This is a genomic window from Staphylococcus sp. MSU001 (assembly GCF_052976705.1).
In genome coordinates this window covers 1-57,671 of sequence record NZ_JBRIKK010000005.1, presented here as the reverse complement: position 1 = coordinate 57,671, position 57,671 = coordinate 1, and the positions used below count along the sequence as shown (strand labels likewise).

47 protein-coding genes, 1 pseudogene, 1 riboswitch and 1 other annotated feature (1 of these 50 running past the window's edge) are annotated in these 57,671 nt (G+C 31.8%); of the genes and pseudogenes, 39 read left to right on the top strand and 9 right to left on the bottom strand.

Annotation, left to right across the window (positions count from 1 at the left end; all coding sequences use genetic code 11):
- The 3 genes in view from serA to ACVBFA_RS03560 are tightly spaced (at most 33 nt apart) and all read right to left on the bottom strand, a layout consistent with a single transcriptional unit that may run on beyond the window.
- A protein-coding gene (gene serA / locus ACVBFA_RS03570) for a phosphoglycerate dehydrogenase (protein ID WP_002474988.1) crosses the window boundary here: on the bottom strand, window positions 1-925 show its 5' portion. 671 nt of this gene lie to the left of the window's left edge; only the first 925 of its 1,596 coding nucleotides appear in the window; the start codon lies at window positions 923-925; its stop codon lies off the left edge, out of view.
- On the bottom strand, window positions 915-2,078 hold the full coding sequence (locus ACVBFA_RS03565; RefSeq protein WP_002446683.1) for a pyridoxal-phosphate-dependent aminotransferase family protein: 1,164 nt from the start codon (window positions 2,076-2,078) through the stop codon (window positions 915-917). The genes serA and ACVBFA_RS03565 overlap by 11 nt, the downstream gene beginning before the upstream one ends.
- A 33-nt stretch (window positions 2,079-2,111) precedes the next feature.
- Window positions 2,112-2,579 (bottom strand): SACOL1771 family peroxiredoxin, encoded by a 468-nt coding sequence (locus tag ACVBFA_RS03560; protein ID WP_145375085.1) that lies wholly within the window; start codon window positions 2,577-2,579, stop codon window positions 2,112-2,114.
- Window positions 2,580-2,656: 77 nt separating this feature from the next.
- Between ACVBFA_RS03560 and ACVBFA_RS03555 the strand changes: the two genes are divergently transcribed.
- Window positions 2,657-3,403, top strand: coding sequence for a glycerophosphodiester phosphodiesterase (locus ACVBFA_RS03555; protein WP_002486749.1), 747 nt, complete (start codon window positions 2,657-2,659; stop codon window positions 3,401-3,403).
- Between the two features lie 270 nt (window positions 3,404-3,673).
- Here the strand turns inward: ACVBFA_RS03555 and rpsD are convergent, their stop codons facing one another.
- Together rpsD and ACVBFA_RS03545 are read right to left on the bottom strand one after the other, a co-directional pair.
- On the bottom strand, window positions 3,674-4,276 hold the full coding sequence (gene rpsD / locus ACVBFA_RS03550; RefSeq protein WP_001830798.1) for a 30S ribosomal protein S4: 603 nt from the start codon (window positions 4,274-4,276) through the stop codon (window positions 3,674-3,676).
- Window positions 4,277-4,496: 220 nt separating this feature from the next.
- Window positions 4,497-4,967 (bottom strand): GAF domain-containing protein, encoded by a 471-nt coding sequence (locus ACVBFA_RS03545; protein ID WP_126122366.1) that lies wholly within the window; start codon window positions 4,965-4,967, stop codon window positions 4,497-4,499.
- Between the two features lie 134 nt (window positions 4,968-5,101).
- Between ACVBFA_RS03545 and ezrA the strand changes: the two genes are divergently transcribed.
- From ezrA to ACVBFA_RS03510, 7 genes are all read left to right on the top strand, one after another.
- Complete coding sequence (gene ezrA / locus ACVBFA_RS03540) at window positions 5,102-6,796, top strand: septation ring formation regulator EzrA (RefSeq protein ID WP_002486736.1); 1,695 nt, start codon at window positions 5,102-5,104, stop codon at window positions 6,794-6,796.
- 330 nt (window positions 6,797-7,126) lie between these two features.
- Complete coding sequence (locus ACVBFA_RS03535) at window positions 7,127-8,266, top strand: cysteine desulfurase family protein (protein WP_002486750.1); 1,140 nt, start codon at window positions 7,127-7,129, stop codon at window positions 8,264-8,266.
- Window positions 8,266-9,489 (top strand): tRNA uracil 4-sulfurtransferase ThiI, encoded by a 1,224-nt coding sequence (gene thiI, locus ACVBFA_RS03530; RefSeq protein WP_126122367.1) that lies wholly within the window; start codon window positions 8,266-8,268, stop codon window positions 9,487-9,489. Before ACVBFA_RS03535 ends, thiI begins: the two co-directional genes overlap by 1 nt.
- 39 nt (window positions 9,490-9,528) lie before the next feature.
- Entirely contained in the window at window positions 9,529-10,293 is a 765-nt protein-coding gene (locus ACVBFA_RS03525) for a sulfite exporter TauE/SafE family protein (protein WP_002491768.1), read from the top strand.
- 239 nt (window positions 10,294-10,532) lie between these two features.
- Window positions 10,533-11,027, top strand: coding sequence for a thiol peroxidase (gene tpx / locus ACVBFA_RS03520; protein ID WP_002446674.1), 495 nt, complete (start codon window positions 10,533-10,535; stop codon window positions 11,025-11,027).
- A gap of 128 nt (window positions 11,028-11,155) precedes the next feature.
- Complete coding sequence (locus ACVBFA_RS03515; protein ID WP_002457822.1) at window positions 11,156-12,103, top strand: class I SAM-dependent methyltransferase; 948 nt, start codon at window positions 11,156-11,158, stop codon at window positions 12,101-12,103.
- 88 nt (window positions 12,104-12,191) lie between these two features.
- On the top strand, window positions 12,192-13,445 hold the full coding sequence (locus ACVBFA_RS03510) for an acetate kinase (protein WP_002486737.1): 1,254 nt from the start codon (window positions 12,192-12,194) through the stop codon (window positions 13,443-13,445).
- 137 nt (window positions 13,446-13,582) lie between these two features.
- Here ACVBFA_RS03510 and ACVBFA_RS03505 read toward each other — a convergent pair whose 3' ends face one another.
- Window positions 13,583-14,083, bottom strand: coding sequence for a universal stress protein (locus ACVBFA_RS03505; RefSeq protein ID WP_002457820.1), 501 nt, complete (start codon window positions 14,081-14,083; stop codon window positions 13,583-13,585).
- A 147-nt stretch (window positions 14,084-14,230) separates the two neighbouring features.
- Here ACVBFA_RS03505 and ald point away from each other — a divergent pair, with 147 nt between their 5' ends.
- A complete protein-coding gene (gene ald, locus ACVBFA_RS03500; protein ID WP_002446670.1) occupies window positions 14,231-15,346 on the top strand; it encodes an alanine dehydrogenase in 1,116 nt (371 codons plus the stop codon).
- Between the two features lie 62 nt (window positions 15,347-15,408).
- On the opposite strand, the gene ACVBFA_RS03495 is transcribed toward ald, so the two are convergent.
- A complete protein-coding gene (locus ACVBFA_RS03495) occupies window positions 15,409-16,464 on the bottom strand; it encodes a M24 family metallopeptidase (RefSeq protein ID WP_002474995.1) in 1,056 nt (351 codons plus the stop codon).
- Between the two features lie 171 nt (window positions 16,465-16,635).
- On the opposite strand from ACVBFA_RS03495, the gene ACVBFA_RS03490 reads away from it, so the two are divergent.
- Window positions 16,636-17,325, top strand: coding sequence for a metal-dependent hydrolase (locus ACVBFA_RS03490; RefSeq protein WP_002457817.1), 690 nt, complete (start codon window positions 16,636-16,638; stop codon window positions 17,323-17,325).
- A gap of 261 nt (window positions 17,326-17,586) precedes the next feature.
- On the opposite strand, the gene ACVBFA_RS03485 is transcribed toward ACVBFA_RS03490, so the two are convergent.
- Entirely contained in the window at window positions 17,587-18,000 is a 414-nt protein-coding gene (locus ACVBFA_RS03485; RefSeq protein ID WP_002446667.1) for a universal stress protein, read from the bottom strand.
- Window positions 18,001-18,197: 197 nt separating this feature from the next.
- On the opposite strand from ACVBFA_RS03485, the gene ACVBFA_RS03480 reads away from it, so the two are divergent.
- From ACVBFA_RS03480 to pyk, 8 genes are all read left to right on the top strand, one after another.
- Window positions 18,198-19,496 (top strand): DRTGG domain-containing protein, encoded by a 1,299-nt coding sequence (locus tag ACVBFA_RS03480; protein ID WP_002446666.1) that lies wholly within the window; start codon window positions 18,198-18,200, stop codon window positions 19,494-19,496.
- 34 nt (window positions 19,497-19,530) lie between these two features.
- A complete protein-coding gene (locus ACVBFA_RS03475; RefSeq protein ID WP_002486739.1) occupies window positions 19,531-20,469 on the top strand; it encodes a DHH family phosphoesterase in 939 nt (312 codons plus the stop codon).
- Window positions 20,470-20,492: 23 nt separating this feature from the next.
- Window positions 20,493-23,690 (top strand): DNA polymerase III subunit alpha, encoded by a 3,198-nt coding sequence (locus tag ACVBFA_RS03470; RefSeq protein WP_447158781.1) that lies wholly within the window; start codon window positions 20,493-20,495, stop codon window positions 23,688-23,690.
- A 303-nt stretch (window positions 23,691-23,993) separates the two neighbouring features.
- Complete coding sequence (locus tag ACVBFA_RS03465) at window positions 23,994-25,223, top strand: NAD(P)-dependent malic enzyme (RefSeq protein WP_002446663.1); 1,230 nt, start codon at window positions 23,994-23,996, stop codon at window positions 25,221-25,223.
- A 97-nt stretch (window positions 25,224-25,320) separates the two neighbouring features.
- Entirely contained in the window at window positions 25,321-26,178 is an 858-nt protein-coding gene (gene accD / locus ACVBFA_RS03460; RefSeq protein ID WP_001832673.1) for an acetyl-CoA carboxylase, carboxyltransferase subunit beta, read from the top strand.
- Complete coding sequence (locus ACVBFA_RS03455) at window positions 26,178-27,122, top strand: acetyl-CoA carboxylase carboxyltransferase subunit alpha (protein WP_002446662.1); 945 nt, start codon at window positions 26,178-26,180, stop codon at window positions 27,120-27,122. The genes accD and ACVBFA_RS03455 overlap by 1 nt, the downstream gene beginning before the upstream one ends.
- Before the next feature lie 177 nt (window positions 27,123-27,299).
- A complete protein-coding gene (gene pfkA / locus ACVBFA_RS03450; protein ID WP_002446661.1) occupies window positions 27,300-28,268 on the top strand; it encodes a 6-phosphofructokinase in 969 nt (322 codons plus the stop codon).
- A 23-nt stretch (window positions 28,269-28,291) separates the two neighbouring features.
- Window positions 28,292-30,049 carry a pyruvate kinase gene (pyk, locus tag ACVBFA_RS03445; RefSeq protein ID WP_002446660.1) on the top strand — a complete coding sequence of 586 codons (1,758 nt, stop codon included), beginning with the start codon at window positions 28,292-28,294 and terminating at the stop codon, window positions 30,047-30,049.
- A gap of 449 nt (window positions 30,050-30,498) precedes the next feature.
- On the opposite strand, the gene ACVBFA_RS03440 is transcribed toward pyk, so the two are convergent.
- A complete protein-coding gene (locus ACVBFA_RS03440) occupies window positions 30,499-31,857 on the bottom strand; it encodes an amino acid permease (protein ID WP_002486730.1) in 1,359 nt (452 codons plus the stop codon).
- Between the two features lie 347 nt (window positions 31,858-32,204).
- Between ACVBFA_RS03440 and ACVBFA_RS03435 the strand changes: the two genes are divergently transcribed.
- The 21 genes and pseudogenes from ACVBFA_RS03435 to clpX all read left to right on the top strand — a co-directional run bounded on the left by ACVBFA_RS03435 (window position 32,205) and on the right by clpX (window position 57,666).
- Window positions 32,205-33,326, top strand: a complete 1,122-nt coding sequence (locus ACVBFA_RS03435; RefSeq protein ID WP_002446658.1) for a citrate synthase — start codon at window positions 32,205-32,207, stop codon at window positions 33,324-33,326.
- Between the two features lie 42 nt (window positions 33,327-33,368).
- Window positions 33,369-34,637, top strand: coding sequence for an NADP-dependent isocitrate dehydrogenase (gene icd, locus ACVBFA_RS03430; RefSeq protein ID WP_002476138.1), 1,269 nt, complete (start codon window positions 33,369-33,371; stop codon window positions 34,635-34,637).
- Window positions 34,638-35,060: 423 nt separating this feature from the next.
- Entirely contained in the window at window positions 35,061-35,771 is a 711-nt protein-coding gene (locus tag ACVBFA_RS03425) for a response regulator transcription factor (RefSeq protein ID WP_001830897.1), read from the top strand.
- Complete coding sequence (gene pnpS, locus ACVBFA_RS03420) at window positions 35,771-37,468, top strand: two-component system histidine kinase PnpS (protein WP_038812792.1); 1,698 nt, start codon at window positions 35,771-35,773, stop codon at window positions 37,466-37,468. The genes ACVBFA_RS03425 and pnpS overlap by 1 nt, the downstream gene beginning before the upstream one ends.
- A 308-nt stretch (window positions 37,469-37,776) precedes the next feature.
- Complete coding sequence (gene polA, locus ACVBFA_RS03415) at window positions 37,777-40,407, top strand: DNA polymerase I (protein WP_143561730.1); 2,631 nt, start codon at window positions 37,777-37,779, stop codon at window positions 40,405-40,407.
- A gap of 15 nt (window positions 40,408-40,422) precedes the next feature.
- Window positions 40,423-41,295 carry a bifunctional DNA-formamidopyrimidine glycosylase/DNA-(apurinic or apyrimidinic site) lyase gene (gene mutM / locus ACVBFA_RS03410; RefSeq protein ID WP_002446654.1) on the top strand — a complete coding sequence of 291 codons (873 nt, stop codon included), beginning with the start codon at window positions 40,423-40,425 and terminating at the stop codon, window positions 41,293-41,295.
- 15 nt (window positions 41,296-41,310) lie between these two features.
- Window positions 41,311-41,922: a dephospho-CoA kinase gene (gene coaE / locus ACVBFA_RS03405; protein ID WP_126122370.1), complete on the top strand. Its 612-nt coding sequence runs from the start codon at window positions 41,311-41,313 to the stop codon at window positions 41,920-41,922.
- A gap of 375 nt (window positions 41,923-42,297) precedes the next feature.
- Window positions 42,298-42,682 (top strand): annotated as a pseudogene (locus ACVBFA_RS03400) (transposase); the annotation flags it as partial.
- 105 nt (window positions 42,683-42,787) lie between these two features.
- Window positions 42,788-43,813, top strand: a complete 1,026-nt coding sequence (gap, locus tag ACVBFA_RS03395; RefSeq protein WP_126122630.1) for a type I glyceraldehyde-3-phosphate dehydrogenase — start codon at window positions 42,788-42,790, stop codon at window positions 43,811-43,813.
- 519 nt (window positions 43,814-44,332) lie between these two features.
- Complete coding sequence (gene nrdR / locus ACVBFA_RS03390) at window positions 44,333-44,803, top strand: transcriptional regulator NrdR (RefSeq protein ID WP_001830825.1); 471 nt, start codon at window positions 44,333-44,335, stop codon at window positions 44,801-44,803.
- A complete protein-coding gene (locus ACVBFA_RS03385; RefSeq protein WP_126122631.1) occupies window positions 44,804-46,174 on the top strand; it encodes a replication initiation and membrane attachment family protein in 1,371 nt (456 codons plus the stop codon).
- Window positions 46,174-47,094 carry a primosomal protein DnaI gene (dnaI, locus tag ACVBFA_RS03380; RefSeq protein WP_002487451.1) on the top strand — a complete coding sequence of 307 codons (921 nt, stop codon included), beginning with the start codon at window positions 46,174-46,176 and terminating at the stop codon, window positions 47,092-47,094. The genes ACVBFA_RS03385 and dnaI overlap by 1 nt, the downstream gene beginning before the upstream one ends.
- 353 nt (window positions 47,095-47,447) lie before the next feature.
- A complete protein-coding gene (gene thrS / locus ACVBFA_RS03375; RefSeq protein ID WP_002446647.1) occupies window positions 47,448-49,385 on the top strand; it encodes a threonine--tRNA ligase in 1,938 nt (645 codons plus the stop codon).
- Window positions 49,386-49,432: 47 nt separating this feature from the next.
- Window positions 49,433-49,608, top strand: a riboswitch (Lysine riboswitch).
- A 205-nt stretch (window positions 49,609-49,813) separates the two neighbouring features.
- Entirely contained in the window at window positions 49,814-51,316 is a 1,503-nt protein-coding gene (locus tag ACVBFA_RS03370; protein WP_002457806.1) for an amino acid permease, read from the top strand.
- Between the two features lie 56 nt (window positions 51,317-51,372).
- Window positions 51,373-51,496: a sequence feature (ribosomal protein L20 leader region), on the top strand.
- Between the two features lie 26 nt (window positions 51,497-51,522).
- Window positions 51,523-52,050, top strand: coding sequence for a translation initiation factor IF-3 (gene infC / locus ACVBFA_RS03365; protein ID WP_001830789.1), 528 nt, complete (start codon window positions 51,523-51,525; stop codon window positions 52,048-52,050).
- 27 nt (window positions 52,051-52,077) lie between these two features.
- The gene (gene rpmI / locus ACVBFA_RS03360; RefSeq protein ID WP_001830767.1) at window positions 52,078-52,278 is read left to right on the top strand and encodes a 50S ribosomal protein L35; all 201 of its coding nucleotides are present in this window, start codon (window positions 52,078-52,080) and stop codon (window positions 52,276-52,278) included.
- Between the two features lie 49 nt (window positions 52,279-52,327).
- On the top strand, window positions 52,328-52,684 hold the full coding sequence (gene rplT, locus ACVBFA_RS03355) for a 50S ribosomal protein L20 (protein ID WP_001830839.1): 357 nt from the start codon (window positions 52,328-52,330) through the stop codon (window positions 52,682-52,684).
- Window positions 52,685-53,103: 419 nt separating this feature from the next.
- Window positions 53,104-53,715, top strand: a complete 612-nt coding sequence (locus ACVBFA_RS03350; protein WP_126122632.1) for an NUDIX domain-containing protein — start codon at window positions 53,104-53,106, stop codon at window positions 53,713-53,715.
- Window positions 53,716-53,731: 16 nt separating this feature from the next.
- Window positions 53,732-54,655, top strand: a complete 924-nt coding sequence (locus ACVBFA_RS03345; RefSeq protein ID WP_126122633.1) for a hypothetical protein — start codon at window positions 53,732-53,734, stop codon at window positions 54,653-54,655.
- A 160-nt stretch (window positions 54,656-54,815) separates the two neighbouring features.
- A complete protein-coding gene (gene tig, locus ACVBFA_RS03340; protein WP_002446643.1) occupies window positions 54,816-56,117 on the top strand; it encodes a trigger factor in 1,302 nt (433 codons plus the stop codon).
- A gap of 286 nt (window positions 56,118-56,403) precedes the next feature.
- Window positions 56,404-57,666 (top strand): ATP-dependent Clp protease ATP-binding subunit ClpX, encoded by a 1,263-nt coding sequence (gene clpX, locus ACVBFA_RS03335; protein ID WP_002487458.1) that lies wholly within the window; start codon window positions 56,404-56,406, stop codon window positions 57,664-57,666.
- Window positions 57,667-57,671: the final 5 nt, after the last annotated feature.

Below are 57,671 nucleotides of genomic sequence, written 5' to 3'. Positions count from 1 at the left end.
CATTCCCTTTAGTTAGAATTTCAATTATTTCTTCAGATACAGAGACTGCAACCTTCTCTTGGGCTTCTACAGTTGAGGCGCCAAGATGCGGTGTGACGATAATTTTATCATGTTGAATGAGGGGAGAATCAGTAGGAGGTTCATGTTCAAATACGTCAATAGCTGCACGATCTATTAAGTTATTATCCAATGCTTCAATAAGTGCAGTTTCATCTATAATCCCTCCTCTGGCAACATTTATGATTTGTAAATTTTGTTTAGCTTTATTAAAGAAAGATGATCCAACAATTCCTCGAGTTTTAGGTGTTAATGGCGTGTGAACTGTTACAAAGTCAGATTTTTCGGCAATTTCATCAACAGTTGCAATTTGAATATCTAATGACTTCGCTTTATCTTCTGTCAAATAAGGATCGAAAGCTAAAATTTTCATACCGAAACTCTGAGCACGTTTAGCGACACCCAAACCAATCCTACCAGCACCGATAATACCTAACGTTTTGCCATAAAGTTCAACACCTCTAAATGCTTTACGGTTCCATTCTTTGTTACGTAAAGATTGGTGTGCTTGAGGAATATTTCGTGCCATTGCTAGCAACATGGCTACTGAATGTTCTGTAGCAGAAATTGTATTACCATCGGGAGCATTAATTACTAGAATACCTTTTAAAGTCGCTGCTTCTATATTAATATTATCCACGCCTACACCAGCTCTTGCAATGACTTTCAAATTTGTTGCAGCGTTAATAATTCGCTCTGTTACTTGGGTTTGACTTCGTACGATAAGAGCTTCATATGTTGAAATCATATTTACTAAATCATTCTCAGATAAATCTGTTTGTACATCTACTTCAAATTCTGGATGTTTTAAAATACTTTGTAAACCATCCTCAGAAATTGGGTCTGATACTAATATTTTATGACTCATGTCCAATAACCTCCATAAATTGAGTTATCCCTTTTCCAATATAATTGACATTTCTATTAGAAGTTAAAATAATTTCCAATGCAGACACGACTGCTAAAATATCAAAAGGAGATATTTTTCCCATGTGACCAATTCTCAAAATTTGTCCTTTTAAGTGACCTTGTCCTCCAGCAATAGTTATATTGAATTGAGATTTAAGTTGATTTTTAATGATATTAAGTTCTTCTTGATTTTTTGGAACAAATGAGGTTACAGTAGGTGAGGCATGAGCATCATCTTTTACTAATAATTCTAATTCAAGTGCTTTTAGTGCCGTTCTTAAGGCATCCCGTATTTTAAAATGGCGTGAAATAACGTGATTTAATCCTTCTTTTTTTACAAGTTCTACATAAGCATTTATTCCTCTAAATAGACCAACATTAGGTGTGAAGGGCGTTGAATTTTGCTCTTGTGATTTGATGTATTTATTTAAATCTAAATAGAATCTTGGTGTTTCTACATCAGCAAATCGTTTTTTAGCTCTATCACTATAAGCAACAAATGCTAGACCTGGTGGTAGCATGATAGCTTTTTGACTTCCCGAAACTAATACATCGATTTTATCTTTTGTTAAATCAACATCCACTGCACCGATACAACTTACACCATCAACAATAAAATATAAGGAATTATCAAAAGCTTTAAGTGCATGACCTAATTGGTGAACTGGATGTATGACACCAGTAGACGTTTCACAAAATTGAGTGAATACTGCAGTGACTGGTACATTTAATTGCTTTAAATAATTAATAAAGTCATCAACTACTACAGCTTCCCCCCAGTTAACATCATATACATGTACATGATTATAATAAGTTTGTGCGATTTGTTTAAAGCGATTTCCGAATGCACCAGAAACAATTATCACAATATGATCCTCAGGATTTGCGATGTTAAGCATACTTGCTTCTAATACGCTAGTGCCACTAGATGTAAGAATAAGTACTTCGTTTTTGCTACCAAATACTGGCTTTAAACCTTTAAATGCTTCACTAGCAATTTCCTCAAAGTCAGTAGAACGATGACCTACCATTGGTAATTGTACGGCACTCAAGATTTGTTCCGGTACAGGAGTTGGTCCAGGTGTTAATAATAAAGGTTGGTAATACTGCATTGTACATTCCTCCCACAATAAGATTTATTTATTTTAGCAAAAATTCTGAATATTTAAAACCCTTATTAAATTAGGCTCAATTGAAATAATGACATTATTCCGTATTGCATTAGATATCATGCAATTTTTATCTGCAATCACTAATAATTTATCTAAAATACTTTTAAGCTTTTCTGTTTGAGAAGAGGGCACTTCAATTGAGGGATAATGTGTAATACGTTCCATTTTAAATTTTTTATTTTCAAATGAGGCTGTACCTATTGACTGTTGATTAATTTTTACATTAGTAAAACCACTCTTTTCTAGTGTTGCAGCGAGTGAAATAATGTAACAAGATGATGCTGCACTTACTAGTAATTCATCTGGATTTGTGCCTTTTCCTTTGCCACCGAGTGAAGAGGGGATGGATATATTTTCATTGATAATATCTCCTCGAAGTTTACCTACTTCTTCACGTCCACCTAGCCACTCAGTTTTAACTTTAAAATCATGTCTAACCATATGAATTGACCTCCAATTTAATTATGGTAATTTAAGTTTAGGGCAAATTAAATAAGTTTAAAAGAAAGGTGACTTTGATGAAAATTCGACGTCCAAATCAACATTTCCAAATCGTAGCGCATAGAGGATTACCTGAAGATTATCCTGAAAATACTTTAATCGCTTATCGACATGCGCTCATGTTACATATAGATATGTTGGAAATTGATGTACATTACACAAAAGATAAAGAACTTGTTGTTATACATGATGATACTATCGATCGTACGTCAAATGGTAAAGGTAAGGTTTCTGATTTTACTTTAAAAGAATTAAAAGCATTAGATTTTGGTTTCTATAAAGGAGAGAAATTTAAAGGGGAGAGTATACCGACTTTTGATGAAGTGTTAGATTTAGCAGATAACTTTTCGCAAAAATTATTAATAGAAATAAAAAAGCCTAGTCAGTATCCAAATATTGAAAATATGATCGTTGATAAATTGAAGGAAAGACAAATATCTAAATCTAAAGTGATTTTACAATCATTCGATTTTGATTGTGTAAAAAAATTGTCGGCAATGAATTTAGATTATGAATTAGGTTTATTAATTAGTAAGAAAAAATATTGGCACAAGTTACCGAATTTCAAAAAAATTGCCAAAGTTGCTGATTATGCAAATCCAAATTATCAAATTGTTTCGCAAAAATTTATGCAACTTGCTCATGATGAAGAGTTAAAAGTATTACCTTATACTGTAAATAAATTAAAAGAATCACAAAAATTAGTAGATATTGGTGTTGACGGTATTATTTCCGATGTACCTGAAGATTTATTCGAGCTATAAGTATGAGAGAAAATGTAAGTATAGAACGCGAAGTTCAATACGTACAATCAAAACTTGCTTCAAAAAATAATAAATAAGAGTGTATTTTCAATTAAGTTGAGTATTGATCATTGTTAATAAAAACTGGAATATTGATTAATATCCCAGTTTTTATTAAACAAAATGCATCATACAATTAAATACTTGAAAACTAAAACAAGATAGAAATTTTTACATAAAATAAAACACCCAAATCCAAAATTGGAATTGGGTGTAAAAAGTAGAAATCGATTATCTTGAGTAGTACTCAACGATTAATTGTTCATTGATTTCAGCTGGTAACTCGCTACGTTCAGGGAATCGAACGAAAGTACCTTTTAAGTTGTCAGCATCAAAGTCTAAATATTCTGGTACGAAATTGTTAATTTCAACAGATTCTTTAATAATATCTAAGTTTTGTGATTTTTCACGAACTGTAATCACTTGACCAGGTTTTAATGAGTAAGATGGGATATCTACGCGTCCACCATCTACTTCAATGTGACCGTGGTTTACTAATTGACGTGCTTGACGACGTGTACGAGCTAAACCTAATGAATAAACAACTGCATCTAAACGACTAGCAAGTAATATCATGAAGTTTTCACCGTGTACACCATATTGCTTACCAGCAATATCAAATGTGTTACGGAATTGTCTTTCAGTCATTCCATATAAGTAACGTAATTTTTGTTTTTCACGTAATTGTAAACCATATTCTGATAATTTTTTACGTTGGTTAGGACCATGTTGTCCTGGTGCGTATGGTCGTTTTTCTAATTCTTTACCAGTACCGCTTAATGAGATACCTAAACGACGAGATTTTTTCCAGTTTGAACCTCTGAATCGAGCCATGTGAGACTCCTCCTTTTTCTTTTTTGTTGTTATGAAAAAACAAAAAAGAGTGTTACATGCTTATCGAGATATATTGTTTTATGTGTCTTCACCTTATAGCGACAGTTACGCGACACGTCCACATTGGGAACAACATAGAGCTAGATAATATATAACTGCTATTTTCGTTAATTCACACAAAGCCTATTTTATCATTTTAAAAGAAAGTGTCAAGATTATTTTAAATTTGATTGAGTTGTTTTTCTAAAGTTTTTACAATAGATTCAAGTCCTTCTTGATCATCTTGTGAAAATCTATTTTTTATAGGAGCGTCAATATCTAATACTCCGATAATCTGGCCGTTTTGATGTAATGGAATAACAATTTCTGATTGACTATTTGCGTCACAAGCTATATGACCAGGGAATTGATGGACGTCTTTAACACGTTGTATTTCACCAGATGAAACGGCAGTGCCGCAAACCCCTTTGCCGATAGCAATATGTACACAAGCAGGATGGCCTTGAAATGGTCCAAGAATAAGCTCCTTATTTTCAATAAGGTAAAAACCTATCCAATTAATATGATCAATTGTATCGTTAAGAAGAGCAGAAGTATTGCTTAATATTGCAATTAAATTCTTTTCATCTTCGATTAAACTAGCAAGTTGTTTTGATATCAGTTTATAATTTGTTGGAATATTCATTGTCATCGTCATACCTCGTTACTACAATTTTTAATTTAGTATAAGCTTTTAAAAATAATCTATCAATTAATTGATTTTGTGATTTAACGACGCACAAAATTACGTTATAATGTAAGATGATAAAATAGGAGGAGAAGTATATGGTGTTATTTATCATATTAGCAATATTAGTAGTTATTTTAATTGCTATTGGCGTATTGTTTTATATGCGCTCAAACAAAAGAAATTTAATTGAAAAAACAGAAGAGCGTAAGAACGAAATTGAACAATTACCTTTAGATGATAACCTAAGAAAACTTACTGGTTTAAATTTAAAAGGTGAAACAAAGACTAAGTATGATGCAATGAAAAAAGACAACACAGAAACTACAAATAAATACTTAGCTCCAGTAGAAGAAAAAATTCAAAATGCTGAAGAGTTTTTAGAGAAATTTAAATTCACAGCAGCACAAACTGAAATTGATGATGCTCACGAATTAATGGATCAATACGAAGAGAATTATCAGCATCAAGTAACTCAAGTGGACGACATTATAAACTTACATAAAGAAAATGAAGCATTGTATGAAAAGTGTAAAGTTGACTATCGTGAAATGAAACGTGATGTATTAGCAAATCGTCATCAATTTGGTGAAGCAGCTGAACCACTTGAAAATGAAATCGAAAATTATGAGCCTAAGTTAAATGAATATGAGAGTTTAAAAAGTGAAGGTAACTATGTTCAAGCCCATAATCACATTGCTGCTTTAGAGGATCAAATTAAAAATTTAAAATTTTATATGGATGAAATTCCAGAATTAATTCGAGAAACTCAAAAAGAATTACCAGGACAGTTTCAAGATTTAAAATATGGATGCAGAGACTTAAAGGTTGAAGGCTATGATTTAGATCATGTAAAAGTTGATGGTACAATACAAAGTCTTAAGACAGAATTAAGTTTTGTTGAACCAATGATTAGTCGATTAGAATTAGATGAAGCTAATAATAAACTTGAAAATATTAATGATAAATTAGATGAAATGTATGATCTTATTGAATATGAAGTAAAAGCCAAAAATGAAGTTGAAGAAACGAAAGATATCATTACTGATGACTTATTTAAGGCCAAAGATATGAACTATACATTACAAACCGAAATTGAATATGTTCGTGAAAATTACTATATTAATGAATCAGATGCTCAAAGTGTAAGACAATTTGAAAATGAAATTCAAAGTCTCATCTCAGTTTATGATGATATTTTAAAAGAAACTTCTAAATCTGCGGTACGTTATAGTGAAGTACAAGATAATTTACAGTACCTTGAAGATCATGTATCTGTGATTAACAAAGAACAAGATAAACTTCAAAATCATCTCATTCAATTACGCGAAGATGAAGCTGAAGCAGAAGATAATTTATTAAGAGTACAATCTAAGAAAGAAGAAGTATACCGACGTTTATTAGCTTCTAATTTAACTAGCGTTCCAGAACGTTTCATTATCATGAAAAATGAAATTGATAATGAAGTAAGAGAAGTAAATGATCAATTTAGCGAACGTCCAATTCATGTTAAACAACTAAAGGATAAAGTAGCAAAAATTGTTATTCAAATGAATACATTTGAAGATGAAGCTAACGATGTACTTGTAAATGCTGTATACGCAGAAAAGCTTATCCAATATGGTAATAGATATCGTAAGGACCATCATCATGTTGATAAAAGCTTAAATGAAGCAGAACGATTATTTAAAAATAACCGATATAAACGTGCGATAGAGATAGCCGAAGAAGCATTAGAAAGTGTTGAACCTGGTATTACCAAACATATTGAAGAGCAAGTGATTAAAGAATAGTAATTTGTGTATAAATATTATACAAGTGTGAGTTAAATCTACATGAGATTTACTATCTTATTTTAATCATAATTGATAAAGTCAAAGATTAGTATAAGTGTAAATTTCTGCAGTCATCGACTCTCCATGCATCGGAATTACCTGAGACAATAATGAATGTCTCAGGTTTTTTAGTGTTCTATTAGTAGTGAATTAAAATTCATGGTCACACTCTTTTAATTTTGTGAGAAAATAGTATAATGCTTGAGTATCTTAATTTGTAAATTTATAGTGAAGCAATTCATTTTTTAAAACAAGATTTAATTAAAATTTGAAAGAGAAGTGTTATCAGTGATTTATTTAGACAATGCAGCCACTACCAAAGCTGATCAAGATGTTGTTGATTCATTCGTAAAAGTGAACCAAACATTATACTTCAATCCAAATAGTCCTCATCATGCAGGGGTTCAAGCCGAACAATTATTATTGAAAGCAAAAAGTGAAATCAATCGTATATTAAGCTTAAATAATCAGTTTGATATCATTTTCACAAGTGGCGCAACTGAATCGAATAATATACTGCTAAAAGGTATTGCGTATATGAAAAAAGAAACTGCTAATGAGATTATCACATCAGTCTTAGAACATCCCTCAGTTTTGGAAGTAATGAGGTATTTGGAAAGGGAAAAAGGTTTTAAATTAAAATATGTTGATGTGACAAAAGAAGGTAAGTTGGACACAGAACACTTAAAATTATTAATGACAGATAAAGTAGGACTTGTGACATGTATGTATGTCAATAATATTATGGGACAAATTCAACCTATTGAAGAAATAGCAAATATTGTAAAAAATTACCCACGTGCACACTTTCATGTTGATGCAGTCCAGGCTTTAGGTAAGGTACCTATGCAGATCAATCATGTTGATAGTTTAAGCTTAAGCGGTCACAAGTTTAATGGACTCAAAGGTCAAGGTCTATTACTTTTAAAAAATATTCAAAACATAGAACCTATTGTCCATGGTGGTGGACAAGAATATGGTTTACGAAGTGGTACAGTTAATTTACCAATGGCTATTTCTATGGTTAGAGCTATAAAGAATGCTGTTGATCAAACAAAAGAGCTTAATTTACGTTTAAGCAATTATAAAAATAAATTACTTTCATTTTTAGCAGAATACAAAAATGTATTTATCAACTCTCCTCAAAATGCATCACCCCACATTATAAATATAGGATTTCCAGGTGTTAAGGGTGAGGTACTTGTTAATGCTTTTTCCAAACAAAACGTAATGGTTTCAACTACAAGTGCTTGTTCTTCTAAGATGAATAAATTAAATGAGGTTTTACTTGCTATGGAAATTACAGAGTCAAAAATAGAAGGTAGTATAAGAATTTCTTTAGGGGCACATACGACTGAAAACGATATATTAAGTTTTATGAATGCATTTGAAACTGTATATAAGGAAATTAAGGAGCTGTTAAAGTAATGCAATTTGATCATTTATTAGTTAGATATGGAGAACTTACGCTTAAAGGTACGAATAGAAAAATGTTTGTTAATCAACTTAAAGACAATGTGAAACGCGCACTTATTCCATTGCGTGGTTATCATGTCAAAGGAAAGAGGGATAGAATGTACATAGAATTATCCCCTGAAGCAGACATAAATGAGATCATTCACCGCTTATCTAAAGTTTATGGTATAAAGTCAATCAGTCCAGTCATAAAAATTGATAAAAATGAAGAGAAAATAAATCAATCAGCGATACAGTTATCTCAAGACTTTGTAAAAGGTTCAACTTTTAAGGTAGATGTAAAACGAGTTGATAAGTCATTTCGATTGGATACGTATGAATTGCAACGTCAAGTAGGTGGAGCAATACTAAAAGAAAATAATAATATAACAGTGAATGTTAAAAATCCTGACTATGAAATTAAAATAGAAGTAAGAATGGATGCTATTTATATTTATGAAAAAGTAATCGCTGGTGCAGGTGGACTGCCAGTCGGTACAGGAGATAAGACATTACTTATGTTAAGTGGTGGTATTGATTCTCCTGTAGCAGGAATAGAAGTAATGAAACGTGGCGTAACTGTTGAAGCAATACATTTTCATAGTCCACCATTTACGAGTGAAAAAGCTAAAGATAAAGTTATCGAATTAACAAGAATTTTAGCGGAACGTGTTGGTCCTATTAAGCTGCATCTCGTACCATTTACAGAAATACAAAAGCAAATTAATAAAGTTGTACATCCTCGTTATACAATGACTTCTACAAGAAGAATGATGATGCGTATATCTGATAAAGTTGTACATCAAATAAATGCTAATGCCATCGTAAATGGAGAGAATCTTGGTCAAGTAGCAAGTCAGACACTAAAGAGTATGTACGCTATTAATCATGTCACAGCTACACCTGTTTTAAGACCTCTATTAACGTTAGATAAAGAAGACATTATTAAGAAAGCAAAAGAACTCGGTACATTTGAAACATCTATTCAACCTTATGAAGATTGTTGTACAATATTTACTCCGAAAAATCCTGTAACTGAACCGGATTTTGACAAAGTAGTAAAATATGAAAGTGTATTTAATTTTGATGAAATGATAGAAAATGCAGTTGAAAATATTGAAACATTAACAATAGATCAAAATTATAAGAGTGCGAAAGAACAATCTACAGATTCATTGATTAAAGATTTATTCTAAAATTCGTAATGTAATAAAAACAAAGGGGTTAGGCTTAGTATGGATTGGAATTTATCGATTATGTTGATGATTGTTGCCTTTGGTTTTATCGCTTCATTCGTCGACTCTGTAGTTGGTGGGGGTGGACTAATTTCAACCCCTGCATTACTTGCAGTTGGCTTGCCACCATCTGTTGCTTTAGGTACAAATAAATTTGCGAGTTCTTTTAGTACATTAACAAGTGCATTAAAATTTTTACGTTCAGGTAAAGTTGACTTGAAAATAGTAGGAAAGATGTTTCCATTAATATTTGTTGCTTCCGGTGGTGGTGCTATCATTGCGACATACATACCAGCAAATATTTTAAAACCACTAATCATTATAGCACTGTCATTAGTTCTTATTTATACCATCATACAAAAAGATTGGGGAAATGTAAGAACATTTACCGATTTTACTTTTACAAAAGCAGTATTATTTACATTAATATTTATTGTTATTGGATTTTATGATGGTTTTTTAGGTGGTGGTACGGGCTCCTTTATGCTATTTACACTTTTATTATTTGGCTTTGACTTTTTAAGCGCAGCTGGTAATGCAAAGGTTTTAAATTTTGCATCTAATTGTGGTGCGTTATTATTTTTCATGATTTTAGGTCAGGTCAATTATTTTTATGGTATTATTATGGCTTTTAGCATGATGATAGGTGCTTTGTTAGGTGCTCAATTTGCCTTGAAAAAAGGGGTAAGGTATGTAAAAGCTTTATTTATAGTAGTTACTGCAATATTAATTATAAAAAATCTCTACGATTTTATTGTGCAGTAAATAATTGTTAGATTAAGAGGTTCAAATGAAATTGTAGACAAACTTTAAATGAGTGTGTATTGCTTATCTTGTCGAGTTAATGTTTGCAAATTTGTTTGGCCTCTTTTATTACTATATTACAAACAACGATTTTTTTGGAAAGGTTTTCATTTTTTAATAGATAATGGCTAAAAAAATTGAAAATCATACGTTCTTTGTCGTATCATTATAATTAACTAAGTTGATAGGAGGTCGTTACGATGACTCAAATTACATTTAAAAATAATCCCATTAAATTATCAGGTTCTGAGGTTAATGAAGGTGATATCGCACCAAATTTCACAGTTCTTGATAATAGTTTGAATCAAATTACTTTAGATGATTATAAAAACAAGAAGAAATTAATTAGTGTTATACCATCTATTGATACAGGAGTATGTGATAGTCAAACTCGAAAGTTTAATGAAGAAGCTTCAGCTGAAGATGGCGTAGTTTTAACGATATCAGTAGATTTACCTTTCGCCCAAAAAAGATGGTGTGCATCAAGCGGATTAGAAAATGTAATTACTTTAAGTGACCATAAAGATTTATCTTTTGGTCGAAATTATGGACTTGTAATGGATGAATTACGCTTACTTGCACGTTCGGTATTTGTGTTAAACGAAAACAATAAAGTAGTATATAAGGAAATTGTCAGTGAAGGTACGAATTACCCTGATTTTGAAGCCGCATTAAAAGCATATAGAAATATTTAGTCATATTGAACTATTGACAGTAAAAAGTTTTAGTGTCCATACTTGTTCGAGTAGTAAATTAATTATTTAGAGTTAATTCATACTATCAATCACGGATGGACACTTTTTTAAATAGAAAGGGATATTTTATGTCTGAAGAAAACACTATAATGGAACGTCTATTTCATACATTAGACGATAAAGCTAAAGCCTTAAACAAAGAAAATGGACAAAGTTTTATCGAAAATTTAGGGCTAGCTATGGAAGATATATATACAAACCAAAGAGAACTTTTAGAGCAAGCAACGCTTCAAGATAGAAGGAAAGCTTTTCAATTTGCATATTTAAGTTTATTACAAGAAGAAAATATTCAAGCTAATCATCAGATTACGCCTGATTCTATTGGACTCATTCTCGGTTTTCTTGTTCAACGCTTTTTAGAACATAAAGAGGAAATGCACATTGTAGATATTGCAAGTGGGGCAGGTCATCTAAGTGCAGCAGTGAAAGAAGTACTTTCTGATAAAACAATTATGCACCATCTGATAGAGGTCGATCCAGTGCTATCACGTGTAAGTGTGCATTTGGCCAATTTTTTAGAGATACCATTTGACGTTTATCCTCAAGATGCGATTATGCCATTACCATTGGAAGAGGCAGATGTCGTGATTGGAGATTTCCCAATAGGATACTATCCTTTAGATGAACGTAGTAGAGAAATGAAGTTAGGCTTCGAAGAGGGACACAGTTATTCCCATCATCTGTTAATCGAACAATCTATTAATGCGCTAAAAGGGGCAGGTTATGCATTTTTAGTTGTTCCTAGTCATCTCTTTGAAGATGATAAAGTGAAACAGTTGGAAAATTTCATTGCTACAGAGACTGAGATGCAAGCATTTTTAAATTTACCTAAAACTTTATTTAAAAATGAAAAAGCACGTAAATCTATATTGATTTTACAAAAGAAAAAATCAGGAGAAACTCGACCAGTTGAAGTCTTATTAGCAAATATCCCTGATTTTAAAAATCCTCAACAATTTCAAGGTTTCATTTCTGAATTGAATCAGTGGATAGTCACAAATCATACAAAAAAATAGTCTGTAACAATATAGTATTCAAACTGTGTTAATGATAAAATGATTATGTGAAAAATATAACTAAACAAATGATGGAGGACAATGTCTTATGTCAAAATTAATTTTGGCGGTAAATGCTGGTAGCTCATCTTTAAAGTTCCAGCTAATTAAGATGCCTGAAGAAAAACTAGTAACTAAAGGTGTGATAGAACGTATTGGTTTAAGCGATTCTATCTTCACCATTCATGTTAATGGCGAGAAGCTTACTGATATCAGAGATATCCATAATCATGAAGAAGCCGTTAATATAATGTTAGATAGTTTTAAAGAACATGAAATGATTAAAGACATCACTGATATTCAAGGAACAGGTCATCGTGTTGTGCACGGTGGCGAAACTTTCCCTAAATCAGTTGTTGTTACTGATGATGTAGAATCTCAAATTGAAGAATTAAGTGAATTAGCACCTTTACACAATCCAGCTAATTTAATGGGTATTAGAGCTTTTAGAAAGTTATTACCAGAAATCCCACATGTTGCGGTGTTTGATACTTCTTTCCACCAAACTATGCCTGAACAAGCTTATTTATATAGCTTGCCATACCATTACTATGAAGACTATGGTATACGTAAGTATGGTTTCCACGGCACAAGTCATAAATATGTATCTCGTAGAGCTGCTCAAATTGTTGGTAGACCAATTGAAGATTTAAGAATTATTTCTTGTCACATCGGTAACGGTGCATCTATTGCAGCTATAGACGGTGGAGAATCTATTGATACATCTATGGGATTCACACCACTTGCTGGTGTAACAATGGGGACTCGTTCGGGGAATCTTGATCCAGCTTTAATACCATTCATTATGGAAAAAACGGGTAAAACAGCTGATGAAGTATTAGAAATACTTAATAAAGAATCAGGATTATTAGGTCTTACTGGGACATCAAGTGATTTGCGTGATTTAACTGAAGAAGCAAAACATGGACGTCAACGTTCACGTGTTGCATTAGATTTATTTGCTTCAAAAATTCACAAATATATTGGTTCTTATGCAGCTAGAATGCATGGTGTAGATGTTATTGTATTTACTGCAGGAATAGGTGAAAACTCACATATTATTCGTGGTAAAGTTTTAGAAGGACTTGAGTTTATGGGTGTTTATTGGGATCCTAAGAAGAATGAAAGTTTACATGGTGAAGAAGGTTATATTAATTATCCACATTCACCTGTAAAAGTACTTGTTGTACCTACTGATGAAGAAGTAATGATATCTCGTGACGTGATTAAATATGGTCAACTTAATGATAATACACCCAAAAAAGAAGAATTTAATACCAACGAAAGTATCGAAGTGAATTAATTTTAAAAATAGGATTAATGAATTCAAATAGTATCTTTTTCTATATGTATTAAAAAATTTTAGTACATATAGAAATACTGCCGGTTAAGTTAGTAAACTACAACCGGCAGTATTTTTTATTTTATCTATAACAGTGACTAATCTTGATATTTTTCACGTAATTGAGATGTTGCTACTTGAGGTTGGAAATCTTCAGGCATTTCTTCTGTACGTACAACTAATACGTCACAAGGTGCATGTCGAACAATCGCTTCTGATACAGAGCCAACAATAAAACGTTCTACCGCATTTAAACCTGATGTACCACTCATAATCAAATCAGCACCAACATCATGCGCTAATTTTTTAGGTATAATTGCTTTAGGTGAGCCGAATTCTAAACGTGTGTCAACATTTTTTACACCTGCATTTGTGGCTACTTCTTTATAACCTTTAAGTAATTCTTCGGAGAAATGTTTTGATTTTTCTGTGAATTGAGCATCATATACTTCATAAGAAGAATACGTACGTGAGTCAATTACATTCACAATAGTTAATTGAGCATCGTTACGTTTAGCAACACCGACAGCTTTGTTAAAAGCCCATTCTGCTTCATGAGATCCATCGACTGCGATTAATATATTTTTATAAGAAATCATCATTATTGCCCCCTTTATCTTTCTTAATTCTATTTTAACACAATAAACAGAATATTTAATTAATAATAATTACAAAATTATGTCATTATATGTTATCGTTTGCCGTTTTGATAAGGACACGTTACGATAAGGTTGGAGGTAGATAATATGAAAATTGGGATTCCTAAAGAAATAAAGAATAATGAGAATCGAGTGGGGTTATCACCAAGTGGTGTACATGCACTTGTAGACCAAGGACATGAAGTTTTAGTAGAAACAAATGCTGGTCTAGGATCTTACTTTGAAGATGGTGATTATCAAGAAGCCGGTGCCAAAATTGTTGATGAGCAGTCAAAAGCTTGGGATGTTGATATGGTCATCAAAGTCAAAGAACCACTTGAATCAGAATACAAATTCTTTAAAGAAGAGTTAATCTTATTTACTTATTTACACCTTGCGAATGAACAGAAATTAACTCAGGCACTTGTGGACAACAAGGTTATATCTATTGCTTATGAAACTGTACAATTACCAGACGGTTCTTTACCGTTATTAACACCAATGAGTGAAGTGGCTGGTAGAATGTCTGCACAAGTGGGAGCTGAATTTTTACAAAGATTTAATGGAGGTATGGGTATCTTACTAGGTGGCATACCTGGAGTGCCTAAAGGTAAAGTCACTATTATTGGTGGCGGTCAAGCAGGAACAAATGCAGCTAAAATAGCTTTAGGGTTAGGTGCTGAAGTAACAATTTTAGATGTTAACCCTAAACGTTTAGAAGAATTAGAGGACTTGTTTGATGGCAGAGTAAGAACAATAATGTCCAATCCATTGAATATAGAAATGTATGTAAAAGAAAGTGATTTAGTCATTGGAGCAGTTCTGATTCCAGGTGCTAAAGCGCCAAACTTAGTGACTGAAGATATGATAAAAGAAATGAAAGATGGATCAGTGATTGTAGATATTGCGATAGATCAAGGTGGAATCTTTGAGACTACTGATAAAATTACAACGCACGATGCCCCAACTTATACTAAACATGGTGTCGTGCATTATGCTGTGGCTAATATGCCAGGCGCCGTTCCACGTACATCTACAATTGGATTGAACAATGCAACATTACCTTATGCGCAATTATTGGCTAATAAAGGTTATCGTGAAGCATTCAAAGTAAATCATCCATTATCTTTAGGTCTAAATACATTTAATGGACACGTGACTAATAAGAATGTAGCCGATACATTTAATTTTGAATATACTTCAATTGAAGATGCATTGAAATAATGCGTGAAATTTACCCCAAGCTTCATTCATGTGAATGAAGCTTGGGGCTTATTGTGGTTTTGTTATTTTTCGTATTGAGTTAATATTTCATAACCATTTTCAGTTACTAAAATATCATCTTCAATTCTAACACCAGCCACATGAGGGACATATACGCCAGGCTCTATAGTAATCACCATTCCTGCTTCAAGTTTATTATTATTTACACTTGATATATCTTGATATTCATGTTCTTCAAGGCCTAATCCATGACCTAGTCTATGCGGAAAGTAATCACCATAACCTGCTTCTTGGATTATATCTCTTGCTATTTTATCAATATCTTTGATGGTAACTCCTGGTTTAATAGATTTAATTGCTTCCGTTTCTGCTTTTAAAACAATGTTATATATATTTTGTGCTTCCTTATTAGGTTTGCCAAAATGAATTGTGCGTGTCATATCACTGCAATAATGATGGTATACAACACCTAAATCAAATAGTACAAACTCATTTTGCTTTAATTTTCTGTCACCGGGTGTACCATGTGGTGAAGCAGCATGGTCACCGAAGAGTACCATCGTGTCGAAACTCATTTCATTAACGCCATATTTTTTTATTTCATTTTCGATATGGTTGACAACTTCTCTTTCTTCTACACCTTCTTTAAGAAAGGATTTACCAATTTCAATACATTTATCAGCTAACGCAGCTGCCTTTTTTATATTGATAATTTCATCTTCTGATTTGATATTACGTAAGTCCTTGATTGATTGATCAACATCTTGATAGTGTTCTATATTAAACGCTTTTGTTAATTCTCTTTGACGTTTAACTGTAAGATGTTCACTTTCAATGAGCATTTTAGAGAAAGTTTTAGAGTATTTGTCGAATGGGTTTTCAGTATCTAAATAACCGACGATTTTACCTTTAAACGGTGATTGTTTTACTTCTTCAACTTCCATTTTTGGACAAAATAAAACAGGCTCTTCATTTGATGGAATGAGCAAAGCGAAGAGTCTTTCATGTGGCTCACTTCGATACCCAGTAAAGTAAAAGATGTTTAAGGGTGTCGTAATCCATGCTGCATCAGCATCTTCCTGTTGTAAAACTTTTTTGATTTCTTCTATTTTAGTCATATAATGAACCTCCATCATGTGATGATATATTAATTCTATGCTAATAAGATATAGTTTTCAAAAAGGAAGAGTTATTGTTTGAACTAAACAAGCTAAATAGCTCACTAGTGTTATAAATGTGACTGTTAGGGTATACTGTTAAAAGATATTACTTTTAGGAGGGGAACTCTTATGAAACTTTCATTTCATGGTCAATCAACAATTTATTTTGAAGGTAACGGCAAGAAAGTTATAGTTGATCCATTTATCTCTGGCAACGATAAATGTGACCTAGATGAACAAACGTTAGAGGTAGATTACATTATCTTAACACATGGTCACGCTGACCATTTTGGTGATGTAGTTGAATTGGCCAATCGTAACCATGCAACTGTGATTGGTTCGGCAGAATTACAAGGATATTTATCTACTTATCACGGAGTCGAAAATGTTCATGGCATGAACATTGGTGGGAAAGCTGAATTTGATTTTGGAACAGTCAAATTTGTTCAAGCATTCCATAGTTCTAGTTTTACACATGAAAATGGTGTGCCCGTATATTTAGGTATGCCTATGGGAATAATTGTCGAAGCTGAAGGTAAGACTATCTATCATACTGGGGATACAGGATTATTTAGTGATATGAAATTGATAGCAGATAGACACCCAGTTGATGTATGTTTTGTTCCTATTGGAGATAACTTTACCATGGGAATAGAAGATGCTAGTTACGCTATTAATGAATTTATTAAGCCTACAATCAGTGTTCCTATTCATTACAATACATTCCCGTTAATTGAACAAGATCCAGAGCAATTTAAGGATGCAGTTCAGGTAGGGGAAGTGCAAATTCTCAATCCAGGAGAATCAGTGGAATTTTAATTATTTGTCTAAATGACATATAGCTTTTGGTTTTTAAGTCATTTTCTAAAAGTACAACGTTAATTAAAATTTAACAGTAATAAGTTGATATTTTGAATTTAAGAAATATAAATAAGAGCCTGAGACACACATAATGTCTCAGGCTTCCTAATGTTGTGGCAAGTCGATTGCTGAATAAAAATTGAAATTATATCAAACCTTTTAATACAAATACTAACTCATTTATTATAGTTTTGGTATTTTAGGTTACGAGTATGTTGTTTATTTAACTATTAAAACAGGAATAGTAGCACGTTTAGCTACTTTATGACTTACGCTACCTAAAACAAATTTCTTATTGTCTTCAGCTTTTCGGTTACTAAGAACAACAATTTCATATTTACCACTATTCGCAAATTTTAATAGCTCATCCTTAGCATTGCCTCTCACAATAACTTCATCATAATCAATGCCGTAGTCTTCTAAAGTTTTAAGTGTACTTTCTAAACCTTTAGAACGTTTTTCGGTTAGCTTATCTAAATGTACGCCAGCTCTGATTGACGCTTGAGCATCTTGCTCATTAATGGCATTTAAAACTGTGACGATAGTACCTTCACCTGCTAAACGAGACACCTCTTTAAGAGCTTTCTCATTTTTAATTTGAGTGTCTACCCCAAGTAGAATATGTTTATACATAAATCATCCCTCCTCAACTTTATTTTAGTAAAGTTTTAGTGTGATTTCCATTAATATTTAAATATTTTGAATATAATCTTTAACGGTAATTTATATTGATTAATATTTAGTATTTTAGAATGATTGAACAATGATTTTTTGTACATTAAAAGTTATAATGATAAAAAGACTGTTATAAAGATATAAGAGGTAACGGGATGACAAAGAATGAACAAATAATTAAACATATTGAATCTTTATCAATAGGCTCTAAAATCTCTGTGCGAAAAATTGCTAAAGATCTTAATGTGTCTGAAGGTACTGCGTACAGAGCAATTAAAGATGCGAGTCAACTTGGAATTGTAGCAACTATTGACAGAGTTGGTACTGTTAGAATCGAGAAACGAAATAGAGAAAATTTAGATAACTTAACGTTTAATGAAATTGCAAATATTGTTGAGGGTCAAATACTTGCTGGTAGAGCTGGACTTAATAAATCAGTTTCAAAATTTGCAATAGGAGCAATGCAATTTGATGATATTCTGAAATATATAGGCAAACACACATTATTAATTGTTGGAAATAGAGAAAATGTACAGATTGAAGCTTTAAAACGAGAAACTTCAATACTCATCACAGGTGGTTTTCGTCCAAGTGCTGAAATTATACGATATGCAGATGAGCATGAATTGCCAATTATTTCTTCAAGTTATGATACATTCTTAGTTGCTAATATCATCAATAAAGCAATGTTTAATCAGAAAATACGCAAAGAAATACTTGTGGTTGAGGATATAGTTAAACCAATCAATGAATTATCAGTGTTATTTGATTCAATGACAATTCATGATTACAAAAAAATAGCAAATGAAACTGGCCATACAAGGTTTCCTATAGTAAACGAAGAATTTAAATTAGTAGGTATAGTAACAAGTAGAGAAATCATCAATATGAACGAAGAAGATCTATTAGGTAAGGTTATGACTAAAAATCCATTGAGTGTTAAATTAACAAATACGGTTGCTAGTTGTGCCCATTTATTAATTTGGGAAGGGATTGAATTATTACCAGTAACTGATAATAATAAAAAAGCTGTCGGTGTAATTAACAGACAGGATGTTTTAAAATCAATGCAATTATTAGGTAGACAACCTCAAATTGGTGAAACAGTGAATGATCAAATTGCTAAACATATTTCAATACATCAACAAGGAATAAATGTCGACGTATCTCCGCTCATTACAAATCATTACGGTACTTTAAGTAAAGCAGTATTTGTTGGAATTATTGAGGAAACGATTCGTCACGAAATGAGAAAGTATAAAAAAGGTAATGTCATGATAGAAAGTATGAGTATTATCTATATTAAGACTGTACCAATTGAATCTTCTATTGAAGTACATTATGAAATGTTAGATGTTGGACGATATTTTGCTAAATTAGAAGTTACTATGATTAATAATGGTGAAAAAGTTGCTAATGCCTTAGTAATTTGTCAAATGTTTGATGGGTTTTAAAATAATATTTAGAAATTTAAAGGGAGTAATTAATATGGAAGTAAAAATGAATGAAATAATGGAAGCATTAGAACAAAGTGAGTTAATTATTATTCACAGACATCTAAGACCTGATCCAGACGCATATGGTTCGCAATTAGGTTTGAAATATTACTTGCAAAAGAAGTTTCCAGATAAACAAATTTATGCTGTAGGAACTAATGAAGATTCTTTGAAATTTATAGGTTTGATGGATGAAATTGACAATGATATGTATAAGAAAGCGACTGTAGTTGTATGTGATACGGCAAATGCGCCAAGAATAGATGACCAACGTTATAATACAGGTACCAAACTTTTAAAAATTGATCATCATCCTGCTACTGATCAGTATGGAGATATAAACTATGTTAATACCAAAGCTTCTTCCACTAGTGAAATAATTTACGAATTCATTTCACATTTCAATGATGAACATATCATTGATGAACAAGTTGCTAGATTGTTATATCTTGGCATCGTCGGTGATACTGGACGTTTTTTATTTAATAATACTACACCACGGACAATGCAAATTGCTGGAAAATTACTTACATATCCTTTTGATCACAACCAAGAATTAAACAAAATGTCTGAAAAAGATCCGAAACTATTACCATTTCAAGGCTATATATTGCAAAATTTTGATTTAAATGATAAAGGATTCTGCAAAGTTAAAATAACTAAAGACATACTTGAAAAATTTCAAATACAACCTAATGAAGCGTCTTTATTTGTAAATACAATCGCAGATATTCGAGGATTAAAAATATGGATGTTTGGCGTTGATGAAGGAGATCAAATCAGATGTAGGTTGCGTTCTAAAGGTCATATTATTATTAATGATGTCGCTAATACATTTGGTGGTGGTGGACATCCAAATGCATCTGGAGTTTCAGTAAATAGTTGGGAGCAATTCGAGCAACTCGCCGAAGCTTTAAACGACAAGTTATAATTTTTAAAAGGAGGTAAGAGACCATGGTAGCACATTTAAATATTCATACTTCTTTTGACCTGTTAGATTCTAGTTTGAGAATTGATGCATTAATAGATAAAGCTAAAAAAGAAGGATACCGTGCGCTTGCAATAACCGATACAAATGTATTGTACGGTTATCCAAAGTTTTATGATGCTTGTATTGCAGCTCACATACATCCCATATTTGGTATGACTATATATTTAACGGATGGTCTCTATACTATTGAAACAGTTGTTTTAGCAAAAAATAATCAAGGACTCAAGTCATTATACCAACTTTCTTCTGCTATAATGATGAAAAATAAAGGAGAAGTACCTATTGAATGGCTAAAAAAATATGATAAACATTTAATTATCATATTTAAAGAGGCTGAGTTGTCTCATAAGCAAATCATTGATGCGTTTGAAGGTAAGAAAGAATTGTATTTAAATCATAATAGTAATAATACATTGACTGGCAAACGTGTATGGATGCAATCTGCAAGATATTTAAATGAAGATGATGCTGAAACCATTCCAGCTTTACATGCCATAAGAGATAATACTAAGTTAGATTTAATACATGAGAAAGAAACACTTGATGAACATTTTCCTAGTATGGAAGAACTTCAAACACTAAATCTTAGTGAAGATATGATTGCTAACACGAATGAAATTGAAAAATTATGCCAAGCAGAAATTGCATACCATCAATCACTGTTGCCACAATTTGTGACACCTAATGGTGAGACTTCGAAAGATTATCTTTGGACAATACTTATACATAGGTTACAAAAATGGGAACTTAATGACAAAACTTATTACGATCGGTTGAAACATGAATATAAAATTATTACTGATATGGGTTTCGAGGATTATTTTCTTATTGTAAGTGATTTGATTCATTTTGCTAAAACACATGAAGTGATGGTTGGGCCAGGTCGTGGTTCATCAGCGGGATCATTGGTAAGTTATTTATTAGGTATTACTACGATAGACCCGTTAAAATATAATCTTTTATTTGAAAGATTTCTTAATCCTGAACGTGTAACTATGCCAGATATTGATATTGATTTTGAAGACACGAGACGTGAAAAAGTAATTAAGTATGTACAAGATAAATATGGTGAACATCATGTATCAGGTATTGTGACATTTGGACATCTGTTAGCCCGTGCTGTTGCTAGAGATGTAGGAAGAATAATGGGTTTTGATGAAACGAGTTTAAATGAGATTTCAAAACTTATTCCACATAAATTAGGTATAACTCTTGAAGAAGCATACCAGAAGACAGAGTTTAAAGCATTTGTTCATCGTAATCATAGAAATGAACGTTGGTTTGAAGTAAGTAAAAAGTTAGAAGGCTTACCAAGACATACGTCGACACATGCTGCAGGTATCATTATCAATGATCAACCATTATTCAAATTTGCGCCATTAACAACTGGTGATACAGGATTATTAACGCAGTGGACTATGACAGAAGCGGAACGTATAGGATTATTAAAAATTGATTTCTTGGGATTACGCAATCTATCAATTATTCATCAAATTATTTTACAAGTTAAAAAGGATTTAAATATAAATATTGATATAGAAGCCATTCCTTATGATGATAAAAAAGTGTTTGATTTATTATCAAATGGGGACACTACAGGTATTTTTCAATTGGAATCAGAAGGCGTTAGAAGCGTATTAAAAAGATTGCAACCTAAACATTTTGAAGATATCGTAGCTGTCACATCATTATATAGACCAGGGCCAATGGAAGAAATACCAACTTATATAACCCGTAGACATAATCCTAACCAAGTTGCTTATTTACATCCTGATTTAGAACCAATCTTAAAAAACACATATGGTGTTATCATTTATCAAGAACAAATTATGCAGATTGCAAGTCAAGTTGCTGGCTTTAGTTATGGTGAAGCAGATATTTTAAGAAGAGCAATGAGTAAAAAGAATCGTGCAATCTTAGAGAGTGAGCGTCAACATTTCATAGATGGTGCAAAAAATAATGGTTACGGTGAACAGATAAGTAAGCAAATTTTTGATTTAATACTTAAGTTTGCTGATTATGGGTTCCCACGTGCCCATGCTGTTAGTTACTCAAAAATTGCATACATAATGAGCTATTTAAAAGTGCACTATCCTCATTATTTTTATGCAAATATCTTGAGTAATGTAATAGGAAGTGAAAAAAAGACTGCAGCTATAATTGACGAAGCTAAGCATCAAAGAATTAGCATTTTGCCTCCCAATATTAATCAAAGTCATTGGTATTATAAGGCAAGTAATAAAGGAATATATTTGTCTTTAGGTACAATTAAAGGAATTGGATATCAAAGCGTTAAATTAATTATTGATGAGCGCCAGCAGAATGGACCTTATAGAGATTTCTTTGATTTTTCAAGACGTATACCTAAAAGGGTGAAAAATAGAAAATTACTTGAGTCTCTTATCTTAGTAGGCGCATTCGACACTTTTGGCAAAACTAGAGCGACATTATTACAAGCAATTGATCAAGTATTAGATTTAAATTCTGATGTTGAACAAGATGATATGCTTTTCGATCTTTTAACTCCTAAACAATCATATGAAGAAAAAGAGGAACTGCCTGATCAATTATTAAGTGATTATGAAAAAGAATACCTAGGATTCTATATTAGTAAACATCCAGTTGAAAAGAAATTTGAAAAGAAACAATATTTAGGTATATTTCAATTGTCTAATGGAAGTCACTATCAACCTATACTTGTTCAATTTGACCATATCAAACAAATAAGAACGAAGAATGGTCAAAATATGGCATTTGTAACTATGAATGATGGAAGAACGATGATGGATGGAGTGATTTTCCCAGATAAGTTTAAAAAATACGAAACTTCTATTTCAAAGGAACAGATGTATATCGTATTGGGTAAATTTGAAAAGCGTAATCAGCAAATGCAACTTATCATCAATCAACTTTTTGAAGTTGAAGCGTATGAACAAACAAAATTGTCTAATTCAAAAAAAGTTATTTTACGTAATGTAACCCATCTTGAACCACAATTTGAACATTCAAAAGTGCAATCTAATAAACAACATGCATTAAATATTTATGGTTTTGACGAATGTGCAAATAAGATGACAATGTTGGGACAAATTGAACGTCAACCTCAAAATTTTGATCTATTAATACAAACTTATTCACCAGCTGATATTAGGTTTATTTAACTTTTAACGATTTTTAAATTATGTTATAGTTAACTGATGATTATTTCTTAATCATCAGTTTTTCTTTTATAATTATTTTTTGTTCTGATTTAACACACTAAATCTGTTTTATCAGCAGAAGAAATAATTTGAATTGCAACATCTAAAAATCAATTTACTTTCAATGATTGTACTATTGTTCTACATATTTACTAGTAAATCGTGTATATTTAAAATGATTCAGTTTTCTATTCATGGATTGATTTATGTACTGAATACATATAGTTCAATGACTTCTCACAAAATAAAATAGGGGTTGATTAAATGTCTTTAAGAGATGACGCTTTAGAAATGCATAGAGAGAACCAAGGTAAACTAGAAATTACACCAAATGTTAAAGTGACAAATAAGCAACAATTAAGCCTAGCATACTCACCTGGCGTTGCTGAACCTTGTAAAGAAATCCATGAAGATCCAAGAAAAGTGTATGAGTACACTATTAAGGGAAATACAGTTGCTGTTGTAACGGATGGAACTGCTGTTCTCGGTTTAGGGAATATTGGAGCAGAAGCAAGTATTCCAGTAATGGAAGGAAAGGCAGCACTGTTCAAAAGTTTTGCGGGTATTAATGGTGTGCCGATAGCATTAGATACAACGGATACTCAAGAAATCATAAAAACAGTTAAACTTATTCAACCCAACTATGGTGGAATTAATCTTGAAGATATATCAGCTCCTCGCTGTTTTGAAATTGAAGAAACCTTAAAGAAAGAGACCAATATACCTATTTTCCATGACGATCAACATGGTACAGCTATCGTTACTATGGCTGGGTTAATCAATGCTTTAAAAATTGTAAATAAAGAGTTAACGGATATAAAAGTTGTATTAAATGGTGCAGGTGCAGCAGGTATCGCTATAGTAAAGTTACTTCATGCTTATGGCGTGAATAATATGATTATGTGCGATTCAAAAGGTGCTATTTATTCTGGCAGAAATTTAGGTATGAATGATACAAAAACATATGTAGCAAAGTGGACGAATAAAGATAAAGTTGAAGGTTCACTTGAAGAAGTGATTAAAGATGCAGATGTTTTTATAGGTGTATCTGTAGCGGATATATTGACGCAAAATATGGTGAAGACAATGGCTGATGACCCAATTATTTTTGCTATGGCTAATCCTAATCCTGAAATCAATCCCAATGAAGCCAAACAAGCAGGTGCAAAGGTTGTGGGTACTGGTCGATCTGATTTTCCGAACCAGATTAATAATGTATTAGCTTTTCCAGGTATTTTTAGAGGCGCTTTGGACGTTGAAGCTACTCATATTAACGAACATATGAAAAAGGCAGCTGTAGAAGCTATCGTTCATTTAATCGACGAAAATGAGTTACATCCCGATTATTGTATACCAGGACCATTTGATAAAAGAGTAGCTCCATCAGTAGCCAAAAATGTAGCTAAAGCTGCTATGGAATCCGGTGTAGCAAGAATTAAAATTGATACACAAGAAATATTTGATAAAACTATGAAACTTACTGACTTAAAATAGATTAAACGAATAGCTATATTTTAGTACTATTACGACTTTTACAAAATATGTAAAGTCTTTTTAAATGAAGTAACAGAGGATATTTGGAGGTTTACCAATGTTTAAAGATTTTTTTAATCGAAGTAAGAAAAAGAAATATTTAACAGTTCAAGATTCTAAACAAAATGATGTACCTGCTGGTATAATGACAAAATGTCCTAAATGCAAAAAAATAATGTATACAAAAGAATTGAATGAAAATTTAAATGTATGCTTTAATTGTGATCATCATATAGCTTTAACCGCATATAAAAGAATAGAAGCAATTTCAGACGAAGGGTCATTTATAGAATTTGATAGAGGTATGACATCTGCTAACCCATTAGACTTTCCTGGATATGAAGAAAAAATTGAAAAAGATCAGCAGAAGACTGGACTTAATGAAGCGTTAGTGTCTGGTACTGCGAAATTAGATGGAATACAATATGGTGTTGCAGTTATGGATGCTCGTTTTAGAATGGGAAGCATGGGTTCAGTAGTTGGTGAAAAAATATGTAGAATTATTGATTATTGTACAGAACATCGTTTGCCATTTATTCTGTTTTCTGCGAGTGGTGGAGCTAGAATGCAAGAGGGAATTATTTCTTTAATGCAAATGGGGAAAACTAGTGTTTCTTTAAAAAGACATTCTGATGCAGGACTATTATATATTTCTTACATAACTAATCCCACTACTGGAGGGGTTTCTGCAAGTTTTGCTTCGGTTGGGGATATTAATTTAAGTGAACCTAAAGCACTAATCGGATTTGCTGGTAGACGTGTTATAGAACAAACAATTAATGAAAAGTTGCCTGATGATTTCCAAACTGCTGAATTTTTACTAGAGCATGGTCAACTTGATAAAGTCATTCATCGAAAAGATATGCGTGAGACTTTATCAAATATTTTAAAAATCCATCAAGAGGTGAGTAACTAATGTTAGATTTTGAAAAACCACTTTTTGAAATTAGAAATAAAATTGATTCTTTAAAAGAATCTCAAGAAAAAAACGAAGTTGATCTTCAAGATGAAATAGATATGCTGGAAGCATCATTAAAAAGAGAAACAACAAAAGTTTATACTAATCTGAAACCTTGGGATCGTGTTCAAATCGCTCGTTTACCAGAAAGACCAACCACATTAGATTATATTTCCTATATTTTTGATTCATTTATTGAGTTACATGGCGATAGAACTTATAGGGATGATCCAGCAATGATTGGTGGAATTGGTTATCTAGATGGTAAGCCAGTAACAGTTATAGGCCAACAACGTGGTAAAGACACGAAAGATAATATTTATCGTAATTTTGGTATGGCTCACCCTGAAGGGTATAGAAAAGCTTTGCGTTTAATGAAACAAGCAGAGAAATTTAATCGTCCAGTATTTACTTTTATAGATACTAAAGGGGCTTATCCGGGTAAAGCAGCTGAAGAAAGAGGTCAAAGTGAATCAATTGCAAAAAATTTGATGGAAATGGCTTCATTAACTGTACCAGTTATTGCTATTGTTATTGGTGAAGGTGGAAGTGGCGGTGCTTTAGGTATTGGAATCTCAAATCGTGTTCTGATGCTTGAAAATAGTACTTATTCAGTTATTTCACCTGAAGGTGCAGCTGCACTTTTATGGAAAGATAGTAACTTAGCTCAAATTGCCGCTGAAACTATGAAAATCACTGCACATGATTTACTAGATTTAGGTATCATAGATGAAGTGATTAATGAACCTCTTGGTGGTGCACAAAAAGATGAAGAAGCGCAAGCCTTATCAATTAAGAAAATGTTCCTTAAACATTTAAATGAATTGAAGCAACTCACACCTGAAGAATTAGCAAATGATCGTTTTGAAAAATTTAGACAAATTGGTTCGGTTGTGGAGTGATTTTGTATAGCTATTAGTCTAATTGTTAGGCTTTTAGCTCTTTTTTTTATGTTGTAATAAAAATTACATTTTTAAAACGTTTACATCTATGAATTGTCTTTCTTTTAATGGAACGTTAAAAAAATTTATGGTAATTTAGAGTTGAAGATAAATCTAGTTAAGGAAAGGTATGTCGTCATGAAGAAGATTGCAGTTTTAACTAGCGGAGGAGATTCTCCGGGTATGAACGCTGCTGTTCGTGCAGTGACTCGAACAGCAATTTACAATAATATTGAAGTTTATGGTGTTTATCAAGGTTACCAAGGTTTACTTGATGATGATATTCATAAGCTTGAATTGGGTTCAGTAGGGGATACAATACAACGAGGAGGAACGTTTCTCTTTTCCGCAAGGTGCCCTCAATTCAAAGAAGAGGATGTACGTAAGAAAGCTATTGAGAATTTACGTAAGCGTGGTATCGAAGGTTTAGTTGTCATTGGAGGAGATGGCAGCTATAGAGGGGCACAACGAATTAGTGAGGAATGTAAAGAAATTCAAACAATTGGTATTCCAGGTACAATTGATAATGATATTAATGGTACGGATTTTACAATTGGTTTTGATACTGCATTAAACACTATTATTGAATCAGTCGATAAGATTAGAGATACGGCATCAAGTCACGCAAGAACGTTTATTGTTGAAGTTATGGGGCGTGATTGTGGAGATTTAGCATTATGGGCTGGATTATCTGTAGGAGCTGAAACGATTGTTTTACCAGAAGTCAATACAGATATTAAAGATGTAGCTGAAAAGATTGAACAGGGTATCAAAAGAGGAAAAAAACATTCTATCGTTATGGTTGCAGAAGGTTGTATGAGCGGCCAAGAATGTGCAGATGAGTTAACGAAGTATATTAACATTGATACACGAGTTTCAGTGTTAGGTCACATTCAACGTGGCGGTAGCCCATCTGGTGCTGATCGAGTATTAGCTTCTCGACTTGGCGGATATGCTATTGAACTTTTAAAACAAGGCGAGACAGCTAAAGGTGTTGGCATTAGGAATAATCAATTAACTTCTACACCGTTTGATGAAATTTTTGCTGAAAATGATCGCAAATTTAATAGTCAAATGTATGAATTAGCAAAAGAATTATCAATTTAAATTTATTTGGGAGGATTATAAAAATGAGAAAGACTAAAATTGTATGTACAATAGGACCAGCTTCAGAATCAGAGGAAATGCTCGAAAAATTAATGAATGCAGGAATGAACGTTGCGCGTTTAAATTTCTCACATGGTAGTCATGAAGAACATAAAGCAAGAATTGATACAATTCGTAAAGTTGCTAAACGTTTAAATAAAACAATTGGCTTGTTATTGGATACTAAAGGGCCAGAAATTCGTACGCACAATATGAAAGATGGGCTTATTGTTTTAGAAAAAGGCAAAGAAGTCATTGTAAGTATGGATGAAGTTGAAGGAACACCTGAAAAATTCTCTGTAACATATGAAAATCTAATCAATGATGTCAATATTGGTTCATATATACTATTAGATGATGGTCTAGTTGAACTTCAAGTCAAAGAAATTAATAAAGATAAAGGCGAAGTTAAATGTGATATCTTAAATACTGGTGAATTAAAAAATAAAAAAGGTGTTAACTTACCTGGTGTTAAAGTTAATTTACCTGGTATCACTGATAAAGATGCCGATGATATCAGATTTGGTATAAAGGAAAATGTAGACTTTATAGCTGCAAGTTTTGTAAGACGTCCTAGTGATGTTTTAGATATCCGTCAAATTCTTGAAGAAGAAAAAGCAGAAATAACAATTTTCCCTAAAATTGAAAACCAAGAAGGTATCGATAATATTGAAGAAATTCTTGAAGTATCTGATGGATTAATGGTAGCACGCGGTGATATGGGTGTTGAAATTCCGCCAGAAAGCGTACCAATGGTTCAAAAAGATTTAATTAGAAAATGTAATAAATTAGGAAAACCTGTAATTACTGCGACTCAAATGCTTGATTCTATGCAACGTAATCCACGTGCGACACGTGCAGAAGCAAGTGACGTAGCTAATGCAATATACGATGGTACTGACGCGGTAATGTTATCAGGAGAAACTGCAGCAGGTCAATATCCAGAAGAAGCTGTTAAAACTATGCGTAATATTGCAGTTTCTGCTGAAGCAGCGCAAGACTATAAAAAATTATTAAGTGATCGTACTAAATTAGTTGAAACATCATTAGTCAATGCAATTGGTGTTTCTGTTGCACATACTGCCTTAAACTTAAATGTAAAAGCTATAGTAGCAGCAACTGAAAGTGGTTCAACAGCACGTACAATTTCTAAATATCGTCCACATTCAGATATCATTGCTGTAACACCTAGCGAAAAAACTGCTAGACAATGTGCAATTGTATGGGGAGTAAATCCTGTAGTTAAAGAAGGACGTAAAACAACTGATGCTTTACTAAATAATGCTGTAGCAACAGCAGTCGAAACTGGTAGAGTTTCAAACGGAGATTTAATTATTATTACTGCTGGTGTACCTACTGGAGAAAAAGGAACTACAAATATGATGAAAATCCACTTAGTAGGTGATGAGATTGCTAAAGGCCAAGGTGTTGGTAGAGGATCTGTTGTAGGCCATGCAATTGTTGCAGATAGTGCAAGTGACTTAGAAGGTAAAGATTTATCTGATAAAGTTATCATTACAAATTCTGTTGATGAAACATTAGTACCATATGTTGAAAAAGCTATAGGTCTAATTACAGAAGAAAATGGTATTACTTCACCAAGCGCAATTATAGGTTTAGAAAAAGGTATACCTACTGTTGTTGGTGTAGAACAAGCAACTAAAGAAATTAAAAATGATATGTTAGTGACTTTAGATGCGTCACAAGGTAAAGTGTTTGAAGGTTATGCTAACGTTCTTTAATTTAACAAATGATAAATTAAAAAAGAAGATTTGATAATCACAAAGCTTTAAAGCTATTCATAAGAGAGCCTGGAACATTGATTTATGTTCCAGGCTCTTATTATTAGGGTAGTTAATTATTGAAATTAAAAATGATTAAATCAACCTTTTTCAATACTAGTTATCGATTTTAAGGTAAAACATCAAATGTCATCTGTATCCTAATTTATTCTTTTTATAACTTACAAAACAAATTATAAAAAATTAAATATATAGGGATTTTTCTATGTTTGACTAATAAAAGTAATAGAAGAATGATTCATTGAAAAATAAAAATTGTAGAAATTAACTAGATAAGATCAGAGGTTTCTAGATGACATCAATTAGTAAAAAGTAAGAAAAGTATATCATTAAAACAAATTAAAAAATCGACACTAGTAATCAGAAATTACTAAGTGTCGATGTAAATTTTATCGTGCTTCTTTATTAGCTTTTTTGTATCTTAAGTACATTAAACCTAATAAAATAAACCAAATAGGCGTGCAGTAAATCGCTCTTCTTGTATCAACATTAATAAATAACAACGCAAATACAAAAACAAAGAAAATAAGAATAAGGTATCCCATGTATTGACCGCCTGGTAGTTTATATGTTGCTTTCTTATGAAGTTCTGGATTTTTACGACTATAGTTAATATAAGCAATAATAATTAATGCCCAAACCACAACAAATAATACTGTAGAAATCGTAGTTACATAAGTAAATACAAGTGTTGCATCAGGGAATATGTAATTCAGTAGCGCTGCAATTAACAATAAAGCTGATGATGCAATAATCGCTTTATGTGGCACACCATGTTTATTAGTACTAGCAAATGTTGGTGGTGCTTGATTTTGGTTTGAAAGTCCATAAAGCATTCTGCTGTTTGAGAAAATACCACTGTTACATGAAGAGGCAGCAGCTGTTAAAACAACGAAATTAATTATTCCTGCTGCAAATGGTATACCAATTAATGCAAACAATCTAACGAATGGACTATTATCTGGATCTACTTTATCCCATGGAATAATAGACATGATGACTGCTAATGCCCCTACATAAAAGATTAAAATTCTAATAGGTACACTATTGATAGCTTTAGGTATAGTTTTTTCTGGATCTTTTGTCTCGCCTGCAGTAACACCAATCATTTCAATACCAACAAATGAGAACAATGCCATTTGGAATGACATAAAGAATCCAGAAGCTCCTTTTGGAAAAATTCCATGTTGATACAAATGAGTTAAACTTGCGTTACCAAATGGTGTTTTGAATGCGAATAAAATCATGATTACACCTACAACGATTAATGCAATGATTGTAACTATTTTGATGATTGCGAACCAGAATTCAAGCTCACCAAACAACTTTGCACTTAATAAATTGAAAGACATTAGAATAAGTACACAAAATAAAGCACTAATCCAATTAGGTATGTCTGGGAACCAAAAACTTATATATTTGGCAACTGCAGTCACTTCAGCCATACCAGTAATAATCCAGCATAGCCAGTAAGTCCAACCAGTTACAAATCCTGCGAACGGTCCTATATATGTGTTGGTCACGTCAGCAAAAGATTTGAAGTTCGTATTTTGAATAATAATTTCTCCCAATCCACGCATGAACATAAATAACATGAACCCTATAATAATATAAGTAAGTAATATTGAGGGACCAGTCATTGCGATAGTTTGTCCGGCACCTAGGAACAGACCAGTTCCTATAGCACCTCCGATGGCAATTAATTGAACATGTCTATTGCTCAATTCTCTTTGTAAATTCTCAGCCATAAGACAACTCCCTTACTATAAGATATATATATTATGCACTTATAATGCAATTTATACAATTCTTTTCGAAAAAAAGTGTGAAAATTCACCATAATTATTATTAATATTTTTTAATCATTCTTGATAACTAAACGAAAAGACATAATCAATTGTGATTTTTTGGAGGAGATAAGTATGGGGAAACCTGTGTTGTTAGGGGTTTTAGATGGCAAATATTATAAGTGGTGACTAGTGATTTTTCTTGTACTGATATGAGAATGTTTTTAATGTTTCACAAATTGTTTGAATTTAGCTATAATATTTATTGAAAGCCATTTCATAAAGAAACAGTAAAGGGGAAATTTATCATGGCAGAATTAAAAAGAGGTTTAGAAGGGGTTATTGCAGCTGAAACTAAAATTAGCTCAATAATTGACAGTCAGTTAACATATGCGGGCTATGATATTGACGATCTCGCAGAAAACGCGCAATTTGAAGAAATAATTTTTTTACTATGGAATTATAGACTTCCTAATGAAAAAGAGCTAAGTGAATTAAAAGAAAAATTATTTGATTATATGACTCTTAACACTAGAGTATACAAGCATTTTGAGGAGTATGTGACAGATCATGTACATCCAATGACTGCTCTACGTACATCAGTATCTTATGTAGCTCATTTTGATCCAGAAGCGGAAAATGAATCTGATGAGAATAAATATGATAGAGCTATTCGTATTCAAGCTAAAATCGCTTCTTTAGTAACGGCTTTCGCTAGAGTTAGAGACGGTAAAGAACCTGTTAAACCTAATTCTGAACTTAGTTATGCAGCAAATTTCTTATATATGTTAAGGGGAGAACTACCAACAGAAGTTGAAGTTGAAGCATTTAATAAGGCATTAATTTTACATGCTGATCATGAACTTAACGCATCTGCATTTACAGCACGTTGCGCAGTATCTTCGTTATCAGATATGTATTCAGGTGTTGTTGCAGCTATTGGTTCATTAAAAGGACCATTACATGGTGGCGCAAATGAACGAGTGATGTCAATGCTTAAAGAAATAGGTAGCATTGATAATGTTGATCACTATTTAGATGAAAGATTTGCAAATAAAGATAAAATTATGGGCTTTGGTCATCGTGTTTATAAAGATGGTGATCCAAGAGCTAAATATTTAAGAGAAATGAGCCGTAAAATCACTGAAGAAACAGGGCAAAGTGAACTGTTTGAAATGTCATTAGCCATTGAGAAGAGAATGAAAGAAGAAAAAGGACTTATTCCTAATGTCGATTTCTTTAGTGCTACAGTCTATCATAGTATGAATATTCCACATGATTTATTCACACCAATATTTGCAGTAAGTCGTGCTTCTGGTTGGATTGCTCATATTTTAGAGCAATATCGAGACAATAGAATTATGCGACCAAGAGCTAAATATATAGGTGAACAAAATCGTAAATATGTGCCTATTGAAGAAAGATCATAAAATAAATTAGTATTATAACTTAAAAATATGGAGGTTAATTGTATGTCTGCAGAAAAAATAACACAGGGTAAAGATGGTTTAAATGTACCTAACGAACCTATTATTCCGTTTATTATTGGTGATGGTATTGGACCTGATATTTGGAAAGCAGCTAGCCGAGTAATCGATGCAGCTGTTGAAAAAGCGTATAATGGAGAAAAACGTATAGAATGGAAAGAAGTTTTAGCAGGTCAAAAAGCTTACGATGAAACTGGAGAATGGTTGCCACAAGAAACGTTAGAAACAATTAAAGAATATTTAATTGCTGTTAAAGGTCCTTTAACAACTCCAATTGGTGGTGGAATTCGTTCGTTAAACGTAGCACTAAGACAAGAGTTAGATTTATTTACTTGTTTACGTCCGGTACGTTGGTTCAAAGGCGTTCCTTCACCGGTTAAACGACCTGAAGATGTTGATATGGTTATTTTCCGTGAAAATACCGAAGATATATACGCAGGGATAGAATTTAAACAAGGTACGTCAGAAGTAAAAAAAGTTATCGATTTCTTACAAAATGAAATGGGAGCAACAAATATTCGTTTCCCTGAAACTTCTGGTATTGGTATAAAGCCAGTATCCAAAGAAGGTACAGAACGTTTAGTAAGAGCGGCTATTCAATATGCACTTGATAATGATCGTAAATCAGTAACTTTAGTTCATAAAGGTAATATTATGAAATTTACTGAAGGTTCATTTAAGCAGTGGGGCTATGATTTAGCTCATAATGAATTTGGTGATAAAGTGTTTACATGGCAACAATATGATGAAATTGTTGAACAAAAGGGTAAAGATGCTGCGAATGAAGCACAAAGTAAAGCTGAACAAGAGGGTAAAATTATTATTAAAGACTCTATTGCTGATATCTTCTTACAACAAATATTAACACGTCCAGCTGAACATGATGTTGTGGCAACTATGAATTTAAATGGTGACTATATCTCTGATGCTCTCGCAGCTCAAGTTGGAGGCATTGGTATTGCGCCTGGTGCTAACATTAACTATGAAACTGGACATGCTATTTTTGAAGCAACACATGGTACTGCACCTAAATATGCTGGTTTAAATAAGGTTAATCCGTCATCAGAAATTTTAAGTTCAGTTTTAATGCTGGAACATTTAGGTTGGCAAAAAGCCGCAGATAAAATCACTGACTCTATTGAGGCAACAATTGCTTCAAAAATCGTAACATATGATTTTGCACGTCTTATGGATGGTGCAAAAGAAGTTTCAACATCTGATTTTGCTGATGAACTAATTAAGAATATTAGATAATTTTTACTAACTTTTTTATAAAAATTTCAAAGAACCTGAGACATAAAATATTAGTGTCTCAGGTTTTTTGTATGATCAATGAATTTAAAATAAGCCTAACATTTTTTTACTTCATTGCGATCCAGTGGAGAGAATATCATCAATAAATTGTACAAACAAAACAAGTTGGAATTGGGATAGAAATGTTTATTTAATACAAATTTAACCCACTTCTTATCTTGAACAATCACTCTGTTTAAATTTCATATTTCTTTTAATAAAGTTTCCTTCAAGAAAATATAAGTCGATGTTACTATCATGTATAATTATTACGGGTAAAATTATAACTTTTATTAAGATTATGTAAATTTGATGTGTAGCTATATTATTTCCATTTAAATATCAGTTATAATATAAATGTATAAAAAGATTAGGAGGCACACTATGTCACAAAAAATATTAGTGGTTGATGATGAGCAATCCATCGTGACCTTACTAAAATATAATTTAGAAACAGCAGGGTATATAGTCGAAGTCGCTTATGATGGTGAAGAGGCATTGAAAAAAGTTGAAACAGAACAACCGGAACTAATTGTATTAGACGTTATGTTGCCAAAAAAAGATGGTATAGAAGTATGTAAAACAATCAGGTCTGATAAAAATTTAGTACCGATTTTAATGTTGACAGCAAAGGACGATGAATTTGATCGGGTTTTAGGACTAGAACTAGGTGCTGATGATTATATGACAAAACCATTTTCACCTAGAGAGGTAGTTGCCAGAGTTAAAGCAATATTAAGACGTTCTCAATTTGTTAATGAAATTGAAAAAGAAGATGTTGATGATGAAGATATTATCATTGGTTCAATTAGAATACGACCTGAATTCTTTGAAGTCTATAAAGAAGATGAATTATTAGAATTGACGCCAAAAGAATTTGAATTGTTATTATATTTAATTGAAAGACAAGGAAGAGTTATTACCCGAGAACATATGTTGAATTCAGTGTGGAATTATGAATTCGCTGGAGATTCTCGAATTGTTGATGTACATATAAGCCACTTAAGAGATAAATTGGAAGAAAATCCTAAGCAACCTAAATTGATAAAGACTGTACGAGGTTTAGGTTATAAACTGGAGAGACCTAAAGCTTAATGTTGAAGTTTCATCTGCGTTTATTACTATTAATTAGTACTATTACAATCATTAGTTTTATTGGTTTAGGCGCTATCATTCACAACACAATTTATCAAACATTAACTAGTAATCAAATTAAAAGCTTAGATAGTGAAGCTCGTAATTATATTAATCTCTTTAATAATAATAAAGAGAAAGAAATCACTAATATAGCTCATAATGAAAAAAATATCATATTAATAAAAGAGAACGATAAAGATAAAATTATTTACTCAAGTGGAAATATTAAAAATATTGACCATAGAATTGATAATGAAGCTAATCCTTCGAAATTAATCAATAAAAATACAAAACTCGGTATGCGTTACACCTATAAGAATACAATAGATAATAAAACAATATACATAAGTGGAATTAATAATGAAATTATTGATTTACAAAAGGATTTATGGAAATATTTGTCTATTGTTGGAGTCATTGTATTATTTACGGTTTATTTAGCAAGTAGAAGTATCAATCGAACATATATTAGACCTATCAATGAAGTAACTTATGCTACATCACTTCTTGCAGATGGATATTACCATGTTCGTGTTCCAGAAAGTAATGTGAAGGAAACTAGAGCATTATTTGTGACTACGAATGACTTAGCGCGACGATTGCAAAAATTAAACAATAGTCAAAAAATTCAATCCAATAGATTAAAAACTACCTTAGAAAATATACCGAGTTCAGTACTGATGATTGATAAACATGGAGAAATTGTAGTTGCTAATCATGCTTATTATCAGGTGTTTAACCCTGATCAAATGGTAGAAAATAAAAGTTACATTGGTTTCATAGATGATAGTATCGAAAAATTGATTATTGAAAGTTTTAGAACTGAAAAAGTTATCTATGAACAATTAGAAGTTGATATTAATAACGTACATACTAAATATTTCGATGTATCTTGCATCCCCATTTTAACTAAATCTAAAAAAAATTTACAAGGTATGGTGGTTGTGCTTCATGACATTACTAATTTGCAGAAATTAGAAAACCTTAGAAGGGAATTTGTTGCTAATGTGTCACATGAACTCAAAACACCGATTACTTCAATCAAAGGTTTTGCAGAAACTCTGATTGAAGGTGCTAAAAATGATGAACAATCGCTTGATATGTTTTTAAATATTATTTTAAAAGAATCTAATAGAATAGAGTCATTGGTTACAGACCTATTAGATTTATCACATATTGAACAGCAAAAAGAACTTGAAATAAATTATATGAATTTGTCTGAATTAGCTATTAGTATAATAGATAATTTACAAACACAAGCACAAAATAAGAGAATCAAAATACAATCTGAAATTGAAAAAGACGTTATCATTGAGGCACATGAAAATAAAATAGCGCAAGTTATTACTAATTTGCTATCAAATGCTATAAATTATTCCTCAGAAGATAATAAGGTAATAGTAAGAGTATATAGAAATGACAATAAAGTATATTTAGAGATTCAAGATTATGGCATTGGTATAAGTGAAACAGATCAAAAGCGTATATTTGAACGTTTCTATCGTGTAGATAAAGCGAGAAGTAGAGATTCAGGTGGTACAGGACTTGGTCTTTCTATAACAAAACATATTGTTGAAGCACATAACGGTAGAATTGATGTGAAAAGTGAACCTGGCAAAGGTTCAATATTCAAAGTTCTATTTAATGATAATTAAATTTGAGGGCACTACATTGTTGGTACAGACAAAGTGGTGTCCTTTGTTGTAGTTATTATTTAGAAATATAATGTTAAGACTCATGCTATTAATTAAAACCAAAATACATATTGTCATTGACAGACATAAGATGAGTGCAAACTCATAGATGGGAAATTTTTAAGAATCATTTAACTTAATATTTTTTTAGCATTTATAAGTTAACTATTAGTAATAGTTAATGCGTAGTGAGTACTAAACTCGCTTACTCGTTATGTATTTGTATATATGCTAAAATATATGTAAATCTGTTCTGGAGGTTACGTATTTTGAATAAATTAGTATTAATAGATGGTAATAGTTTAAGCTTTAGAGCGTTTTATGCTCTTCCTTTACTTTCAAACCATGCAGGTATTCATACAAATGCAGTTTACGGCTTTGCTATGCTTTTAGAAAAAATAATTAAAGAAGAAAAACCGAATCATTTTTTAGTTGCATTTGATGCAGGTAAAACGACTTTCAGACATTCTAAGTACAGTGAATATAAAGGTGGTCGTCAAAAAACTCCACCTGAACTAAGTGAACAATTTCCATATATTCGTCAACTATTAGATGCGTATCATATTAAAAGATATGAACTTGATAATTATGAAGCTGATGACATTATAGGAACATTAAGTAGACAAGCTGATGAAGCTGATTTTGAAACCATTATCATTACAGGTGATAGAGACTTAACTCAATTAGCCACTGATAATGTTACAATATATTATACAAAAAAAGGTGTTACCGACGTTGATCATTATACACCTGAATTTATAGCAGAGAAATATCAGGGGTTAGTGCCGAAACAAATTATCGATATGAAAGGTCTAATGGGGGATACCTCTGACAATATTCCTGGAGTCGCTGGTGTCGGCGAAAAGACGGCAATTAAATTACTTAATCAATTTGAGTCAGTAGAAGGGGTCTATGAACATATTGAGGAGGTTACTGCAAAAAAATTAAAAGAAAAACTCATTAATAGTAAAGCTGATGCCTTAATGAGTAAAGATTTAGCAACAATCAATGTTCACAGTCCGATTGAAGTATCATTAGAAGATACAAAATTAACTCTTCAAGACGACACTGCAGAAAAAATTGAACTATTTAAAAAGCTAGAATTTAAACAGCTACTAGCAGATATAGACACACCTTCTAATAATGAAGAAGTTATAGATAAAACTTTTGAAATTGAGCAAGACTTTCAAAATGTAGATTTGAATGATTTAAATGAAGCGGTAATACATTTTGAACTTGAAGGTACTAATTATCTTAAAGACGCTATTCTCAAATTTGGTTTTTATACAAATCATCAACATGTAGTAATAAATGCTGATGATGTAAAGAATTATAAAAATTTAGTTCGATGGCTTGAAGATAAAAATACAACCAAAATTGTCTATGATGCAAAAAAGACTTATGTATCTGCTCATCGATTAGGGATTAATATAGAAAATATTGAATTTGATGTTATGTTAGCAAGCTATATTATTGACCCATCACGTTCTATTGATGACGTTAAATCTGTTGTAAGTTTATATGGACAAAATTATGTAAAAGATAATATTACAATTTTTGGGAAAGGTAAGAAACATCATATACCTGAAGAATCAATTTTAAACGAACACATTGCTTCCGTGACAGAAGCTATATCAGCTGTAACTCCAATCATGAAATCACAGTTAGAAGATTATAATCAAATTGAACTGTTGAAAGATTTAGAATTACCATTAGCAAGAATTTTAAGTGAAATGGAAGAAATTGGTATATATATCGATATCAATGATTTGAAAGAAATGGAATTCGAAATTCAAAAAAAATTAGATGTATTAATTTCCAATATTCATGAGTCTGCTGGTGAAGCATTTAATATAAATTCTCCTAAACAATTAGGTGTTGTTTTATTTGAAACATTACAATTGCCTGTCATTAAGAAGACCAAAACGGGCTATTCAACAGCTGTAGATGTATTAGAAAAACTACAAGGTGAGCATCCTATTATAGATGATATTTTAGAATATAGACAACTTTCTAAGTTGCAATCTACGTATGTAGAGGGATTACAAAAAGTAATAAGCAAAGATCACAGAATTCACACACGTTTTAATCAAACGCTTGCTCAAACTGGTAGATTATCTAGTGTAGATCCTAATTTACAAAATATACCTATACGATTAGAAGAAGGAAGAAAGATTAGAAAGGCCTTTAAACCAACTTCTAAGGATAGTGTGATTTTATCTGCTGATTATTCACAAATTGAGTTACGTGTACTTGCGCATATCACGCAAGATGAAAGTTTAAAACATGCATTTATAAACGGACATGATATTCACACTGCAACAGCAATGAAAGTATTTAATGTTGAATCTGATCAGGTTGATAGTTTAATGAGACGTCAAGCAAAAGCTGTTAACTTTGGTATTGTTTACGGCATCAGCGATTATGGATTGAGTCAGAGCTTGGGTATCACTAGAAAAAAAGCTAAAGCATTTATTGATGATTATTTAGCTAGTTTTCCAGGTGTAAAACAATATATGTCTGACATTGTTAAAGATGCAAAAGCACAAGGTTATGTAGAAACACTACTTCATCGTCGTCGATACATTCCTGATATAACAAGTAGAAACTTTAATTTAAGAAGTTTTGCAGAAAGAACAGCAATGAATACGCCCATTCAAGGTAGTGCGGCTGACATAATAAAATTAGCAATGGTTAAATTCAGTGAAAAGATTAAAGAAACTAAATATCATGCTAAGTTATTATTACAAGTTCATGATGAACTCATATTTGAAATACCAAAATCAGAAGTAGAAGATTTTAGTAAATTTGTAGAAGAAATTATGGAACAAGCATTAGTGCTTGATGTACCTTTAAAAGTAGATTCTAATTATGGTGCAACATGGTACGATGCTAAATAAAGAAAGGATAATATCATGCCTGAACTACCTGAAGTTGAACATGTTAAAAGAGGTATTGAGCCATTAATAAAAAGTGCAAAAATAGAGAAAGTAACTTTTGCAAAAAATGTAATTAACGGTAAGAATAATCACCGTGAGACGATTATAAAAGGTATGGAATTAGATACTTTTAAAAAACTTACTGAAGGTTATGTTATAAAAAAAGTTGAAAGAAGAAGTAAGTACATTATATTTTATATAGCCTATCATGACGAAGACAGAATCTTAGTTAGTCATTTAGGTATGGCAGGCGGTTTTTTCGTTGTTAATAACCTTGATGAGATAAGTACACCGAATTATCGAAAGCATTGGCAAGTCATTTTCGATTTGGATAATGATCAAAAATTAGTCTATTCTGATATCAGACGGTTTGGAGAAATCAGAAATATAGTCAATTTTGATAGTTATCCCTCTTTATTAGAAATCGCTCCAGAACCATTTGAAGAGGTGGCATTTGAACACTATTTAGAATGTTTGACTTTGAAAAAATATAAGAACAAACCAATAAAACAAACGATTCTTGATCATCGTGTTATAGCAGGAGCTGGAAATATCTATGCCTGTGAAGCTTTATTCAGAGCTGGTATTACTCCGGATAAAATTACAAATTCACTCACTAAACAAGAAAGAAAATCTCTCTTTTATTATGTTCGAGAAGTTTTAGAAGAGGGTATAAAATATGGAGGTACTAGTATTTCAGATTATAGGCACGCAGATGGTAAAACAGGACAAATGCAATTACATTTAAATGTATATAAACAAAAAAAGTGCAAGGTTTGTGGTCATTCGATTGAAACAAAAGTGATAGCTGGAAGAAATAGTCATTTTTGTCCAAACTGTCAGAGATAAAGGAAGAGTGAAATAATGTCTAAAGTGATTGGGGTAACAGGTGGTATTGCCACTGGAAAATCAACTGTTTCAGAATTATTAACAGCATATGGGTTTAAAATAGTAGATGCTGATATTGCTTCACGCGAAGCAGTTAAAAAAGGATCTAAGGGACTTGAACAAGTTAAAGAGATTTTTGGGGAAGAAGCAATTGACGAAAATGGTGAGATGAATCGTCAATATGTAGGAGAGATTGTTTTTAATCATCCTGACTTACGCGAGGCTCTTAATGAAATAGTTCATCCTATTGTAAGAGAGATAATGGAACAAGAGAAAAACAATTATCTAGAACATGGATATCATGTAATTATGGATATCCCATTGTTGTACGAAAATGAATTACAAGATACTGTAGATGAAGTTTGGGTGGTTTACACTTCTGAAAGTATTCAAATCGATCGTTTAATGGAAAGGAATAATTTATCATTAGAAGATGCAAAAGCACGTGTATATAGTCAAATATCTATAGATAAAAAAAGTAGGATGGCAGATCATGTGATAGATAATCTAGGTGATAAATTAGAACTTAAACAAAATTTACAAAAATTACTTGAAGAAGAAGGGTATATTCAATCTGAGAGTGAATAGTAAATATAATGAAAATCGTATAGAATGCTTTTATATTGTTATCACTAAGTGTATGTATTATAAATAAATAATTACATATTAAATACTAACAATTAGAGCCACAAATTAGGCTGGGACATAATTCCTAGCAAAATAGCCAGTAAATGAGTTTTTATAAATTCATTTACTGGCTTCTTTATTTACAATACTTCGTATTGTTGGCTCGCTTTCTTAGGGGACAGCTTCATCCTGTAGTCTTTAGCTTGTCCTATCTTCTCATGAGTTTCGCCCAAATACTTTGTATTTATATGTAATTTAACATTGAAATACTTTCAAAAATAAGGTCCTTTCGTATAATTTAACAAATACCACTAAACTAAATTAACGAGGTACCTTATGTATAAAGATTATAATATGACTCAATTTACTTTACTAAAGGAAACTTCAGTACATATTCCCACACATGATATGTCACAATATGCGAATGATATTGTTGAAACAATTCCCGATACTGAATTCAGACCGCATCGTTGCGCAACATTATAGCATCCTAATATGATGTTGAAAGTAGTGTTTTATGCCTACACATAATCTGTATTTTCGGGTAGAAAAATTTCTTGATGATAGTATTCGAATGATGTGGTTTTCACAAATTCAAAATTCTTCTTATAAAACGATTAATCGATATAGAGTAAATACAAAAGTAGATGTTTTATTAGAATCCTTATTTATTCAATTCCATAGTCAATGTTTGAATCAAAATCTTATAAATGATAAAGCTTAATTTATATTTATAGATAAATTTGTCAGTAAACGCTTTCATTTAAAATTGAATATGTTATACTATTTCCATAAAGTATAACATATAAAACAAGGGGTGCTTTGAATGGCAACGAATATTGCAATTAACGGTATGGGTAGAATAGGTAGAATGGTGTTACGAATAGCACTAAATAATAAAAATTTAAATGTGAAAGCGATTAACGCTAGTTATCCACCTGAAACAATTGCACATTTACTTAATTATGATACGACGCATGGAGTTTATGATAAAAAAGTTGAACCGATAGAAAGTGGTATTAAAGTGAATGGACATGAAATTAAATTACTTTCTGATCGCAATCCAGAAAATTTACCATGGAATGAGATGGATATTGATGTTGTTATAGAAGCGACAGGTAAATTTAATCATGGAGATAAAGCAGTTGCTCATATTAATGCAGGTGCTAAAAAGGTATTACTCACTGGACCGTCTAAAGGTGGAGACGTTCAAATGATTGTTAAAGGAGTCAATGATAATCAACTTGATATTGATACATACGATATCTTTAGTAATGCATCTTGTACTACTAATTGTATCGGTCCAGTTGCAAAAGTCCTCAATGATAAATTTGGAATCATAAATGGTCTGATGACAACAGTTCATGCGATAACAAATGATCAAAAAAATATTGATAATCCACACAAAGATTTAAGAAGAGCACGTTCTTGTAATGAAAGTATTATTCCAACGTCAACAGGTGCTGCTAAAGCACTTAAAGAAGTATTGCCTGAAGTTGAAGGTAAACTTCATGGAATGGCTTTAAGAGTACCAACAAAAAATGTCTCTCTCGTTGATTTAGTTGTTGATTTAGAACAGAATGTTACAGTTACACAAGTTAATGACGCATTTAAAAATGCCGATTTAACAGGTGTTCTTGATGTTGAAGAAGCTCCTTTAGTTTCTGTAGACTTTAACACAAATCCTCATTCAGCTATTATTGATTCTCAATCTACGATGGTTATGGGACAAAATAAGGTGAAAGTTATCGTTTGGTATGATAATGAATGGGGTTATTCGAATAGAGTTGTTGAAGTAGCTGACAAAATTGGACAATTAATTGATGATAAAGCAATGGTAAAAGCCATTTAATTGAATATTTATACTTGCACTAAACCTGAGATAGCCATATTATCTCAGGTTTATTTATATACAAATAGCCCTAAACAAAGTTGAAGCATCATTGATGTTATTATAGATAACCAATTAGCTTTAGACATATTACTAGATACTTTCTTTATAGAAAAATGATCCATAGTCATTATTTATTAATCAAGTTGAGATGATTTTGAAATGAGGTGATTTTAACGAATCATCTTTCAAATTATAATTTAATAATGGTACTTTTGGTCGTATTTATAAAATTGTATAGTACATTTAAATGATTGAAATTCATTTAATATGTTTAATCACGTTAAAATGTAATATTTTTAATAAATAACATAGTACACTAAAACCTTTATTTATAAGATATATTTTCCTTTTTTACACATAGTGGTGTTATCAATGTATCATTACATTCTTTCATTTATAGTTGTAATTGACCTTTCTTTTTTACACAGTACTTTTATAGTATAATGTACGGTGATCAAACTTGGGAGGGTGATATATATGAAATGCCCAAAATGTAATTCTACACATTCCAGAGTGGTTGATTCTAGACATGCAGATGAGGCCAATGCGATTAGACGTAGAAGAGAATGTGAAAATTGCGGAACGCGTTTTACAACATTTGAACATATTGAAGTAAGTCCATTAATAGTAGTGAAGAAAGATGGAACTAGAGAACAATTTTTAAGAGAAAAAATATTAAATGGTTTAGTAAGATCTTGCGAGAAACGACCAGTGCGTTATCAACAACTTGAAGACATAACTAATAAAGTGGAGTGGCAACTTAGAGATGAAGGACAAACTGAAATTTCTTCTAGAGAAATTGGCGAGCATGTTATGAATTTATTAATGCATGTTGACCAAGTTTCTTATGTAAGATTTGCATCTGTATATAAAGAATTCAAAGATGTTGATCAACTCTTAGAGTCAATGCAAGGTATCTTGAGTGATAATAAACGGAGTGATAAATAGATGGGGTTACAAACCTATGAATATGGTCTAAAACCACAAGATGGATTTGAGGTGATTACACATTTCGAATTCACCTCACAACATTTAGATATTTTAAATCGACTATTTACCCCTTTAATTGGAGTTGAATCAATAGGACTCTATCATTTTATGAGTCAATTCATAGACGAAAGTCAACAACTCGGGTTAACGCATTATATATTCATGAATGAACTAAAAATTAACTTATTAGATTTTAGGGAGCAAATGGACAATTTAGAGGCTATTGGATTGATTAAAACATTTGTAAGGCATGAAGAAAAGTATTCTCACTTTGTTTATGAGTTAATTCAGCCTCCAACAGCCTATCAATTTTTTAATGATCCTATGTTATCAGTATTTTTATTTAGTGAGGTTGATAAAAAGCGTTATCAAGCACTTAAATCTTATTTCGAAAAAGATGAGAAAGATTTAAGCAAATATCAACAGACCACTAGAAAATTTACAGAAGTATTCAATGTACCTAAAAAGGTCAATGTTTCAGATCAAATTAATTTAAAGCAAATCAAACATTATAATGGCATAGATTTATCTAATGAAACTTTTGATTTTGAAATGTTGAGACAGATGTTGAACCATCATTTTATTAGTAATGAAATTATCGATAAAGAAGCTAAGAATTTGATTATACAACTTGCGACGCTTTATGGGATTACTGAAGATGGCATGAAAAATGTTATATTAAGCTCCATTACCAGTGCACAACAGTTATCTTTTGAAGAAATGCGTAAGCAAGCTAGAACTTATTATCTGATTGAACATGATAATCAATTGCCTAAATTAGAGCATCAAACACATAAAACTAACGATGAAAAAAAAGATCGACACGCAAAAGATACTACAAATGATTGGTTACAACTGCTAGATGAAACAAGTCCGATTGATATGTTAGCAAGTTGGTCTGATTCAGAACCTACACAGTCGCAAAAAAGTATGATAGAAGAATTGATTAACCGTGAAAAAATGAATTTTGGTGTAATCAATATACTTTTACAGTTTGTTATGCTAAAAGAAGATATGAAGTTGCCAAAATCTTATATTTTCGAAATTGCTTCTAACTGGAAGAAAATTGGTATTTCAAATGCCAAACAAGCATATGAATACGCATTACAAGTTAATCAAACTAAAAATTATGAAACACATTCTAATGATAAACGGCAGAACAATCGTGGAAGACAAAATCAATTTTTATCCAAAGAAAAGACGCCTAAATGGCTTCAAAATAGGGACAATCAAGAAGATAATAAAGATATAAATGATGACACTCTCGAAGAAGATCGACAAGCATTTCTTGAAAAGTTAAATCAAAAGTGGAAGGAGGAAGATAATTAATGAAAAGTTTCAGAAATATCATGGGCGATTCTCAAAATCTAGATAAACGTATACAAAAAATAAAACAAAATGTGATTAATGATCCTGACGTTAAACATTTTCTTGAGAGAAATCGTAGTCATATAACTAATGAGATGATAGACGAAGATTTAAATGTTCTTCAAGAGTATAAAGACCAACAAAAAGTCTATGATGGACATCGCTATGATGATTGTCCGAATTTTGTAAAAGGACATGTTCCTGAACTATATATCGAAAATGAAAGAATCAAAATTAGATATCTACCTTGCCCGTGTAAAATAAAACATGATGAGGAACGATTCGATTCACAACTTATTATATCTCACCATATGCAAAGAGATACACTTCATGCAAAGCTAAAAGATATTTATATGAATAATCGAGAGAGACTTGATGTAGCAATGGCAGCTGACAAAATCTGTACAGCAATTACTAATGATGAAAAAGTAAAAGGATTATATTTATATGGGCCTTTTGGTACAGGAAAATCATTCATATTGGGTGCTATTGCAAATCAACTTAAATCGCAAAAGATTTCATCAACTATTGTATATTTACCAGAATTTATACGCACTTTAAAAGGTGGTTTTAAAGACGGTAGTTTTGAAAAAAAATTACAACGTGTGAGAGAAGCTAATATTTTGATGTTAGATGACATTGGCGCAGAAGAAGTCACACCGTGGGTAAGAGATGAAGTGATTGGTCCTTTATTACATTATAGAATGGTACATGAACTTCCTACATTTTTTAGTTCTAATTTTAATTATAGTGAACTTGAGCATCATCTTTCAATAACTAGAGATGGCACTGAAAAGACTAAAGCAGCTAGAATTATTGAAAGAATTAAAACTTTATCGTCACCTTATTATTTGACTGGCAAAAATTATAGAAACAATTGAATTTTAAAGTATGTGGTGTATAATAGAGATAAATCTTAATCGTTGAAACTATTGAAGATACGATAATTTAATCTCTGTTACACAGAAAGTCATTAACTGATGAGAATATGGCTAACACATTAAATTATTACTACTTCGTTATTATTGATATTTGTAATGAATATCCGGCTCAAGACCGTTATCTTATGTAGAGTATAGTATATGACTGGTCACGCATGTTTTTCATATACTTAACTAGGGTGGTACCACGACAAACTCGTCCCTTGCTAGGGGGCGAGTTTTTTTATGCTCAGTAAAGTCAATTTATTCAATAAGCCAACGATCAGATGTTTTATTAAATAGGAGGATAACATATGAATCAAATTAATATTCAATTTCCAGATGGTAATACAAAAGAATTTGATAAAGGGACTACTACAGAAGACATCGCTCAATCAATTAGTCCAGGATTAAGAAAAAAGGCAGTTGCGGGAAAATTCAATGGTCAACTTGTCGATTTAACACGCCCTTTAGAACAAGATGGAACTATTGAAATTATTACGCCTGGGAGTGAAGAAGCGTTAGAAGTACTTCGTCATTCAACAGCTCATTTAATGGCACAAGCATTAAAACGTTTATACGGTGACGTTAAATTTGGTGTTGGTCCTGTAATAGAAGGCGGATTCTATTATGATTTTGATATGGATGATAAGGTTTCATCAGATGATTTTGATAAAATTGAGAAAACAATGAAACAAATTGTGAACGAAAATCATAAAATTGTAAGAGAAGTAGTTAGTAAAGAAGAAGCAAAAGACTTCTTTAAGGATGATCCTTATAAATTAGAACTTATTGATGCAATTCCTGATGATGAGAGTGTAACACTTTATACACAAGGTGAATTTACTGATCTTTGTCGAGGCGTACATGTACCTTCAACTTCTAAAATTAAAGAGTTCAAACTATTATCTACAGCTGGTGCTTATTGGCGTGGAAATAGTGATAATAAAATGTTACAACGAATTTATGGTACAGCCTTCTTTGACAAAAAAGATTTGAAAGCACATCTAAAAATGTTGGAAGAACGTCGTGAGCGTGATCATCGTAAAATTGGTAAAGATTTAGAATTGTTTACAAATAATCAACTCGTTGGTGCTGGTTTACCGTTATGGTTACCGAATGGTGCTACAATACGTAGGGAAATAGAACGTTATATTGTCGATAAAGAAGTAAGTATGGGATACGATCATGTTTACACACCAGTATTAGCCAATGTTGATTTATATAAAACATCTGGTCACTGGGATCATTATCAAGAAGATATGTTCCCAGCAATGAAGTTAGATGAAGACGAAGCTATGGTCTTAAGACCAATGAACTGTCCACATCATATGATGATTTATAAAAATAAACCCCATTCTTATCGCGAATTGCCTATACGTATTGCTGAATTGGGTACTATGCATCGTTACGAAGCAAGTGGTGCAGTATCAGGTTTACAACGCGTTCGAGGAATGACATTGAATGATTCGCATATTTTTGTTAGACCTGACCAAATTAAGGAAGAATTTAAACGTGTAGTTAATATGATTCAAGATGTATACAAAGATTTTGGTTTTGAAGATTATCGCTTCAGATTGAGTTATAGAGATCCTGAAGATAAACACAAGTATTTTGATGATGATGAAATGTGGGAAAAAGCTGAATCAATGCTTAAAGAAGCATCAGATGAATTAGGTTTAACATACGAAGAAGCCATTGGTGAGGCAGCATTCTATGGGCCTAAGTTAGATGTTCAAGTAAAAACAGCAATGGGAAAAGAAGAAACTTTATCAACAGCACAACTTGATTTTCTTTTACCAGAACGTTTTGACTTAACGTACATTGGTCAAGATGGAGAACAACATCGTCCTGTAGTTATACACCGTGGTGTAGTTTCTACTATGGAACGTTTTGTTGCATTTTTAACTGAAGAAACAAAAGGTGCATTTCCAACTTGGTTGGCGCCAATGCAAGTTGAAATTATTCCTGTAAATGTAGATTTACATTATGATTATGCTAGACTTTTACAAGATGAACTAAAATCGCAAGGTGTTCGCGTTGAAATTGATGATCGTAATGAAAAAATGGGATATAAAATTCGTGAAGCTCAAATGAAAAAAATACCTTATCAGATTGTTGTAGGTGACAAAGAAGTAGAGAATCAAGAAGTAAATGTAAGAAAATATGGTTCTGAAAAACAAGAATCAGTTGAAAAAGATGAATTTATTTGGAATGTTATTGATGAAATCCGTTTAAAAAAGCATAGATAAACTTGAAAATATAAAGGATATCATGTATATTACAAATTAATATAATAAATAGAGTTAGAGGTTGCATTATTAATGACTAACTTATCAGAAGTCGTATGGGACAAGTGTTGAATAAGCGAAAGGTAATAATGCCGAAATGATGTTAATTCCATAAGTTAGCATTGTTGGGACAACTTTCGAATAGAAGTTGTACTGTCACTTTATGTGATGTGCTACCTTATATAGATAAACTTAAGTGGTTGCATATCTTAAAGGTATGTAACCACTTTTCACATTATTGATACAGATATAAAGATAAGTGATATAAAAGTAAAATGATATTAATATCATTTCACTTTTATATCATCTATACCAAATTTATCTACAACAATGATATGCATTGATGTGGTAACAAGTTAGCCTCTACTTATGAAGGAAAGGGAGCTTCTATGAATAAGAATAATAAACAAATTGACGGTGTTCAAAGAGGGTTAAAAGATAGACATATTTCAATGATTGCCATTGGGGGATGTATAGGAACTGGTCTATTCATGACTTCTGGTGGAGCTATACATGACGCAGGTGCATTGGGCGCTTTGATTGCCTATGCAGTTATTGGAGCGATGGTGTTTTTTCTAATGACGTCGTTAGGGGAGATGGCGACATATTTGCCTGTGTCAGGTTCATTTAGTACTTATGCTACACGCTTTGTTGATCCTTCACTAGGATTTGCTTTAGGATGGAATTATTGGTTTAACTGGGTGATTACAGTAGCAGCTGATGTTACTATTGCAGCGCAAGTTATACAATATTGGTCCCCTATGCAAGGTATACCAGCTTGGGTCTGGAGTTGTATCTTCCTTATTATTATTTTCGCGCTTAATTCTTTATCTGTTAGAGTATATGGAGAGAGTGAATATTGGTTCGCACTTATCAAAGTAGTTACAGTCATCATATTTATAGGAATTGGTATCTTAACTATTTTAGGAATTATGGGTGGAGAATTTGTAGGATTTGATACGTTTACAAAAGGAGATGGGCCAATACTAGGTGGGAATTTAGGTGGCAGCTTGCTATCAATTCTCGGTGTATTTCTAGTCGCAGGCTTCTCATTCCAAGGAACTGAACTTATTGGTATTACAGCAGGTGAATCTGAAAATCCAGAAAGGGCAGTTCCAAAAGCGATTAAACAGGTATTTTGGCGTATACTTTTATTTTACATTCTAGCTATTTTCATTATTGGTATGTTGATTCCATATGATAGTAAGGCGTTAATGGGCGGTGGTGATAGTATAGCTACTTCACCTTTTACATTAGTATTTAAGAACGCTGGACTAGCATTTGCTGCTTCATTTATGAATGCTGTTATATTAACAAGTGTATTATCAGCAGGTAACTCTGGAATGTATGCTTCAACAAGAATGTTATATTCAATGAGTAGAGATAAATTAGCTTATAATTCTTTTGGAAAAACAAATAAAAATGGGGTACCATATGTATCTTTAATTGCTACTGGAATACTAGTCATTCTTATTTTTGCTTTGCAACATTTAAGTGGAGATGCATATGAATACATTGTAGCTGCTAGTGGGATGACTGGTTTTATTGCTTGGGTTGGTATAGCAATCAGTCACTTTAGATTTAGACGCGCATTTGATAAACAAAATTATGATAAATCAAAATTAAAATATAAAGCGAAGTTATTCCCATTTGGTCCGATTTTTGCAGGTGTTTTATGTGTAATAGTTATCATTGGACAAGATGTAGATTTTATTAAAACAGGTAACTTTGATATGAATAGATTTTTTATAACTTACATGGGAATTCCTGTATTCTTAATTTTCTTCTTTTACCATAAATTTAGATATAAAACTAAAAAGATTCCTCTAAACAAAGTTGACTTAAGGCAAGATGTTTCGATGGAAGAAATAAGACACCATAAAAATAATTAAAAAAGGTTTGACTTAAACAATAAATATTGATATGATTATTAACGTTGAATACGAAACGAACCAAGTAGAAGCACCCGCTTCTCACCTGTGGCGACGCTAATGCAGTTGGCAGGTCAATCATGTTACACATTTATTGTGTCTAAGAAGAGCGGGTATTTATACTCGCTCTTCTTTTTGCTTGGAACAATTTCGTAAATTTCTGGGAGGTGTCAACCATAGCAAAAGATCAAACTCAAATTAATGAGAAAATTCGTGCAAAAGAACTACGCTTAATAGGCCAAGATGGTGAACAAATTGGTGTTAAATCTAAACGTGAAGCTTTAGAAATGGCTGAACGTGTTGATTTAGATTTAGTTGTTGTAGCACCAAATGCAAAACCACCTGTTGCGAGAATAATGGATTATGGTAAATATAAATTCGAACAGCAGAAAAAAGAAAAAGAAATGAAGAAGAAACAAAAAGTCATTAATGTTAAAGAATTACGTTTAAGCCCAACTATTGAAGAACATGATTTTCAAACTAAGTTGAAAAATGGACGTAAGTTCTTATCTAAAGGCGATAAATGTAAAGTTTCAATTCGTTTCAGAGGTCGTGCGATTACACATAAAGAAATTGGTCAACGTGTGTTAGAAAAATTTGCAGATGAATGTAAAGATATTGCAACTGTTGAACAAAAGCCTAAAATGGAAGGGCGTCAAATGTTTATTATGTTAGCGCCTATCAACGAAAAATAAACGTTAAATTATAGGAGGAAATGAATCATGCCTAAAATGAAAACTCACCGTGGAGCAGCTAAACGTGTTAAAAGAACTGGTTCAGGTCAATTAAAACGTTCTAGAGCTTTCACATCTCACTTATTCGCAAATAAAAATACTAAACAAAAACGTCAATTACGTAAAGCTAAGTTAGTTTCTAAAAGTGATATGAAACGTGTTAAACAATTATTAGCATACAAAAAATAAGATTTTAAACGAATATATACGATAGAGATCATCTAAGGAGGAATTTATTATGCCACGAGTTAAAGGTGGAACAGTAACAAGAGCACGTCGTAAAAAAACGATTAAATTAGCTAAAGGTTACTTTGGTTCAAAACATACATTATATAAAGTAGCTAAACAACAAGTAATGAAATCAGGACAATATGCTTTCCGTGACCGTCGTCAACGTAAGCGTGATTTCCGTAAATTATGGATAACACGTATTAATGCAGCTGCACGTCAACATGACATTAGCTACTCACGTCTAATGAACGGATTAAAAAAAGCTGAGATTGATATTAATCGTAAAATGTTATCAGAAATTGCAATCTCAGACGACAAAGCTTTCGCTGAATTAGTATCAAAAGCTAAAGAAGCTTTAAAATAATATTTATACAAGACTTGAGACAATAATCTTTGTCTCAGGTCTTTTTATATGCTTGTTGTTAATATATTATTTAAAAGTACTTAAATATTGAGTACAATACCTTGATGTAATGACGGACATATTTTATTTATTTGGTCATTTTCATAATACTAGGTTATTTCAAATCATGCTTTGAAATAATCAATATATACGAAGTCAATAACTAATAAGAGATAAATTTTCATTCATGTTATGACAGTGAGGTGTATAATTTTACTTTGCTAAAAGTTTCATCATATCAATAATGTAAGATTGTGTCTTATTTTAATTAAGAATATAATGACACTTTTATCGTTTTACATATACATATATTCAATCGCAAAAAATGATAATTTTTGCTAAAATGACTGATAGTATACTATATCTAAAAGGAGATAATCATGTCTAAATTTGATGAACAAATAATTGTTGTAAACAGAGATATTTTATTTAACAAAGATGAGAATGCTTTTAATGGTTTTTTACATAAAAATAATTTCAAAGGAAAAGAAATTTTTAGCGCGTTAAGTAAATATGAAGTGAAAAGACGTGGTGATATGGAAGATGATCCATCGTTTAAACAATTAATATCATATTGCCTACTAGAAAATGAGAAGGGAGAAATCCTTGTTTACGAGCGTCTTTCTGGTGGGGGGGAAGAACGGTTACATGGTCAGTCATCTATCGGTGTTGGTGGTCATATGAATGATGTTACTGGAGCTGATTCAATTAATGAAGTTTTAAGAGTTAATGCTCAACGAGAATTAGAAGAAGAAGTAGGATTAAGTAATAATAAATCTCAAAATATGGAATATTTAGGTTTTATAAATGATGATGATAATGATGTGGGTAAAGTTCATATGGGCGTCGTATTTAAAATCACTGTGCAATCAAACGATGTTGAAGCAAAAGAAACTGATACGCTAAAAATTAAATGGATAGAACAAGGCGACATTCATTCCTATGAGGATTTTGAAACATGGAGTGCATTAATTCTTCAAGATATATCATGATTGGAGTGCTAAATTAATGGCTGATATTATACCTTTTCCGCAGTCTAAAAGTAAAGTGATTAAACAAATAAATGATGCAGAAAGAAATGCAGATTTTGAAAAGATGTATCATTTGTTTAATTTATATGAACAGCATTTCGACCTTAACGAGGATATTGCATTAAAGAAATGCCGGATGCTTTTAAAATTGAATGCTTATTTAGAGTTACGAGAAGAGGCAATTATTTTGTTAAAACGTGGATTCAACTGTTATGACGAATTGATGATATATTATATTAAAAGTCTGAATGGTTTAGGTCAATTTTATGAAGCAGTTGAAGTAATTAATCAAATTATCGATGAAGTTAAAAATCATAAAACCAGAATGGAACTTTTTCCACTTAAAGAATATGCAATATCGAGACTTGATGAAGATAGAGAAGCATTGTCTTCATCTTTATCAGATTTTGATTCGCTTAACACACGTGAACAAACATCTTTAATATTACAACTTATTGATAATGGGCATTATAATTTTAAAGAATCAGTAGCGAATATATTAATTTCTATAGAGTTACCTAAAAATTTAGTGAGCTTAATGTTGGAATATTTAAGATTTGCTGAATATTCTCATACAATTACAATCCATAAATATGGTGAAACGATAAATGTCAATCCTAATCATTTAAGTGGCATTGAGCACACGACGATTAAAGACAAGGTCATTCCTGTCGTAATGAATAGATTAGAAGATGGAGCGCTGCATATTTTAAAAGAAGCACAACATATGATGAATAATCATTCTATACTCATGTATCCTATAGATATAGAGTCGTTATACACTATTGATGATTGGATAGATGCATATGATGTTTACTTCAAACAATTAATTGGTATAGATATAAATGGCTGTAACAATGACACTTTACAATTCATTAAATCATTAGATAATGAAATGTAAAATTTAATTTGTTGCAAATTGAGTAAAAGAATTTTAATATAGAAATCGTTGAAAATAAACTTGAACAACCCTTCGTTTTCAAAGTTTGTTAACGCTAAAAACCTATGCTATAATAGGGAAGTTGAAAAAATAAATTAGTCAATCATGGAGGTATTTATACATGACAGCAACTTGGGAAAAAAAGGAAGGTAATGAAGGCGTTTTAACTGTTACTGTTCCTGCAGAGAAAGTAAATAAAGCATTAGATCAAGCATTTAAAAAAGTGGTCAAACAAATTAATGTGCCTGGATTCCGTAAAGGTAAAGTGCCTCGTCCGATTTTTGAGCAACGTTTTGGTGTAGAAGCACTATATCAAGATGCAGTGGATATCTTATTACCTGAAGCTTATGGTGAAGCAATTGAAGAAACAGAAATTAGTCCAGTTGCACAACCAGAAGTTAATGTAACTCAAATCGAAAAAGGTAAAGATTTCATTTTTGAAGCTACAGTTACAGTTGAACCTGAAGTTAAATTAGGTGATTACAAAGGATTAGAAATTGAAAAGCAAGAAACTGAACTTTCTGATGAAGAATTACAAGAATCAATCGACCATAGTTTAAGTCACCTTGCTGAAATGGTTGTTAAAGAAGATGGTGCTGTTGAAAACGGTGACACAGTAAACATTGATTTCTCAGGTTCAGTTGATGGTGAAGAATTTGATGGCGGACAAGCTGAAGGTTATGACCTAGAAATTGGTTCTGGATCATTCATCCCTGGCTTTGAAGAACAAATAGAAGGAATGAAAACTGGCGATGAAAAAGATGTAGTTGTTACATTCCCAGAAGAATACCACGCTGAAGAATTAGCTGGTAAAGAAGCTACATTTAAAACAAAAGTCAACGAAATTAAATTCAAAGATGTACCAGAATTAAATGATGAAATCGCTAATGAATTAGATTCTGATGCTGAAAACGTGGACGAATATAAAGAAAATCTCCGCAAACGTTTAAGTGAACAGAAAGCAACTGAAGCGGAAAATACTGAAAAAGAAGAAGCTATTAATAAAGCAACAGAAAATGCTTCAATTGATATTCCTGAAGCAATGATTAATACTGAATTAGATCGTATGATTCAAGAATTTGGTCAAAGAATTCAACAACAAGGCTTAGATTTGCAAACATATTATCAAATCTCTGGTCAAAACGAAGAACAACTAAGAGACCAAATGAAAGACGATGCAGAACAACGCGTTAAAACAAACTTAACGTTAACTGCGATTGCTGATGAAGAAAATATTGAAGTATCTGATGAAGATATTGATAAAGAATTAGAAAAAATGAGCGAGCAATTTAACATTTCTGTAGAAGATATTAAATCTACTTTAGGTAATACAGATATTGTTAAAAATGATGTACGCATTCAAAAAGTTATTGATTTATTAAGAGATAACGCGAAATATGTTGAAGCTACTAAAGAAGACTAGTATCGTTCATTAAATGAATGCTTAATATTGAATTAGTCAATTGTCTATAAGTTGAATGAAATATAGGCAGTGTCAATTGTATAGATTGACAACTTAATATAGCATCATTATGATTTATTATTGTTGATGTTAAATGAAATTTAGGGGCGGGACAATGAAATCATTCATTAAGAATAAGATTTCAGTCCCGCTCCAAGTTATTTAAGCATCTTGATTGTAAATATGTTAAGTTGCATTGTAAAATGCTTTTTAGTATAGTCTTTATGGAATAGGGGTGTAAAAAAGAATGTTCAAATTCAATGAAGATGAAGAAAATTTAAAATGTTCTTTCTGTGGTAAAGATCAAGATCAAGTGAAAAAATTAGTCGCAGGAAGTGGCGTTTATATTTGTAATGAATGTATTGAATTGTGCTCAGAAATCGTTGAAGAAGAATTAGCACAAAATACGTCTGAAGGATTTACGGAATTACCAACTCCTAAAGAAATTATGGATCACCTCAATGAATATGTCATTGGTCAGGAAAAAGCCAAAAAATCATTAGCAGTTGCTGTATATAATCACTATAAGCGTATTCAACAATTAGGTCCAAATGAAGACGATGTTGAATTACAAAAAAGTAATATCGCATTAATTGGGCCAACTGGTAGCGGTAAAACATTATTAGCACAAACACTAGCTAAAACACTAAATGTACCATTTGCAATTGCTGATGCTACAAGTTTAACTGAAGCAGGTTATGTAGGTGATGACGTAGAAAACATCTTATTACGTCTTATTCAAGCTGCTGATTTCGACATTGATAAAGCTGAAAAAGGTATTATATATGTCGATGAAATTGATAAAATTGCGCGTAAATCTGAAAATACTTCAATCACGCGCGACGTGTCTGGTGAAGGTGTACAACAAGCATTGCTTAAAATTTTAGAAGGTACAACTGCTAGTGTACCGCCACAAGGTGGTCGAAAGCATCCAAATCAAGAATTAATTCAAATTGATACGACAAACATATTATTTATCTTAGGTGGAGCTTTTGATGGTATCGATGAAGTCATTAAGAGACGCTTAGGAGAAAAAGTGATAGGATTTGCTAGTAATGAAGCAGATAAATATGATGAAGAAGCTTTACTGGAACAAATTCGTCCAGAGGATCTCCAATCATATGGATTAATTCCAGAATTTATTGGTCGTGTACCTATAGTTGCTAATCTTGAAACTTTAGATGTTGCTGCACTTAAAAATATTTTAACTCAACCTAAAAATGCGCTAGTTAAACAATACACTAAAATGCTAGAGTTAGATAATGTGGAATTAGAGTTTTCTGAAGAAGCTCTATCTGCTATAAGTGAAAAAGCAATCGAACGTAAAACTGGAGCGCGTGGATTACGTTCAATTATAGAAGAAGCATTAATTGACATCATGTATGATGTACCTTCTTCTGAAAATGTAAGTAAAGTAGTCATTACTGAACAAACGATTAATGAAGAAATTGAGCCTGAATTATATGATGAAGAAGGAAATCTAATTAATAAGAATAAGACATCTGCTTAAAAAAT

Coding starts and splice junctions, on each gene's coding strand:
- ACVBFA_RS03565 (WP_002446683.1), bottom strand. CDS start 2,078: ATGCAGTATTACCAACCTTTATTATTAACACCTGGACCAACTCCTGTA.
- ACVBFA_RS03560 (WP_145375085.1), bottom strand. CDS start 2,579: ATGGTTAGACATGATTTTAAAGTTAAAACTGAGTGGCTAGGTGGACGT.
- ACVBFA_RS03555 (WP_002486749.1), top strand. CDS start 2,657: ATGAAAATTCGACGTCCAAATCAACATTTCCAAATCGTAGCGCATAGA.
- rpsD (WP_001830798.1), bottom strand. CDS start 4,276: ATGGCTCGATTCAGAGGTTCAAACTGGAAAAAATCTCGTCGTTTAGGT.
- ACVBFA_RS03545 (WP_126122366.1), bottom strand. CDS start 4,967: ATGACAATGAATATTCCAACAAATTATAAACTGATATCAAAACAACTT.
- ezrA (WP_002486736.1), top strand. CDS start 5,102: ATGGTGTTATTTATCATATTAGCAATATTAGTAGTTATTTTAATTGCT.
- thiI (WP_126122367.1), top strand. CDS start 8,266: ATGCAATTTGATCATTTATTAGTTAGATATGGAGAACTTACGCTTAAA.
- ACVBFA_RS03525 (WP_002491768.1), top strand. CDS start 9,529: ATGGATTGGAATTTATCGATTATGTTGATGATTGTTGCCTTTGGTTTT.
- tpx (WP_002446674.1), top strand. CDS start 10,533: ATGACTCAAATTACATTTAAAAATAATCCCATTAAATTATCAGGTTCT.
- ACVBFA_RS03515 (WP_002457822.1), top strand. CDS start 11,156: ATGTCTGAAGAAAACACTATAATGGAACGTCTATTTCATACATTAGAC.
- ACVBFA_RS03510 (WP_002486737.1), top strand. CDS start 12,192: ATGTCAAAATTAATTTTGGCGGTAAATGCTGGTAGCTCATCTTTAAAG.
- ACVBFA_RS03505 (WP_002457820.1), bottom strand. CDS start 14,083: ATGATTTCTTATAAAAATATATTAATCGCAGTCGATGGATCTCATGAA.
- ald (WP_002446670.1), top strand. CDS start 14,231: ATGAAAATTGGGATTCCTAAAGAAATAAAGAATAATGAGAATCGAGTG.
- ACVBFA_RS03495 (WP_002474995.1), bottom strand. CDS start 16,464: ATGACTAAAATAGAAGAAATCAAAAAAGTTTTACAACAGGAAGATGCT.
- ACVBFA_RS03490 (WP_002457817.1), top strand. CDS start 16,636: ATGAAACTTTCATTTCATGGTCAATCAACAATTTATTTTGAAGGTAAC.
- ACVBFA_RS03485 (WP_002446667.1), bottom strand. CDS start 18,000: ATGTATAAACATATTCTACTTGGGGTAGACACTCAAATTAAAAATGAG.
- ACVBFA_RS03480 (WP_002446666.1), top strand. CDS start 18,198: ATGACAAAGAATGAACAAATAATTAAACATATTGAATCTTTATCAATA.
- ACVBFA_RS03475 (WP_002486739.1), top strand. CDS start 19,531: ATGGAAGTAAAAATGAATGAAATAATGGAAGCATTAGAACAAAGTGAG.
- ACVBFA_RS03470 (WP_447158781.1), top strand. CDS start 20,493: ATGGTAGCACATTTAAATATTCATACTTCTTTTGACCTGTTAGATTCT.
- ACVBFA_RS03465 (WP_002446663.1), top strand. CDS start 23,994: ATGTCTTTAAGAGATGACGCTTTAGAAATGCATAGAGAGAACCAAGGT.
- accD (WP_001832673.1), top strand. CDS start 25,321: ATGTTTAAAGATTTTTTTAATCGAAGTAAGAAAAAGAAATATTTAACA.
- ACVBFA_RS03455 (WP_002446662.1), top strand. CDS start 26,178: ATGTTAGATTTTGAAAAACCACTTTTTGAAATTAGAAATAAAATTGAT.
- pfkA (WP_002446661.1), top strand. CDS start 27,300: ATGAAGAAGATTGCAGTTTTAACTAGCGGAGGAGATTCTCCGGGTATG.
- pyk (WP_002446660.1), top strand. CDS start 28,292: ATGAGAAAGACTAAAATTGTATGTACAATAGGACCAGCTTCAGAATCA.
- ACVBFA_RS03440 (WP_002486730.1), bottom strand. CDS start 31,857: ATGGCTGAGAATTTACAAAGAGAATTGAGCAATAGACATGTTCAATTA.
- ACVBFA_RS03435 (WP_002446658.1), top strand. CDS start 32,205: ATGGCAGAATTAAAAAGAGGTTTAGAAGGGGTTATTGCAGCTGAAACT.
- icd (WP_002476138.1), top strand. CDS start 33,369: ATGTCTGCAGAAAAAATAACACAGGGTAAAGATGGTTTAAATGTACCT.
- ACVBFA_RS03425 (WP_001830897.1), top strand. CDS start 35,061: ATGTCACAAAAAATATTAGTGGTTGATGATGAGCAATCCATCGTGACC.
- pnpS (WP_038812792.1), top strand. CDS start 35,771: ATGTTGAAGTTTCATCTGCGTTTATTACTATTAATTAGTACTATTACA.
- mutM (WP_002446654.1), top strand. CDS start 40,423: ATGCCTGAACTACCTGAAGTTGAACATGTTAAAAGAGGTATTGAGCCA.
- coaE (WP_126122370.1), top strand. CDS start 41,311: ATGTCTAAAGTGATTGGGGTAACAGGTGGTATTGCCACTGGAAAATCA.
- gap (WP_126122630.1), top strand. CDS start 42,788: ATGGCAACGAATATTGCAATTAACGGTATGGGTAGAATAGGTAGAATG.
- nrdR (WP_001830825.1), top strand. CDS start 44,333: ATGAAATGCCCAAAATGTAATTCTACACATTCCAGAGTGGTTGATTCT.
- ACVBFA_RS03385 (WP_126122631.1), top strand. CDS start 44,804: ATGGGGTTACAAACCTATGAATATGGTCTAAAACCACAAGATGGATTT.
- dnaI (WP_002487451.1), top strand. CDS start 46,174: ATGAAAAGTTTCAGAAATATCATGGGCGATTCTCAAAATCTAGATAAA.
- thrS (WP_002446647.1), top strand. CDS start 47,448: ATGAATCAAATTAATATTCAATTTCCAGATGGTAATACAAAAGAATTT.
- ACVBFA_RS03370 (WP_002457806.1), top strand. CDS start 49,814: ATGAATAAGAATAATAAACAAATTGACGGTGTTCAAAGAGGGTTAAAA.
- rpmI (WP_001830767.1), top strand. CDS start 52,078: ATGCCTAAAATGAAAACTCACCGTGGAGCAGCTAAACGTGTTAAAAGA.
- rplT (WP_001830839.1), top strand. CDS start 52,328: ATGCCACGAGTTAAAGGTGGAACAGTAACAAGAGCACGTCGTAAAAAA.
- ACVBFA_RS03350 (WP_126122632.1), top strand. CDS start 53,104: ATGTCTAAATTTGATGAACAAATAATTGTTGTAAACAGAGATATTTTA.
- ACVBFA_RS03345 (WP_126122633.1), top strand. CDS start 53,732: ATGGCTGATATTATACCTTTTCCGCAGTCTAAAAGTAAAGTGATTAAA.
- tig (WP_002446643.1), top strand. CDS start 54,816: ATGACAGCAACTTGGGAAAAAAAGGAAGGTAATGAAGGCGTTTTAACT.
- clpX (WP_002487458.1), top strand. CDS start 56,404: ATGTTCAAATTCAATGAAGATGAAGAAAATTTAAAATGTTCTTTCTGT.